We start from the raw sequence: 57,671 nt of genomic DNA, 5'->3' as shown, positions 1-57,671 counted from the left end.
CTACATGCCTAAAAAGAATAGTGCTTGTAGTTTACTGTGTTTTCGCCAATTCGGGAGGATTGGCATGATGGTAGAAACCCGAAGGAGTGATATTGCCAATCGAACAAAATGATGGAGCTGGTGCTGTCATCCGCCAGCCATTAAATGTTTATTTCTATTTACCACAGCATCTCTTTATGGTAAGCTGATGGGCGGCCCCACCACCGAAAGATCTGTTGCTGCTTCCTCCTTAAAAATGCCTTTGGCGATATTTTGAAAATAATGTTCCATTTGAGCCGTTCCCGGAACATGCATAGCGATGAGTGTGCCCGGATTATTTTCAATGGGGTTGGCAAAGGTATGTGGTGTTCCCCTGGGTATAAATGCTGCGTCGCCGGCTTTGGCTGTAAACACTTCTTCGCCAATCTGGATTAGGAATTCTCCTGAAACCACGAAGAATATTTCTTCCTGGTCCTTGTGAATATGCAGCGGTGGCCCGCCTTTCTGTTTGAGTGAGGCAGGCATGGTAGTGCCCATTAACACCTGGCTACCCGCATCGCTGTTGGCAATCACACAGCGCAGTAAATCATTGTTCATCACTTTTTGTTCGCTACCAAAACGACTTTCATTGGCGCGGATAAAAAACCCTTTTGCCATGGTTTTGGGCTTTGCAGCTACATCATTACCCAAAGCGGGTAGTGCCATCGCAGGTAAGGATAGGGTGGTAGCTGTCAGAAAATTTCTTCTTTTCATTTTTTATATTTAAGGGTGTATTAATCAATCAATACAGGTTTGGTGTGATCGAACACATTAACCAATACCGATTGGCTTTCCGACACAGCCCTAATGGTAAAATTCTCCTCCCATCCGGCATTGGTGAGATCCATCGGTTTTAATGTCCAGAGGCCTCTTTTATCGGTAGTGAGATTAAACACGCTGTTCATTTTGGGGAGCAGGTTGCACCACTACCATCACTGTTCCCGGGTTATTTTCAATCGGATTCGTTATCGTGTGCAGGGGTCTTTTGGGGATAAAAACGGTATCGCCGGTTGTAACAGGAATGTCTTTACCCTCTATATGTACAATAAATTCACCGGATACGATGTAGATGATTTCATCCTCTTATTGGTGTACATGTGGTGGCGGCCCTCCCTTCATTTTAAAGAGATGGGGTGTGGATGTTTGAATGAATAGATTCCCTTCTGTATCGGTGGAGGATATTTTGCAATGTAAAAAAGCTTCTTTGGGCGTTGTTTGCCGGCCATTGAAGCGGCTTTCAGTGGTTTTTACTATAAATCCTTTTTTAGCGGCATTGCCCACACTGGGTTTCTTTTGATTAACATCTGATGGATGAGCAAAAGACAGAGCCGGTAGTGCCAGCAATGCAGTAGTCAAAAAATTTTTTCTTTTCATTTTTTTAATTTTGAATAGCGGTATCATACCGACAGAGATGATGAATGTTTAGTATGCCTGATGAGAAACCACGAAATATGTTAGCCTGTCTATATCTGTTAAAACTATTGCATAAATGCCAGCACAGCAATAGCTTAAATAGGTGATAGGGGGTTGGTAATTCATTAGTTTTATCAGCTATAAGGGTTATGCTGTTGCATTACCTTCTGCTTTTTGCATCGTTTGTTGCTACTGTTATCACTATTGTTAAACCCGGCCATGCGCTTACAAAGGCATGAACCGGGCAAATGGCAACAGCTATGGCGTTAGCTCTGTAAATCCTTTATATAATGACCAGTTTTTGGCATTAGCTGCGCTGATGGATGCGGAAGTTGGTGTAGCATTTCCTTCACCTGCTGAAGAGACCAAAATCATTGCGAAACCTCCCGTGGTGCTCAAAGGCAGGCTGTTAATCAAATTAACCATCTCCGCACTATTTATTTTGTTTTCGTAGCAATTGAGCGTGTTTAGTAATGTGTTTTTGGAAACATCCAAAGCCGTAAGTTGGTTATCATTACAATCCAAGCTAGTTAAGGCTGTATTTTTAGATACATCCAAAGCAACTATTAGGTTGTTGGTACAATTTAACTTAGTTATTTTGCCGTAAAATGAAAGGGTTTTTGATGTCGTTAGTGTATATTCTGCATAGCTGCCAAACGTATTAATCTTTTCACCTGCATCCTGCTGCTCATTATTGTTTAGGTCTATCCATACCCGTGAACGGTCTGCCAGTTCTGCATTCACGGAAATTCTAACCTTATCGCCCAAGGCTTTTGAAGTAGCCAGTATTATTCTAGGTAAGCCTGTTTCTGCACTACCGCCTTTAGGCAGCGTGTAGGTACTACCGCCATAAGTAATAACAATAGCCGTATCTGTTTCCGTGATGCTAAAGCCGGGTACACCTGCTGGTCCCGCAGGGCCTTGTGGACCTGTTTGGCCGGGTTGTCCCTGTTGCCCGGTAGCGCCTGTAGCAGCAATAGGGTTGCCGTTAGCATCTTTTATCACGCTCCAGGTATTGCCGCTATCATAGCTTACCATCCACTGGTTGCTGGTGGCATTTACCATTAAAAGCGGTGTTGTTCCATTGGCGCCGTTAGTGCCATTCGTTCCGTTGGCCTTTATTTTCTGGCCGTTTTGTAATAGCCAGTCCCCACCGATGGTCCAGTAATAATTGCCATCTGCATCCTGCTTCAAACCAATCACCGGCGCATTAATACCGTCTTTACCATTAGTGCCGTTGGTGCCATTAATACCATCCTTGCCATTGTTGAGATTTATTTTGCTGCCATCGCTCATGGTAAGCTCGTAGCCGGTGGCAGTAGCCGTATAGCTTACCACGCTTATTTTGGCCTGTAGCGCGGTGGCAATGGTTTTTAAAGATGCGATATCCGTGTTCAATGTTTTAGCGGCGTCTTCCAGCCTGGTTACACGACTTTTAAGATCGTTCACTTCGTTTCTCAGCGCATCAATATCTTTTTTCTGGCAGGCGCTTAGCACTAGTAATACCAGCAATGTGAGTAGTGTTTTTGATTTCATAATTTTTATTTTTATCAGCCCTGCGGGCTGCAGTAAAGTGTAAGCAAGGGCATTTACAATGGTCCCCAATACCCTTGCTATTATAATACCTGTACCTTGTTTATACAAACTACTTCTTTAAGGGTTGAGCAACCAGTAATAGCTATTGAGCAATTTCCATTTTTTTGCTTTAGCCGTATTTAGTGCGGTTGATGTCGGCATGGTATTTTGGTCTGGGATGCCGCCGCTTCCGCCAGGAAGGTAGCCGATAATGAAAGCTTCTCTGCTCAAGGTTTCCGAATTGGGTAAGCTATTAATCAATGCTGTCATGTTCGCGTCTTTTATCTGGTTATAGTAGCATGAAAAAATAGTCAATGCGGTATTTGTTGAGACATTGAGTGTAGTGAGTTCGTTGTAGCTGCAGTCTAAATTAGTTAATGCGGTGTTTGTAGAAAGATCGAGTGCGGTGAGATTGTTATAGCTGCACTTTAAATCCGTTAATGCAGAGTTTTTAGATACATCGAGTGTCGTGAGACTATTAACATTACAATACAAGGTTTTTAATGCAATGTTTTTAGATACATCAAGTTGGCTAACGGACGCATATGCTAGACCCAATTTTGTTACATTTCCATAAATCGTCATGGTGTTAGTAACGCCGACGGTGATTTCATTAGCGTTTGTAATGCCAAAACCAAAATTATTTATTTTTTCCCCGGCATCCTGTTTTTTATCATTATTCAAATCTATCCACACATCAGCGCGGTCTTCCAGTGCAGCGTCTATGTATAAGCTGAATGTTCCTCCGGCGGCTCTTTCGGTGGCAAATATTATTTTGTTTATTGTGCCCGTACCCGTACTACCCCCTTTAGGCAGTGTATAAGTACTTCCGCCGTAAGTAATAATAATGGCTGTATCTGTTTCTGTAATATTAAAGCCTGCTACGCCTGCTGGTCCGGCAGGGCCTTGTGGTCCTGTTTGGCCGGGTTGTCCCTGTTGCCCTGTAGCCGCAATAGGATTGCCATTGCCATCCTTTATCACACTCCAGGTGTTGCCATTGTCATAGCTTACCATCCATTGGTTGCTGGTGGCATTTACCATTAACAGGGGTGTGGTTCCATTGGCTCCATTAGTGCCGTTTGCACCATTATTACCGGTTACTCTTATTTTTTGCCCGTTTTGTAATAGCCAGTCGCTGCCGATGGTCCAGTAGTATTGCCCGTCAGTATCCTGTTTTACGCCAATGCGGGGGGCATCAGCGCCGTTGGTACCATTAGTGCCGTTGGTGCCATTAAGCCCGTTTTTAAGCTCAATGGTAGTGCCGTTGCTCATGGTAAGCAGGTAGCCCGTGCTGGTAGCGGTATAGCTGCTTACGCTTACTTTGTTTTGAAGGGCAGTGGTAATCGCCTGCAGGCTTTTAATATCGGTGTTAATGGCAGTAATGGTATTTTGTAGTTGGGCAATCAGGTCTTTCTGTTTGCTGAGTTCACTTCGTAGTTCCCTGATGTCTTTTTTTTGACAGGAAGCAAAAGCCCATAACAGAAAGGAGAAGAAGATGATTTTTTTCATGAGTATTGTTTTTCTGAGTTTGAAGTTTATTAAAAAGCTAAGACACGGTATTAGCTACAGTTGAAGAATTTTATTTGGGGTTGTTTACAACCAGAAACTAAAGCAGCAGGCTGTCTGTGAAAAAAACAAATCGACCAATTGAATTTTGAATTGCTAAACAGCCGGAAGTACCGATCCGTATTTGATACTTATAAGCTAAGGTATACCGGCTATTTATGCGGGTATAAGACTATTTAGCCGGCAGCAACATTTTGAGGGCGAATGGAAGATTTATTGAGTAATATAAAACACTTCGCTGTTTCGCACTGTATAGAATTTAGCAGGTCCAAGAACCGTTGCCTAAATAAATCCTTCCATTGACATAAAGAAAATGACGTTCAGTAAGTCGGTTGCTATGTTTTTTATAAAAGGGGTAGATTTGTTTTAGATACAGCATCATTGAAAAACCTGCTAATTGTCATATTGCTTTGGTACAGCGCCTGTTGCTATGCAACGCCTCATTCATCCTTGGTGGCAGAATGCAGCGTTATACGCATTGATAAAAATTTTGAAGAGGCCGATCTTGCTGCATATTGTTTTATTTATACTGATAGCGCCTGTACAAATTTTTTTAATGGTCCGGCGCGAAAAATTACGGAATTGGACCAAAAGGCATTATTGAAAATGCGAAGTACCGGCTATATTAAATTTTACATACAGCTTTGTATTGAAAATGTTTCCGGTGTACCGGTAAAACTGTTTTTATATAGTGATGTAAGGCCGTGGCTGCGGGTTTGGGATGCACAAAATGCAGGACTTCAAATTGGAGAAGCAGGATTTTTTTCCTATGCTCACAGCGGATTCACTCCTGAATATGGCGTCCCGCTTCTTTTAGCTGCAAATGAAAAAAGGCTATTCTTAGTTGAAACGGCTGACCTGTATAAATTACAAAGCGCCCTACGGCCACTTTTATTCTCAGCAGAGAAATACGCTGCTATGGTGTTGGATAAAGAAAAAGAGAAAAAGCCGGCTTTTGTCATCCAGCTATTACTTTTGGGAGGCATATTTATTTTAAGCGTTTTTATGTTTGCGCAATTTCTGGTGCACAAAGACAGATCCTATCTTTTCTATGCTTTATATGGTTTCTTTCTTTTTTTATATATAGAGCGTTCAATTGAAATGAACAATAATGCGAGGATCATTTCACAGCTAATTCCCACTTATTTTCATACCAGCGTAGGTTATTATACGCTGCTCGTGGGCATTTGCTATAATCTTTTTATAACCTCTTTTATCAACATTAGCAGGCAAACAATCAGGTGGTGGATCATAAACGGCTTATTATGGGTACAGATGATATCGTTACTGATAAGTCTTTTAATAAATATCTTTTCACCACGTTTGTTTTTTGCGATACCTTTTGGAATGTGGGTGACTTTTCTTCCTTTTATCGCCATTATTATTATTAATGTTTTTTTGCTTCCTTTATGGAACCGGCAAAAGCAAAGCCGCTACATTATTATTGGTTCTTTATTTATAATTGCGGGAGGTCTTTTACAGGTTTATTTTAATAATTATGCAGATAATTTTGTCTCTTTTAAGTTTGCACCGGTTACCTATCTGGAAATGGGCGCGCTTGGCGAACTCTTTTTCTTTGCATTGGGATTGGGCTATAAAAGAAAAATGCTGGAGAAAGAAAAAAAGGATGTAGAACTAAAAAAAATGTTGTCGGAACTTCAGATGTTACGTAGCCAGATGAATCCACACTTTATATTCAACTGTCTGAATTCTATCGAGCTTTACACGGCGCAAAATAATGCAGAGGCCGCCGGCCACTATTTGTCCCGCTTTTCGAGGTTAGTGAGGATGGTACTCGACAATTCAAAAAATGAGTGGATTACTTTGAAGTCAGAATTCGAAATGCTCCGGCTTTATCTCGAATTGGAACAGATGCGGTTTAAGAACAAGCTGCAATACAAAATAAACATAGATGGTAATGTAGATGCGCATTACATAGAAATACCACCTATGCTGATACAACCCTTTGTTGAAAATGCTATCTGGCACGGGTTGATGCATAAGCCGGAGGGTGGAAATATTATTATTGAAGCAGTTACCCATAACAACCAGCTATCGGTTAAAATAACTGATAACGGCATAGGAAGAGCAAGAGCTTCCGAACTAAAACGAAATGCTGCTGTAAAAAACAAATCCTACGGCATGGACATTACGCAACAACGTGTAGATATTGTCAATACGCTTTATCATGCCAATGTAACCGTTGCTATCAAGGATCTTTTTTCAGGCAACGAACCGGCGGGAACCGAGGTGATATTATCAATGCCACTAAATTAAAATAGTCTCTTATGAAAACTATCATTATTGACGATGAGCCAGACAGCATAGGACTACTGCAATTGCGTTTAAAGCAGCATTTTCCGCAAGTGCATGTAATGGCCACTTTTACCAGCCCGGTTGAAGCACTCAGGAACCTCGAAAGCTTACAACCTCAGCTGGTTTTTTTAGATATCGAAATGCCGGTAATGAATGGTTTTGAATTGTTGTCACGATTAGTTAAAACCGATTTCAGTATTATTTTCGTTACTGCCTATAACCAGTTTGCCATTAAAGCATTTAAATTTAATGCTCTCGATTATCTTGTAAAGCCGGTAAATGTGGAAGACCTGTCAGTAGCGATTTCAAAAGCAGAATCGCAGCAAAGAGTGCGTACGGAACAGTTTGGGTACCTTTATCAGCAGTTGCAACAGGGTTGTATTACTAAAATAGCTGTACCTGGCAATAACGGCGTAGTGTTTATCGATTTTAATGATATAATATGCATTGAGGCAAGTAATAATTATTCAACGCTTATTCTAACAGATAATAAAAAGGTTGTAGTAGCAAAAACTTTAAAAGATGTACAGGAAGTTATGGAGCAGCAACATTTCTTGAGGGTTCACAGGCAGTATATTATTAACCTCAACCAGGTAAAAGGTTTCAACAGGAACGAAGGGTTAATTACTCTTAGTAATAATACAGCCGTTCCTGTTTCGCGTAACCAAAAAGAACTGTTTATGAGTAAATACGGGTGGTTGTGAAAGTTGCTTTTAGAAATAGCCAATTATCCGAACATAGAAAGATGAATATAGCACAATAGTTTTCATCTTGTTACAAATCTCCAGAGCTAAAGCAGACTTTACTATTCAAATGGGAGTACAACAGTAAACACAACGGCGGAGGGTTCAGCAGCAATAAAACCGGGAACGCTCTGTTTATCAGTTGTAGATACCTTAAGTATGTTAGGAGTGGGTTACCGTTGTACCAACTCTATAGTAGCATCAAAAAAACACTCAATGGCGTTAGTGGCATAGCCGAACATCCTGAAATGCTCGGGATGGTTAGAAGAAATGATCTTCGTCTTTTCTCTTACCTGAGTCATGCAATAAGTATTAATGGCCTGTTGCATAGGTAGGGTAATATATTGTTTGGCCTCCGCTATTTTTCCACTAAGTATGATCAGTTCCGGGTTAAATAATTGAATTAGGGTAGAAGTACCTTTGCCGATATTGGCCCCTATATCCGAAAGCAACTGTATGGCATATTGGTCACCCTTATTGGCGGCGTCTATAATATGGCTGGGCGCCAGCTCCTGTATGTCTTTGGAAGAGAGCTTGCCTAGGATCGACGTAGTACCTGTTGATATATCTTTTCTTGCAATCTTAGATAATGCCAGTCCTGAAGCTACTGTCTCCAGGCAACCTCTTTTGCCACAATAGCACAATTCTCCGTTTTCTACAAAAGGAATATGCCCAATTTCTCCCGAAAAGCCCCAGCTGCCCCGTCTTACCTGGCCATCCATAATAATGCCTAATCCAACACCCCAGTCCATCAGCAGCACCAGTACATTCTGTTTTCCCCGGGCAAGTCCATGCCTGAGCTCGGCCAGGGCGGCGCCCTTTACATCATTTTGAATGACTATAGGTAGCTTAAGAGCCTGTTCAAGGTCATATTGCAGCGAATGGTCTGCCTGGTCGAGCAGGTAGGTGTAATTCTCTCCCAGGCTCTGCGATGTTAGTCCGGGCATGCCTATGCTGCATCCGATTATGCGATCCTTTCCTGTCTTTACAGAAGCCAGAAGCGACTTTACCGCTTTCCGGATGCTTTCGCAAAAGTCCTTTCGGCTATTGCCCAGGTGGAGTGCCACATTTTCAATGGCTGTTACAATATTGAAATTGTTATCTACAATAGCCAGTCGGGTGGCAAATAGCTCCACGTCAATACAGATAGTGAAAAAAGAATGATCACGCAGCACGTAAAGGTCTGGTCTTCTGCCACCTGCCGAATCTCCTTTGCCTTTCTTTTCAATCCATTTTTCTTTTAACAGGCGCGATAATATGCCCGATAGTACAGGAGTGCTGATGTCAAGGCTTTTAGTTAAAGCAGTTACGGGAATAGGGCCATTGACATGTAAAAGCTTTAAAAGTTTATAGCTGGTTAATGTTTGTTTGTCATTCGGTTTTTTGTAGGTAAGCGGGTTACGTGCAAGCAGTTGTAAGTTCATTTATTAAAATATTTATGATCTTGCAAAACTTTATATAAAAATTTAAAAAACAAAATTATTTAATGAAAAAAATAAATAAAGATGATTTAATAGTATGTTTTATTTGTTAATATTGTTTTGTTGTTCGGCTGTTCTTAAACCACTTTAAACCTTAGCTTAATGAATGCTCGAAAAATTTTCCGGTTGAATGTCTGCCTGATATTAGCCATTACTGTAACCAATTGGGTTTTTGCAAAAGGCGGGTACAAAGAGATACCTGCATTTTTATTTCAGCAAACGCTGCTGGATGGCAGGGTTTCCGATGCCACGGGTAAAGCGTTGCCCGGTGTTTCAATTAAAGTCAAAGGAAAAACAGAAGGTACTGCTACTGATAGCAGTGGGCGTTTCTCAATCAGGGCTGTACCCGGTGATATCCTGGAAATAAGCGCCGTAGGGTATACTTCCCGGGAAGTAAGCGTAACGGCTACCGCCAGTGTCGATATTGTATTGACAGCTGCTGCCACTTCCCTTGATGAAGTTGTAGTGGTAGGGTATGGCACACAAAAGAAATCGGCCATTACGGGTGCCGTATCTTCCGTTGATGTGAATCGTATCAATAACATACCCGTCACCAATGTGTCTAATGCCCTGGCGGGCCGTGCAGCCGGTGTTACCGTAGTGAATACTTCAGGTCTCTCAGGCGCAACATCAAGAATCAGAGTGCGGGGTAGTTTCGGAGAGCCGGTTTACGTAATCGATGGTATTATAAAGAATAAAGCTGCCTTCGACGCGCTGGATCCTAACGAGATCGATCAAATGAGCATACTAAAAGATGCGGCCACCGCATCTGTATATGGCGTTCAGGCCGGTAACGGTGTAATGATCGTTACCACAAAAAAGGGAAGTGCAGGCAAACCTGTTTTTACAGCGCAAACGTCTTATACTACTTCTCGTCCAACCGAAGAATTGTTGGCGAATATGACTACTGCTACCGATGAGCTGATCTATCAAAACCGGGTAACCCAGTGGGCAAATGAGTATAACGGGCGTAATAATCCATTGCCTAATACTCCTCTTATATTTGATTATTTTAAGGATAAATCCTATAACGCCAACGACTGGGTATGGCGCGATCCTTCCAACCAGAAGTACTTAATCAGCGTGAGTGGCGGCAGTGATAAGGTAAACTATTACTCAATGATAAGTTATACCAAGGAAAATGGTTCTTATTATCATTTGGACTATAGTAAATTCAACCTGCGTAGTAATGTAACTGCAAAACTTAGCAACGCCATTACCGCCAACCTCAATATTGCTGCGTCTCAGCAAGGGCACGATCGTTTTTACTGGCCTTTTACCGGAGTGGATGACTATGACGTCAGTGATTTTTACCGGGTAACATTTAACTGGCCTAAGCTATTCCCTTTTTACTTAAATAAAGATGGTTCTATAGCTAATGATGTCACTGCTTATCCGGTGCAGCCGGCTATTGGTTCATTTCAATTGTGGAATGTTGTAGATATGGTACAGGGGGACCGTTATATTCATACCCGCAGACGGCAGTTTAATCCTATTCTAACCCTTGATATAAAACTGGATAAGATCACCAGGGGGCTGTCAACTAAACTAATCGGTAATTATGAAGCTAACGACTTTTCCCGTAAATGGTACCTTACCTATCAGAATAATTATAAATTTATTTCTGCCGACCCTACCAACAATCCTTATCTTCCGGCACCGCCCGATCCCAACCAGATCAATGTGTTCACTTTTAGTCAGAATCAGCCCTCGCTTCAATACAATATTAATACAGGCTGGAAGTACCAGTTTGACTGGTTTCTTAATTACGACCGTAAGTTCGGGCAGCATGGCGTAAACGCTATGGCAGTATTTGAACAGGCTGATAATAAAACAATGGGTGCAACCGCCATCGGCTATGCGCCGGTAACATCTATCGATCAGATGTTTGCTTATTCTACATCTGCCGGAAATCGGTATGGCGATGCCAGCGAAACGGTTGATGGAACAATTACACGACAGTCTTTTATCGGCAGGGCAAACTATAATTTTGCCGAGCGCTATCTCGTTGACTTTTCTTTCCGCTATGACGGAACGCCATTTGCCGCTAAAGAATACCGCTGGGGCTTCTTTCCGTCAGGGTCTTTAGCATGGAGAATTTCCCAGGAATCATTTTTTAAAGAACATGTAAGCTTTGTCAACGAATTAAAACTTCGGGCGGGTTACGGAAGCACCGGGAACCTGGTAGATGTGGGTAATAACCAGATTGGCGCATTTTTATACACACCTACTTATGCCAACACGGGTGGGTATATGTTCGGTAATACTTACTATATCAATATTGGTCCCGGGCCTACGCCGGTTCCCGATCTTACCTGGGCCACCAACTACGAAATCAACCTGGGCCTTGATTTTGGTATGCTGCAACGTCGGTTTACGGGTACATTCGATGTCTTTTCCAAAAAGAAGGAAAATATTCTGGGTGCCAGAACTATTACACTACCTGTCACTTACGGGCAGGGACTTGCTCCGGAAAATTACGCAGCCAGTTCAACAAAAGGTTGGGAGCTTTCGCTGCAGTGGCGCGATGGAGTGGGCGATGTTTCCTATTCGGTATATGGAAACGTGGGGTATGCCAAAGACCGTTGGGATGTATTAGATGCTAATCCATCTTATTATCCTGGTCAGCCACAGGCTTTCAGGTATCCCGTTGGCTATCCCGCTAACCGGCTCTTTGGCTTTGTTGCCGAAGACCTGATAAGAACCCAGGCAGAGCTGGATGCTTTAATGGCAAGCGGCTACACTACTTACGGCAGAAAGCCTTATCTGGGCGCTATAAAATACAAAGACATCCGTGGTCCTAACTTTTCAACAACACCCGATGGTAAGATAGACGACAATGACGTAGTACTGCTTAGTAATGATGCAACACCACGTATTAATTATGGTTTAGGGTTTGACGTTAGCTGGAAGGGTCTTTCGCTGGATGTGCTTTTTCAAGGGGTGGGTAAATATGATCGTATGATCAGCAACCAGGATGGAGAAGGGATGCGGCAGCATGGAGGTTCTGTAAGGCCTTACTATCCCATCTGGACACAGGATGTGTGGACACCCGAAACACCTGATGCTAAATATCCCAGGCCTATTGGTAATAACTGGCTGGAGTCGGGTACATTGGGTTCTTCTTTCTGGCTCAGAAGCGGCGCCTATCTCCGGTTGAGAAATCTGAACCTGGCTTATGATCTGCCTGTTAAATGGATTAGTGTATTAGGTCTGACCGGAACGCAGTTATTCTTAAATGGTACCAACCTGTTCTCAATATCTGAAATGAAAGAGTTTCATGATCCGGAGCAGCTCAATTATGATTCATATCCTATTATGAAGACTTTTACCATAGGGCTTAACGTAAAATTTTAGAGCCTATAAAAGGCTTAACATTCAAACATACAATAATGAAAAAAATAGCTTTCTATATAATCAGCATATTGTTGTTATCCGGCTGTTCAAAAGTATTGGATTATCCCAATCTAAGCCGCTATGAACCAGACCTGGTATGGAATGATCCTAATTTGGCCAATGCTTATCTGGGAAATATTTATGACAGGGCTTTTGGTAACTGGAATATTGGGCTTGATGCCCAGAGTGAGCAGTTGACGGGTATTTCTTTTTCCGTACCGGTTACCACTACCAATCCGGGTGCGTTGAGTATAGACTGGGGGACGAATTATACCCAGATTCGTTTGATTAACCAGGGTATTATTAGCACCAACTCAGGTGCTTTAAGCCAGGATGTAAAAAATCGTTTGTTAGGTCAGTTATACTTCCTGAGAGCATATGCCTATTTTGGTCTTGTCAAAACTTACGGCGGTGTACCTTATATTAAGATTCCGCAGGACAGAGATACAGACAGTCTGAATGTGCCTCGTAATTCTACCAGGGAATGTTTTGAATTTATGGTTGCTGACCTGGACTCAGCCATTGGCTTGCTGCCACGCCGCGTTGTAGCTTCTTCCGCCGACTGGGGCAGAATTGATGGAAATTTTGCTCATGCATTTAAAGCAAAGGTTTTGTTATATAAGGCTTCTCCCCAGTTCAATCCTTCTAATCCATGGAATAATAATTTTTGGGCAGACGCATATACTCAAAATAAAAAAGCTTACGACAGTTTAAAGGCGCAAGGCTATGCTTTGATAGGAGATTACGCGCAGATAGCCTTGTCCGAAAGAAACGCAGAAGTTGTTTTTTCAGTTACGAATCTTTTTCCTAATAAAGTAGCTGCCTGGGATAATGGTGCCCGTCCGGGCTCTTTAAGCCGGGGACCGGCCAGCACTACGCCTACCTGGGAAATGGTGAAATCGTTCCCCATGAAGGATGGTAAAAAATATAACGACGTTTCAGGCAAGTACTATACAGCAGATACGTTGCAGGCTTACTGGTTGAACCGGGATCCCCGGTTTGAAAAGTCGGTGGTGTGGAATGCTAAATTATACCCGGCTGCAGGCACTACATCGGGGTACAGGCAATACACTTCTGTAGGTGTTGCCGATGCTCTTGATAGTTACGGAATTAATCCCAAATCTTCAACTACCTCTCAAAACAATAACCGGTATAGTGGCTTTTTTATATTGAAAAACTCCAATCTTTCATTAACACAGGCGCAGGTGCAGCAGTATGATGTTGATTATGTTGTTATGCGCTTTGCGGAAGTGATGCTGAATTATGCTGAAGCTGCTAATGAAACAGCACATACCGATGATGCCTTGGCCATTTTAAAACAAATACGCCAGCGGGCAGGTATTGAGCCTGGTGCTGATGGAAATTACGGAATAACTGCCAATACCCGTGAGCAGGTAAGGCAGGCAATTATGGATGAAAGAAATGTTGAACTTTGTTTTGAAGGACACCGGTTTAATGATCTGCGGCGCTGGCGGTTGTTTAGCCTGCTACATGGCAAAAATAAAACCGGCGTGGAAGCAATAGCTATTAACGCTGATAAAACCGAAATGCCATTGACTACAGCACGCCAGATGGCTCTAAACAACCAGCTTACGGAAAGCAATTTTGTGTACAGGTTACAGGTAACACCACAAACAGGGGTTACTGTAAACACGCTCCCTGAAACCTATTATTTCGCCCCTATCCAGCAAAGTGTTATTGCTGCTGCCAATAAAATAGAACAAAATAAGGAGTGGGGCGGCACGTTCGATCCAACTATTCACTAACTAATAATATATTTTTAATTATGAGTAATCATTCGAATGAAGCACGCCGTAGCTTTTTGAAAAAGCTGATGCTTACCTCCGGCGCTCTTGCAACAGGCAATTACCTGAGCGCTTCCGAAACCGAGGTAAGGAAGATCATAGGTCTTGCGCGTAACAGTAGTTTTGGCGCCAACGATAACGTAAATGTAGCACTAATCGGTGCTGGCAGTATGGGCAGTGGCGATCTGAATACGGCACTACAGGTACCAGGGGTGAAAATGGTGGCCGCCTGCGATTTGTACACCGGCAGGCTGGAGACCGCTAAAAAGAAATGGGGTAATGAGATCTTTACTACTAAAAGTTATAAAGAGCTATTAAACCGGAAGGATATAGACGCTGTTATTATTGCCACGCCCGATCACTGGCATCAGCAAATATCGATAGATGCTATGAATGCCGGTAAGCATGTGTATTGTGAGAAACCTATGGTACATAGCGTAGACGAAGGACCTGCTGTTATTGCAGCGCAAAAGAAAACCGGCAAAGTATTCCAGGTGGGAAGCCAGGGTGTATCTTCCCTGGGGAATGAAAAAGCCAAAGAATTATTGAAAGCAGGTGCAATTGGAGAGCTGAATTATGCAGAAGGCTTTTGGGCACGGAGAGACCCGCTTTCTGTATGGCAGTATCCTATCCCAGCCGATGCTTCGGAGCAGACGGTAGACTGGGACGCTTATGTTGGTAATACCACTAAAAGGCCTTTTGATAAGTTACGTTTTTTCCGGTGGAGAAATTACAACGATTATGGAACAGGTATGGCCGGCGACCTGTATGTGCATTTATTTTCCAGCCTTCATTTTATAACAGATTCATTAGGGCCCGACAGGATCTATTCAACCGGAGGTCTTCGTTTCTGGGACGATGGCCGCGAGTGCCCCGATATGCAGCTTGGCGCTTTTGATTATCCCAAAACAGCAGTTCATCCCGCCTTTAATTTGTCACTGCGATGCAACTTCGTTGATGGTACCAGTGGTAATACTTACCTGAAACTGGTAGGCAGCGAAGGCTCTATGGATGTTACCTGGGATAGTGTTACATTAAAGAAGAATAACCTGTCAGATAGCGGAGACCCTTTTCTTCAAAAGCAAAAAGGTTCGGGTGAAGAGCCACGCAAAAAGATCCTGCCACCTTTGGCTACAACCTATAAGGCAGAAGAAGGGTATAAAGGTGGCCCCTACGATCATATGGTGAATTTTTTTACCGCTATTCGTAAAGGCAGTAATAAGGGTATTGCCGAAGATGCTGTTTTTGGGTACCGCGCAGCTGCTCCGGCTTTATTGTGTAACGACAGCCTCCGGGAAAGAAAACCGCTTCAATGGGATCCGGTTAATATGAAAAAAGTGTAAAAAAATCATTTAAAATAGATACTAAACCCGCTTGCCCGCATGCATCGGGCAGGCAATAAAAAATAAACAGATGAAGTTACTATTGTTGAGTGCTATCGCTATCACTTCTGGTATTATGGTTAATAACCAGCCCACTCCTGTAAAACAGGATCAGCATGCAGCTGCTGTAAATACAAATCAAGTTCCGCCTGCAAAAGGCAAATGGCAAGCTTTGTTTGATGGTAAAACCCTGAAAGGCTGGCATGGGTATAATAAGGGAAATGCAAAAGTGGGGAACTGGATTGTTGTTGATGGCGCCCTGGTTTGCCTGGGCGCTTCCGCCCACGATACAGGAGGAGATATTGTAACCGATAAGCAATACGAAAATTTTGAACTGGAATGGGAATGGAAAGTAGATAAGGGTAGTAATAGTGGAGTAATGTACCATGTGGTGGAAGCCCCGAAGTTTAAAGGTCCGTATGAAACCGGCCCGGAATACCAGATCATTGACGATGTGAATTTCCCGGGTAAGCTGGAAGAATGGCAGCAGGCAGGAGCAGACTACGCCATGCATACCGCTAATGCAGATAAGAAATTAAAGCCGGTAGGGGAGTGGAATCATAGCAGGATCGTTTTTAACAAGGGAAAAGTAGAACATTGGCTCAATGGCAAAAAGATCGTGGCATTTGAAGCCTGGACGGATGAGTGGCATGAAAAGCGTGCTACCGGTAAATGGAAAACGTATCCGGATTATGGTAAAGCAAAAAAAGGATTTATTGCTTTACAGGATCATGGTAATAAAGCTTACTATAAAAATATACGGGTTAGGGAGCTGTAACAGTTGCTATCCAGTTGTTAAAAGAATCAGAGGACTTATGCAGTTGCTGTTTTTATCTTAATTTCAGGAAACTTTAAAAATCAGATAAGATATGGAGCAGCCGCAAATTAAGAACAGGTATCAATATGTAAATATTTTAGGTTTAGGATTGATTGCCGTTGCGATGGTGGTAGGCGCCTATGTGCTGGCCGGGGCCTATAAGTATAAATTCAAAAAGCAGGAAACCATACGTGTTACCGGGAGCGCCGGTAAAGATTTTGTCAGTGACCTCATTGCATGGAATGGCAGTTACAGTCGCAAAGCTTTTGATTTAAAGGAAGCGTATGCCTTGATAAAAACAGATGAGCAAAATGTAAAAAGCTACCTGGTAAGCAAAGGAGTTAAGCCTAATGAAATGATCTTCTCTTCGGTTAAAATTGACAAGCAGTTTGATACCAAGTATAATGAAGAAGGCCGCATGACGGGCTCTGAGTTCACAGGTTATAATCTTACGCAAAATGTGAAGGTGGAGTCTAAGGATATCCCCAAAGTGGAAGGACTGGCCCGCGAAATTACCGGGCTTATTGAAACCGGTATTGAGTTGAACTCGCCTGAGCCTTTATATTTTTATACCAAGCTGGCCGACCTGAAGCTGGACCTGCTAGACAAAGCAGCGGAAGACGCGCGTAAAAGAGCTGATATCATTGCAGAGAAAACAGGCGGTAAAATTGTTAGTGTAAGTAAAGCCAATATGGGCATTTTCCAGATCACAGGCCAGAATAGCAATGAAGATTACAGTTATGGCGGCGCATTTAACACCTCATCTAAAAATAAAACGGCCAGTATTACCGTGAATCTCGAATGTACAGTAAAATAGGCGGCATGTTTTAGTGATGTGACTGACTTTTATAAAAAGCAAAGCCGGCTCCAATTGGGCCGGCTTTTAGTATTGACATAGGATAAAAATCGTCGGTTATTTACGGGTTACATCATCTCTCAGAGATTTGATTTTTGATGTAGGTAAATAGATCTGGAACCCAAGGCCCAAATTGGGTTTAAATGCTACTCCATTATTGCCTGCGCCTGTTGTAATGTTACCTTTAGCTAACAATTCAAGCGCAATGTTTTCGTTCACAAAAAAGGCTAAACCTGGTCCGATGCCCGCCTCAAATCCGTTGGTCGATCTGCCGCCTCCATTGGTACCACCAATACCTGCATTAGCTTCTGCAAAAAGGCGGGTTTGCTTAGGAGTATTCACCTGCTGATCTCCAAAATAATAGCGGGCCATGGGGCCTACAAAATAATTAAAAGCTGGTCCGCGTCCGCGCCCTGCATCCAGTCCTAAACTTATTTGTCCACCAACGGCCAGGTCGTCTTGGATAAACCACGCAGCTTTAGGTTCAACTTGCAGGTTAAAACTTTTTTCATTGGTATTGCCTCCCATGCTGGCAATATTACCACCAATTAAATAATAACCTTTTTGCGTTTGTGCTTTTGAAACAAGGCCAGTCAGGCAAAAAGCTGTTGCTAAGATGAAAATTCTTTTCATAATTACGGTTTTACTCTCACGGTTTGCAATAACTGTGCCGCAAATAAAAACCCGGTTCGTTAAAACCGGGTCTATACTCAAAAATTGTCTCTTAACACTACGCAAGCTGAGCTACTCTTTTCCGTTCTGTGGGTGCTGCAGCACTCCTTTCTTCAACACTGCGCTCAAATCTTGTCGCCGTCCACACGTGATCTAACTCAACGTTGTCCATGCTGGCATACCCATCTTTGGTAAGTTTGTTCCAGCTTCGGTCACGATTAAGATCAGTAACGATCTTAGAAGTGGTTTTAGGGTACGCAATCCAAAACTTTGTGTTTTCTTTTAACGAAGGCATCACATCTGTTAAAATACCATTCAGCTGATTTTCATTTACTGCAAATACCAAGGCAAAGTCAAGTTTTCTTGATCTTAATAATGGTGTCATGTTTTTTGCGAATGAAAGCTTGCTGAACTGTTTTTCGATAGAAGATGGTAAGCCCTGAATTAAAAGATTCTTTTCGTCTGCGTACTGTAGTTTTTCAAAAACTGTTTGAATCATACAACTTGTGGGATTTATTAAAAAATACCAGGCCTCTTACAACCCGATTAATATTTACAAAGCCTCGAAAAGGTTTTGCAAAGGTAACCCAAAAAGTTTGACTATATTCTATATTTAACAAAAAAGTCGCTGATATTTAATTATCAGTGACTTTTATATTGTAAAAAATTTACTTTTGTTATCTGCTTACCGGCTTGTAATATTTCAACGCTTCCGGCATATATTTTTGAAGCTGTTCTATCCTTCTTTCGGGGCCGGGGTGAGTGCTTAAAAACTCCGGTGTGCCACCACTTCCCGCCTGCGCCTGCATCCGTTGCCAAAGACCAATAGCTTCCTGTGGATTGTAACCTGCCATTGCGGCCCATATCATACCATAACGGTCCGCCTCTAATTCCTGCTTCCGTCCAAAAGCCATAATACCCACCTGCGAACCAACGCCTACAGCGGTTCCAAATATATTACGCATCGCTGCCGAGCTTTTGTTAGCCATAAACGCATCTAAAATACTTCCACCATATTGGGCGGCAATGGTTTGACTCATACGCTCATTAGTATGCCCAAATAATGCATGCGATACTTCGTGCCCCATCACATTAGCCAAAGCAGCTTCATTTTGTGTAATCGGCAATAAGCCGGTATAAACTACAATTTTTCCACCAGGCATACACCAGGCATTAGCCTCATTGCTTTGTACCAGCTTGGTCTCCCATTGATAGCCCTGCAGATCCTGGCTCATATTGTTCTGTTTAAAAAACTGCGTAACGGCTGCTACAATACGCTGACCTACGCGGTTCACCATTTCCGCGTCCCTGTTGTTGGAATTAGATGGAACTACCTTAGCCCCCGATAAAAATGACTGGTACTCACCTACAGCCATTTGTTGTAACTGGGACTCAGGTAATAATTTAAACTGGCTTCTGCCCGTAACCGCATTTGTTGAACACGACACTGCGATGGCAGCGACTGCAAAAAGACTTAATACTTTCTTTATCATTGGTTTTGGATTTAAAATTAATTTTCATGGTACTATACGCAATCATTATACCAAATCACTTTGGCAAATGCGTATAAGATAGTGATGGTGGAATAGAAGTACTAAGAGTCCTGGTCTTTTTGTCGCCTGCGATCCCTCTTTTTAAAAATTGGCACTTTGCTTTCGCCTCCCTTTATAATGCGTCCAATATTCTTTTGATGGGTAAGAATTACGAGTAGGGCTACGGTAACTGCAAACCCACGATAAATGTGGTTATCTACGTTAAATATAACCAATATGAACACCGGGAAGGCAACACTTGCCAATATAGAGCTCAGTGAAACAAATCTTGTAAGATATAAAACAAGCAGGAATACGCCCGAACAGGCCAGGGCTGTCCAAGGAGAGATACCAATTACCAGTCCGAACAATGTCGCAACACCCTTTCCGCCCTTGAAATCAGCCCAAACGGGAAAAATATGACCGATAACTGCAGCTATACCCAGTATCAGCTGCATGTTCAATAAAGCTATGTCAGAATTGAATTCGGGTAATAAAGCGGCTAGTTTTACTGAAAAAAAGCCTTTTAACACATCACAAATCATCACAAAAGAGCCCCAGCGCGGGCCCAGTATGCGAAAAGTATTGGTTGCTCCGGCGTTGCCACTTCCGTAATCACGGATGTCGATACCAAAAAATCCTTTGCTCACCCAAACAGATGTCGGGATGCTGCCCAGGCAGTACGCACATAAAACTAGTAGAATTTCCTGCATTATTTATCCCTTATATGGAGCAATGAATCTCAAATATAGTGTATATATCAATATCTATCTGTTCTTTATGACACCAAATAATCCACAAGAAGGAAATGTATTTCCCTGCACTCTCTGTAAAACTTTGGCACAAATATACGGCACTTTAACCAGAATTTATTTGCTGTAAAAGGTCGCGGCGTCCTCTTTTACTTGTCTGCAGCTAGTGCTGCTGAATATTAATTCAATTATTTATGATCCGTCATTGCATTGTTGGTACCTTAGTTTACCAAACCAACAACTGCTTTTTAGCATATTGCTAACGATCGTATTCCCGTTACGCCAAAATAGTAAACTTCAATACTTTTGGAAATTCAGGCAGAGCCAGTTGTTCCTCGCATTTTTTTCAACCAGCGCAAGCCCATTGCTTTCTGCAGCCTCCTTAATGATATTCAGGTCTTCTTCCAGTATACCGCTAAGGATGAGTTGGCCAGCCGGGTTAAGTTGTGATGAAAGGTCTCTCATATTGTCCAGCAACACGTTTCGGTTGATATTGGCCAATATAACGTCGAAGCTTTCACCCATAATCGCCGAATCGGATTGTACCAAACGGATATCGGCAGTATTATTCTGTTCAAAATTCTCCCGGGCATTCAGAATACTCCACTCGTCGATATCGTTGGCATATATGCTTTGGGCACCCAGCTGGTGTGCGAGGATGGCTAATACGCCGGTTCCTGTACCAAAGTCAAAAACCGATTTTCCCGGGAAGGATATTTTTCGCATTTGTTGCATCATAAGATGGGTAGTAGCATGATGACCGGTTCCAAAACTCATTTTCGGGGTAATCAGGATCTCGTGCTGTACCTGTTGCAGCGGCTCATGGAAAGATGCGCGGATGCCAACAAAATCATCTACGATAACCGGGCTGAAATTAGACTCCCACAAAGCGTTCCAGTTTTGCGGTGCTATTTCCTCCGTTTCATACTCTAGCTCGTAGGTTGATGCGAGTTCGGTAATCTCGTCCTGGTTATAATTTTCTTTCAGAAAGATCACCTTTAGACCATTATCTGTTTCTTCAAATCCCTCAGCAGTGTTTTGGAGTTCTGCAATAAGGATGTCCGTAATGTCTGACGGCACATTTCTAAAACTAATTACAATATGCATTTTATGTTTCGATTATTAATTGTTTTCGATCAGGCGGGTAATGGTATAAATCAATAGTCCTACCAATCCACCCACCAGCGTTCCGTTAATGCGGATGAATTGAAGGTCTTTACCTACTTCCAGCTCCAGTTTATTACTAAGCTCTTTTCCCTGCCAGTTTCCAACAGTATTGCTAATGAGGTCTCCTACCTTGGATGTGTTTTTCAGTATGTATTTATAAGCGGTTCTTTGTACCCATTTGTTCATTTTCTGCTGAAAAGCAGGGTCATTCTTCAGGTTGGCTACCATTTCCCGGATCGTTTTCTGAAGGTAAAGCAGGATGGAGGATTCCTGGCCCTCCAGGTCATTTATGATAGCCGCTTGCAAATGTCTCCAGACGGAAGAGGCATATTGTTGAATTTTATCTCCACTCAACAGGCTGTTTTTGATGTCTTCCAGTTCTGCCTGCCAGGCGGGACTGGTTCTGATATCCTCGATAAAGCGGACCAGCTGCTGGTTGACTTCCTGTCTTACTTTATGATCAGGATCCTGGTCTATTTCCGATAGGTAATTCGCCAGCCCGTTGGTTATCTTGGTCGCAATCAGGTTGTCAACAAAGCCGGGTATCAGGAAATGACTTTCTTTTTTTACCCTTTCGCGTACCATTGTTTCATTCTCTATTATATAGCCGCGCAGTTTGGTGACCAGGTAACTTAAAATGCGTGTTTGATCTCCCCGCTCCATTATAATGTCAAGCCCCGATGCTACCGCACTATTGAGTTTGATTTCCTTGAGTAATTTTTGCGATTGGTCTGAAATGAATTGAGTAACCAACCGGTCATCGGCTTTTCTTACCACATTTTTCAAAATGGTGGAAATTTCTGTAACTAAAAGGCTGAGATTTTTAGGATTGTCCAGCCATTGTACCAACAAATTGCTGACCTGCAGCTTTTCGATATAAGGCCTTATAGTAGGACCGTTCAGGAAATTGGTAACGACAAATCCGCCCAGGTTGTCGCCTATATTTTTCTTTTTGTTTTCTATCAGGTTAGTGTGCGGAATGCGAATGCCCAACGGGTGGTGAAATAAAGCTGTTACGGCAAACCAATCGGCCAGGGCGCCTACCATGGCGGCTTCCGCAAAAGCTTTAATATAGCCCAGCCAAATATCATCCCTGGTTTTTAGTAGCCAGGTAGACAACACATAAACCAGGGTCATCAACACAAAAAGCCCTGTGGCAATAGCCTTATGTTTTTTCAGCTGTTGTGCTTTAATAATATCGTTCAGTGGTTCAGGCATGCTGTGTTTTCTGCCTGATATCGTTAAAGATCATCACGGCATGTTCCCTTGAATTTTCAATAAACAGGCGATGGGTATTCATTCCGCCACATATAACACCAGCAAGATAAATGCCGGGAATGTTCGTTTCGTTTGTCCCTGGGTTGAGAACCGGGCAGCGCACTTCGTCCTTGCTTAGCTCAATACCCGTTTTTTCAAGGAAGTCGAGGTTGGGTTGGTATCCCGTGGCTGCAATAACCCAGTCGTTTTTCAATGTTACCGGTCCGTCTGCAGTATCAATATCAACTTCGCGCTCGCGAATGGTTTTCAGTGATGCGTTAAAGTAGGCTTTGATGGAACCTTCTTTTATCCTGTTCTCAATATCCGGTTTTACCCAGTACTTCACTCTTGAGCCAATGGCGTCTCCTTTCACGACCATGGTTACCCGGGCGCCTTTTCGGAAGGTTTCCAGGGCTGCATCTACGGCGGAGTTCATAGCACCTACCACCACTACGTCCTGGAAGGCATAAAAGTGCGGATCACTATAATAATGGGTTACTTTAGGTAGCTCTTCTCCGGGTATATGCAACAGGTAGGGTATATCGTAAAAGCCGGTAGCAATAATTACATGGTTGCAGATGTAGGTTCCTTTGCTGGTTTGAATATGAAACTGCCTTTCGTTACCAGTCATCTGCGATCTGTTCACTTGCAATACCTCTTCAAAAAGATGAATATTGACATCGAAATTTTTTGTTACCCTGCGATAATATTCAAGGCTTTCATTGCGGGTGGGCTTGGCATTATTCGACACAAAGGGCACATTTCCAATCTCCAGGCGGTCAGAAGTAGAGAAAAAAGTCATGTTCACCGGGTAATGATATAACGAATTAACCAGGCAGCCCTTTTCAAGAACCAGGTAGGAAATATTATTTTTTTGAGCTTCCAAAGCGCAGGCCAGTCCTATAGGTCCGCCTCCAACGATGATCACCGAAAAATGAGATTGCATTTGACAAAGATAACGGCTGTGATTATCGAATATTTTATATTTTATATTGCTTATTCTAGCATTTTACGTTTAAATTTGCCGCACTTTAAAAGTATTAACAAAAATAATATGGCAAGAATTATTGCATTTAGAGAGGCTTTAAGAGAAGCTATGAATGAGGAGATGAGACGGGATGACAGAGTGTTTCTAATGGGTGAAGAAGTTGCTGAATATAACGGCGCGTATAAAGTAAGCCAGGGCATGCTGGCAGAGTTTGGACCGAAAAGAGTTTTAGATACGCCTATCGCTGAACTGGGCTTTACTGCAGTAGGTGTGGGAGCGGCACAAAGAGGTTTAAGACCGATTGTTGAATTTATGACCTGGAACTTTGCAGTTTTAGCATTGGACCAGATCCTTAATACTGCATCTAAAATGCTGGCAATGAGCGGTGGACAGATCTCTTGCCCTATCGTTTTCAGGGGTGGTAACGGTTCTGCAGGCCAGTTGGGAGCGCAACATAGCACTGCTTTTGAGTCGTTGTATGCAAATATTCCTGGTATCAAAGTGGTTTCTCCAAGTAACCCTTATGATGCAAAAGGTTTGTTGAAACAAGCCATCCGTTATGAAGAAGATCCGGTAATCTACATGGAGAGTGAGCAGATGTACGGCGATAAAATGGAGGTTCCGGAAGAAGAGTATTATATCGAATTAGGCAAGGCTGATGTGAAAAAAGAAGGAACCGACGTAACCATCGTTTCTTTTAATAAAATGATGAAGGTAGCTTTAGGTGCTGCAGCCGAGCTGGAAAAAGAAGGTATCAGTGCTGAAGTGATCGATTTGCGCACCATTCGTCCTTTAGATGTTCCTACTATCGTTAAAAGTATACAGAAAACAAACAGGTTAGTGATTGTAGAAGAGCAGTGGCCATTTGCTTCGGTTTCATCTGAAATCGCATATAATGTTCAGAAAGATGCTTTTGATTACCTGGATGCGCCCATCCGTCGTATTACTGCGGCTGATGCGCCTTTACACTACGCAGCCAACCTTGTAGCTGCAGCTTTACCTGATGTAGCCCGTACGGTTAAACTGGTGAAAGAAGTGATGTATCAGAAAAAATAATTTTGATCATATTATCATTTTTAGAAGTCCATGAGCTATATTTATTCGCTCGTGGACTTTTAAGTTTACGATCTAAACAAAAAAATCTGTTATAAAGTGCCCCATAGAAATAAGACAAACGACAATGCGCCTCTTATACTCGTAGTTGACGACGAGGTGTCCATCCGTAAAACTTTAATAGAAATATTATCATTTGAAGGCTATAAAACACAAGAGGCTTCAGATGGAGAACAGGGAATTAAAATTTTCTCTGAGCATAAATTTGATGCGGTTTTGTGCGATATCAAGATGCCTAAAATGGATGGAATGGAGTTCCTGAACAAGGCGTTGGAAATAGCTCCCGATGTTCCGGTTATTATGATATCAGGTCATGGTACCATCGAAACTGCGGTAGAAGCGGTAAAGAAAGGCGCTTATGATTTTATTTCGAAGCCGCCGGATTTAAACCGCCTACTGATTACTATAAAAAATGCATTGGATAAAGGCACACTAGTTACCGAAACAAAAGTGCTGCGTAAAAAAATATCCAGGGTGCAGGAAATTGTGGGAGATTCTGAACCCATTAAGCGCATTAAAGAAACGATTGATAAAGTGGCGCCTACAGAAGCAAGGGTGCTGGTAACCGGCGAAAACGGTGTGGGTAAAGAACTGGTAGCCCGCTGGCTGCACGAAAAAAGTACCCGTAACGCCAGCCCGCTGGTGGAAGTAAACTGTGCCGCGATTCCAACAGAACTGATCGAGTCTGAATTGTTCGGTCATGAAAAAGGGTCTTTTACATCAGCCGTTAAACAAAGAATCGGCAAATTTGAGCAGGCAAATGGAGGAACTCTTTTCCTCGATGAAATTGGTGATATGAGCCTGAGTGCGCAGGCCAAAGTGCTTCGCGCGCTGCAGGAGGGGAAAATAACAAGGGTAGGAGCTGATAAAGATATCAATGTGGATGTGCGGGTAATAGCTGCTACCAATAAAGACCTGTTGGAAGAAGTAGAGCAAAAAAACTTCAGGCTGGATTTATACCATCGCCTTAGTGTAATTTTAATTCATGTGCCATCCCTTAATGATCGCAGGGATGATATCCCCCAGCTGATCGAACGGTTTTTGGAAAGCATTTGCGCCGATTATGGTATCGCCAAAAAAGGCATTGACGACAGTGCCATTAAATTATTGCAGCAACATAACTGGACCGGTAATATAAGGGAGCTGCGTAATGTGGTAGAACGCCTGGTTATATTAAGCGGGAAAACAATTATTGCAGATGACGTAAAAAATTATGCAAATCCCTAAGTAACCGCATCTTATTATTAATTTTTTTTTTGACTGCTGTGCGCATGTTTTTATCATGCACACAGCAGTTGTGATTTAAGGAACTATTAAGAGTCAACTGTTTATTACTTCAAATGCACCACTTATCTTTATAGCATATGACTACAGCAACCCGCGCTTTACTGCTAACCGGCATGGTTTTATCTTTTGCGAACGCCTGGTCCCAGGATCGGCTTTCCGGCGTTTTGAAGAACGAATTACAGCGTGAGTTTACACAGCTTAAGGCGGCTGATAAAAATGTGTACTACATGAGTTACAGGGTAGATGATATTGTATCCTACCGCATCACAGCCAGTTTCGGTGTTATCAGCTCTATCGATTCAAACCGGGTTAGGGTGTTTACACCAACGGTTAGAGTGGGCAGCTACCAGTTCGATAATACACACAACATGCAGTTTGGCGGAGCTCCGGGAACCTTGCCCATTGTGGACAATGAAGATATTTTACGTTTGTCTATCTGGAAGAATACCGATGTGGCTTACAAGAACGCAGCACAGATATATGAGCAGTTGCTGACCAATAAAAAGGTACGTGTGGCTGAGGAAGATACGGCGGCAGACTTTTCCAATGCCAAAAAGGAGATTTATTTTGATGCCCCTGTAAATTATAAAGCGCTGAAACCCGATCTGGATAAGGTTGCTATAGCCCTTAAAAATTTCACACAGATATTTAAGCAGAACCCGGACCTGTTGCAGGGAGGGGCTAATTTTGAATTTAAGATCACCCGCAAATATTTTGTAGATACCGATGGATCGGACATCGTAGAAAATGGAACTGAAACCTGGCAGAGCATTTTTGGCAATACCAAAGCAGGCGATGGAATGGAGCTGCCACTTTACAAGCTGTATTTTGCTTATACCCCCGCCGGTTTGCCTTCCGGTGACAGTGTGCTGGCCGACGTTTCGGGCATGAGCGCCAAATTGAGCGAATTGAAAAAGTCTCCGCTTGCAGATCCCTTTGTGGGGCCTGCAATTCTTTCCGGACGTGCCGCCGGTGTGTTCTTTCACGAAATTTTTGGGCACCGGCTAGAGGGGAAACGAATGAAAAATGAATTTGACGGGCAAACTTTCAAAAATAAAATAGGCACCGAAGTGTTGCCTGCTTTCTTAAGTATTTCCATGAACCCTACTACCAAAAATGTGTCAGGCTCCCAGGTGAACGGGTACTATAAATTCGATGATGAGGGAGTAGCTGCACAAAAAGTAGATGTAGTAGAACAGGGCATATTACGTAACTTTTTAATGACCCGCACACCTATTAACGGGGTCAGCGGTAGTAACGGCCACGCGCGTACTGCGCCAGGGGGCATCCCCGAGAGCAGGCAAAGCAACCTGGTAGTAACCGGCAAAAGCGAAAAAACATTTAATGAGTTAAGAGATATGCTGATAGCTGAGTGTAAAAAACAAGGTAAAGCATATGGGTACCTGTTCCAGGATGTACAGGGGGGCTTTACCAATGTGGGGCGTACCACACCCAATGCTTTTAATGTATTGCCAACCGAAGTGTATAAGATTTACACAGACAGTAAGCCAGATGAGTTAGTGCGGGGAGTGGATTTGATTGGTACACCTCTTTCTATGTTCAAACATATTACAGCCTGCAGCAACAGTATGGAAACGTTTAACGGTATGTGTGGCTCTGGTTCTGGTTGGGTGCCTGTTTCCGCTTCATCACCAGCCATCTTCGTAGATGTAATTGAAACGCAGAAAAAAAGTAAATCTTCCGAACGTTTACCGGTATTGCCCAGGCCAGACCTGGATAAATAAAGATGGTTCGTATCAAATTGTATCCGGTTGCCCGCCTAAGTAAATAAATAAAAATGAGAACAAAAATTTTCTTCCTTGCATTAGCCATGGGTTTTGCAGGCACTGTAGTGAAAGCACAGGATCTGAAAGATAATTTTTATGTAAAAGTGCTGAACGATGAGTTGCAGCGGAATATCCAACGTCTGCATTTGCCCGATCTGGAAAAGCCATTTTACATAGCTTATAACCTGCAAAATGTAAACAGCTATCATTTAAGCAGCGAACGTGGCGAAATAACAACCGTGGTAAAAACACCGGTTAATAATAAATCGGTTTCAGTTAAACTAAGGGTGGGTGATTATCATCGCAATTTCGATTACATGATGTATGATGGGTATTTTGCCAACCTGCCGGATGAAGCCAGTGTAGACGAGTACCGCCGCCTTTTATGGCTCGAAACGGATCGGGCCTATAAAAATAATGCCCGCCAGTTCAGCGGCTTTATGTCTTCCTTAAAAAGAGTAAGTGTAGACGAAAAAGAACTGGCCCTGGATGACTTGTCGCGCATCTCACCCGTGGTGAAAGATTTTGGGGCTATTCAACCTATTCAATTAGATACCAAAAAATGGGAGCAGCAACTAAAATCTTTATCAGCCCTGTTTAACGCTTATCCAAAAATTACTACTTCCTATTGCCGGTTACTAGTTAATAACTCCGAAAATTATATAGTGAGCAGCGAGGGATCGGTGGTGCGAAAACCGGGAGGTGCGGTTACTTTTATGGCTTATGGCGCTACCTCCGATGAAGAAGGTAATAACTATAACAGCAACTACTCCATTACAGTGAAAAATATTGATGAGTTGCCAACATTAGGCGAGTTACAGGCAAGCGTAAAAGAACTGATCAGTAAAATAGAACAAAAGGAGCAGGCTAAAGCATTTGAAGGATCTTATATGGGACCGGTACTATTTATCGGGAATGCAGTAACCGATATCGTGAATCAATGCTTTTCCAATACCCTGCAAACCCGCCGCAAGGCAATTTTAGGATATGGTTCCGATGGCCCCAGCTATGAGGAAAAGCTGGGACAAAAGCTGGTAGCTTCTGATCTTACGGTAACGGCAATTCCTTCCCTTAAAATGGTGAATGGTAAGCAGACCACCGGGCACTATGAAATAGATGATGAAGGTGTAGTGCCTGCAGATTCTTTGGTATTAATAGAAGCGGGCATCTTAAAAAGCCTGTTGAATGGCAGAACGCCTACAAGAAAATTTCTTAAGTCGCAGGGATTTGGTCAATCTTTTATGGGCAGAAATTATAATGCCGGTGTATTACAACTACGTTCATCTAAAACTACCTCCGCCGATTCCATGCAGGCAAAGTTGTTGCGTTTGGCTAAAGAAGAAGGGCTTCCTGTGGCCTACATGGTAAAAGATATGGCCTCTAATAGTCCTGAGATATATAGAATCGATGTGGCTACCGGGAAAACGGAGATGGTGAATGAATGCCGGATTTCGCCATTAAGCATGAAATCTTTAAGACGATTTATAATTGCTTCCGATAAGCAGCAATTAGAAAACAGCTCCGATTATAGTATCATTGCCCCGGGGAGTGTGATCATTAATGAAATTGAGATAGAGCAAAACGAAACCACTACCAAGCCTAAGCCTATTATTGTTTCCAACCCGCTTTTAGACAAAACACTCGTCACTACTACCGATAAAAAACCAGGAAAAATAAAAAAGGCTGTTAAGTAATAACAGCCCAGAGGGTGTATAAAAAATCATAGATGTGGGTGCCCAAAAAACAAAGCTCCCTTTAACGGCCTGGTTTGGCGACTTTCACAGCTCGGCTTCGGGTTCTCCATTTAAAGTTTGTCTGTTCCCCTCGATTCTTTGTCCATCCTCTGAATATCTTTTAACCTGTCGGCAGCAATTGGATTTACGTAATCCCAAAATGCAGCTACGCAAACTATTTTCCACTGCCCGTTCTCTTTTTCCATCACCCTGACTTCTTTACTGTGATGGAAATTATCGCCTTCCTTATTACTGTTGAACTGGTCCCAGGTAAGGTAGCAGGCGTCAGGCCCGTAAAATTTATATTTTATGTTTTTGCGTTCCACTATAGGGTGGCTGCTCGATTGCGGCTCGGGATTGTCGTTTATATACTTCCCAACGGTATTATCAATGCCATTCCAGCCTACGCTGGCGTCAAAAGTTCCATCCTTGTTGCTCCATGCCTGAAAGGCATAGTCTGTTTGGGCATAAGTCGATTTCCATGCGTTATAATCCCGCGCAAAAAAAGAGGCGGTTTCCTTTTCTATTGTAGCGAGAATAGCATCCTTTTCTGCCTGGAGCTTTTTCTCATCGGGTGTATTCGCATTGGTGTGTTTACATCCGGCTAAAATAAATAAGGATAGCGCCAATAGCAGCGTAACTAAGGGGTGCCATCTTTTAGGGCCAATCAACAATGGTGAAAATTGAGGTTGGTTTGGCTGTAAACCAAGTATATCAGCATTCTGGCAGGCAGCTGCAGGGCGAAAAGCTAACTGGTTCATAATGTTAAGTTTTAATGAGTGAACAATAAACTTTCCATTCCTTCTCAGTATCGTTGTAATAAAAAGATCTCTGGTATTCCTGATCTGATAACTACAGTACTAATTTACTCATTTTTTACCGATTTTCCAATTTCAGTTTCACAAGGCTGGTGGGTAAAGCTTACTAAATCTTTTTCATTTACCGATATAGCTTACAGGTTTACCGAAAGGAAACGGCCTGCAATAACTAATTGTATTAAATTTGTTAGATAAACACTTAAAATCAAATACTATGAAAGGAATAGGTTTAATTGTAATCATTTTGTTAGTGGTGGTAGGCTTTATGGGATGTAAAGGCTATAACGGTCTGGTGAAAGAAGATGAAGTAGTAAAGAATGCCTGGGCTAATGTGCAAAGCGACTACCAGCGACGTAATGACCTCGTGGGCAACCTGGTTAATACTGTAAAAGGTGCCGCTAAATTTGAGCAGGAAACATTAACTAAAGTTATTGAAGCAAGGTCTAAAGCTACATCTGTAAATATCTCTGCAGATCAGCTGACACCAGAGAATATGCAGCAGTTCCAGGCAGCACAGGGCCAGGTAAGCAGCGCTTTAAGCCGTTTGCTGGCAGTTGTGGAAAGTTATCCTGAACTGAAAGCCAATCAGAACTTCCTGCAGTTACAGGGGCAGCTGGAAAGCATAGAAAACGAGATCCGCGCATCACGCAATACTTTTAACGGAGCAGTAAACAGCTATAATACAAAAGTTCGCTCTTTCCCTATGAATATTTTAGGGGGTATGTTTGGCTTTAAGGCTAAAGAACCATTTAAAGCTGATCCCGGTGCAGAAACAGCTCCTAAAGTTGAATTTTAATTAAAGAGCATGCCGCAAAAGCGTTTTTCGGGATATCTGATTGGTGCGTTCATTGTTTTATTGGGGCTCTATCTAATAGTGGCTTATAATTCTTTAGTGCGCAAGGAGGAAAAGATGGAGCAAACCTGGGCTGATGTACAAAGTACTTACCAGCGAAGGTTGGATCTTACTCCTAACCTGGTAAATACAGTGAAGGGCATGGCCAGCTTTGAGCAGGAAACCCTGGTTCAGGTAACCGAAGCAAGAAGCAATGCGTTATCCGCTTCAGGAGCGGGTCTGTCGGTTGACAATTATAACCGGCAATCAAGCCTGCAGGACACACTGGCCGCAGCTTCCAACCGTTTGATAGCCGTAATAGAGAAGTACCCGGTTTTACGGGGTACGGAAGCATATAGAGGATTGCAGGTGCAACTGGAGGGCAATGAGCGCCGTATAAAAGTGGCAAGGGCCGATTTTAACGCGGCTGTCAGAGATTATAATGAAGCTGCCCGTTCTTTCCCTAAAAGCCTGGTGGCAAAATTGTTTGGATTTGAGGTAAAAGAAGGTTTTAAAGCAGTTGCCGGCGCACAAAATAATGTAGACATTAAATTTTAAGCCAATTGGGATTTTCATTATTTAAAAGCAAATCGCCAGAGTTTCTTACAGCAGCAGAAAAGGAACAGGTAGTAGAAGCGATCAGGAATGCTGAAAGTCGCACCAGCGGGGAGATTCGTATTTACATGGAAAGTCATTGTAAATATGTTGACCCGGTAGAGCGAGCTTCGGAAATCTTCTTCCAGTTAAAAATGGAGCAGACTGTAGAACGTAATGCCGTACTGCTTTATATCGCAGTGAAGGATCATCAGCTCGCTATTTTCGGCGATGAAGGCATTCATAATAAGACCGGTGTTAAGTACTGGCGTGAGCTGGTAAGCCATATCTTACAGGAGTTCAACCAGGAGCATTTTGTGGAGGGCATTTGCCAGTATGTATATGAAATAGGAGAGGGCTTACACAGTTATTTTCCCTACGACCGGGCCAGCGATCATAATGAGTTACCAGACGATATTGTATTCGGCAAATAGTAAAAAAGATTCTTATCGAAACGAAGCAACATATATCCATTTCTTCCCTGTTTTTAATCCGCAGTTTGCAACAGCGCGCTATGGGGTTCGTCCTTTTCTTTCTTTTCAGCCTGCTTGCTATTAATGCGCAGGGTCAGATTGAGAACGATATTCCCCCTGTGCCCAATCCACCCAAATTGGTCAACGACTTTTCAGGGAACTTTCTTACCACTGAGCAGAGAGAGGCGCTGGAGCGGAAGCTCGTTGCCTACGACGACAGCACATCTAACCAGATCGCTGTAGTAGTGGTAGATGACCTGAAAGGATATTCAAGAGATGAGTTTGCCATTGCGCTGGGTAGAAAATGGGGTGTTGGCGGGCAAAAGCAGTTTAGCAATGGTGTTGTCATTTTAGTCAATACAGGCGCTAAAGGAGGGCAGCGTGGTGTTTTTATAGCTCCCGGTTATGGCCTGGAGGGATCGGTTACCGATTTGATCGCAGATCAGATCGTCCAAAATGTCTTGATTCCCAACTTTAGGCAGGGCAGTAATTATCGTGGCCTGGATGAAGCTACCACTGATATTATGGATGCCGCTGCCGGAAAATATAAGGCGCCGGATGGATATAGCCAGCGAGGTAAAGGTGGCGGGGGCTCCGGCCTTTTAATGGCGGCTATCATCTTATTTATAATTATTGTCATCATCAGCCGCAGAGGTGGCGGTGGTGGCGGATATGTATCCCGTCGTGGTTATCGTGACAATTGGGGTGGTCCCGTAATTTTTCCTGGCGGATGGTCGGGTGGTGGTAGCAGCGGTGGCGGTGGCGGCGGTTTTGGCGGCTTCGGTGGTGGTGGTTTTGGTGGCGGTGGCGCCGGTGGTAGCTGGTAAGTAGCAAAGAAAATACTTACAATATGCTTTATAAATTAAAATTCATGCTGATTGCCGGCTTGTTGCCTTTGCAAATATGGGCCCAGCAAACAGCCGAAAAACTGGTTCAGGAAACAAATTACCTCCTTTATTTGCCTGAAAACTACCAGAACGATACTGCCCGTAAGTGGCCATTAGTTATCTTTTTACACGGATCTGGCGAAAGTGGTGACGATCTCAATAAGGTAAAATATCACGGTCCTCCCAAGCTGGTAGAGGCGGGTCGCAAATTTCCGTTTATCCTTGTTTCTCCCCAGGCCCCGCCCCGTATAGGTTGGCAGGTAGATGTTTTGAAAGCACTGTTAAACGATCTAAAGAAAAAATATAAGGTTGACGAAGACCGGGTATATATGACGGGTTTAAGCATGGGTGGTTTTGGTACCTGGAACTACGCGGAGAAATACCCTTCTGATCTGGCCGCTATTGCACCCGTATGCGGTGGAGGTGATACAGAAAAAGCCTGGACCCTGCGCTACATGCCGGTTTGGTGCTTTCATGGAGCAAAAGACGATGTGGTACTACCGGCAGCTTCTATTAGTATGATTGATGCGGTTCGCAAGTACAACAAGAAAGCCGAGGTGAAATTTACGCTCTATCCCGATGCCAACCATAACAGTTGGGATGTAACTTATAATAATGATAGTTTATATCAATGGCTGCTTTCCAAAAAAAGATTCCGGTTTAGCCCGGTTGAAGTGCCTGATGCCACTTTGAAGTCGTATGTCGGCAAATATGCTGATACAAAAAAAGATACGGTAACATTGATGATAGAAGAAGGACGCCTTTTGGTAAAAGACGTGAACAATAAAATTTTACTGAAGAGTTCTTCCCCGACCAATTTCTACTGGCAGGATGATGCCATAGATGAAATTGAGTTTGCCAAAAATCCTAATGGCACCGTCTCCGGCTTTTCCCTATTAATGGGTGATCGAAAATTTTTCCGGCGTGTAGAAAAGTAATATTCCCTGAAATATTAAACAAAACCCTAAAAGTTTTCAATTTGCCCGGGACAAACGTCAAACCGATAATTTCAGCTAAATTTGCCTGCAAGAAAAATTATTATATTTAATGAACAGGCATTTTCTTTTTTCGGCTCTATTAACGCTCCTTTCCTTTGTTGGCTTCGGGCAGGGTTACCAGGTACAGTCCAAGTACTTTGTTTATCTTCAAACAGAACCTGCGCAGCCCTTCTATATAAAGATCAACGGGCAGCAAATAAGCGCCAATGCCTCAGGCTATTTGATTCTTCCCCAGTTAAAGGATGGGGATTATAAATTAACAGTAGGTTTTCCGGATAGTAAGACGGCTGAGCAACGTTTCGATTTTAAAATTGACTCAAAAGATAAAGGCTACCTGATAAAGGATTATGGAAATGATGGCTGGGGTTTGTTTGACCTGCAAACCATGGCAGTTCAAAAAGCGTTGAAAGGAAATGAAGAAGTAGTGACAGCGAAGACAACGCCTCCCGCGCCAAAGGTTGAACCTAAAAAAGAAACTACTCCTGCTGACGGGGTGTCTGACTTTACGAAAGTATTGTCGCAGGCGGCTAACGACCCAAGTTTGTTAGAAAAGCCAAAACCCCAACCAGTGGAAGAAAAGCCGGTTGCAGTAGTAACGCCGCCACCTGCTGAAAATAAGCAACCAGCCACTATACAGGAACGGCCTGTTGTGAGAGTGCCTGAAAGCAGCGGTACTGCAGAACCTGTTCAAACTAAAACTTCAAAAGGTGTTACGGTGGTTTATGACGACAGGAACGAATCAGGACAGGTAGACCCTATTACCATTTTTATTCCGGAGCCTAGGTCTGGCGGACCTAAAGAGCCGGCACCTGTGCCCGCTCCGCCAACAGAAAGAGGGAATAAAGAAGCCGCAGTGGTAAAGGAAATTGCGCAGCCGGGCTTTAAAGTAGAGGAGAAGGCAACCATCACCCAGCCCGCTAACACCGAGAATACGGTAGCAAAAACAATTAATGCAGCTTGCAAAGCTGTCGCAACAGAAGATGACTTTTTGAAATTACGCCGGTCGATGGCTTCCGAAAGTAACGATGATAGCATGATTGCGCAGGCTTCGAAGGCCTTTAAAGCCAAATGTTATACAACGGCTCATATTAAATACCTGAGCAGTATGTTTCTTTCTAATGCAGGTAAGTATAATTTTTATGCTGCTGCATATCCTTTTATTGCAGACAGGGAAAATTTTGCATCCCTTGCTTCTGAAATTAAAGACGGAGCTTACCGCGATAAATTCAATGCGCTGGTTCAGTAGGCTCCGGCTATTTTGCATCATCTCAAATTATAAACAGCATTGCGTTATTTTCTGGAGGTAGCTTATAAAGGCACACGTTATAAAGGATTTCAGATCCAGAAAAATGCATTAACGATCCAGGGTGAGATTGAGAACGCTTTCGAAGTGCTCTTCAAGCGTGCCGTAGAGTTGACGGGGTCATCCAGAACAGACGCCGGCGTTCATGCCCGGCAAAACTTTTTTCACTTCGACTGGCCCGAAACATTTGAGCAGAAATGGATCTATAACCTGAATGCAATTTTACCGGGGGATATATCCATTATCAGTGTTGCTGAAAAAAGTGATGAGGCACACTGCCGTTTTGATGCATTAAGCAGAACCTATCATTATCATGTATACCAGTACAAGAATCCTTTTCTAACCGACCAGGCATATTTTTATCCCTACGCTCTAAATATAGCATTGTTGAATGATGCGGCTGCCATATTAAAAGAGTATACAGATTTTACGTCTTTCTCAAAGAAGAATACCCAGGTAAAAACCTTCAACTGTACCATACTTCAGAGTGAATGGATAGTAAAAGACAATCAACTGATTTACGTTGTATCGTCGAATCGCTTTCTACGTGGTATGGTTAGGGCGCTTACGGCCACCATGCTTAAAGTAGGCAGAGGCACCATTTCAATTGATACATTCAGAAGCATTATTGAATCTAAAGATTGCGGCAACACCTGGTTCGATACACCTGCTCATGGGCTAACATTAATGCAGGTAAGCTATTCCTGATATGAGTCCTTCTTGTAACCGTACTATTATATATTATAACAAAAGGAGAGAGGCGCTATAAACAAGCATGCTGTTCTCACGGCTGTTACCTGTTATTTTCTAAACCCTTGCGGGGTGCCATATTATTTAATAGCCTGTTACTATACCTGTTTATCTGCTTTTCTTAAGTATAACAGGTGAGTTGCAGTTTTATAATGCAGGTACAATAAGGTCTCAGATAAATAATGTATATGAGTATGTCGGTGTTAATGAATAAGTTATAACCTTATTGCTATCTGTTAGAATGTAGTAAACGCTCGTTTTCAATTTTTTTTAAAATAAATGTATAAAAAGTTTTGTGATGTTGTGAGAAGTTCTATATTTGCAACCCGTTAGCGAATAGCGTAGTTCTTAAAGTGTTGTAATTGTTTGGCAGAGAGATGGTTAGGTTGAATTTATTAAAAATAAATTTGGTTAATTAGAATAAAGCTTTTACATTTGCATCCCGTTTGAGAGATAAAGCGGAAAAGAAGTTCTTAGAAAAGCCCTTAGGGTACTGGATAACAAATTAATAATGAATGTCTTAAGTTTTAAGCATTCCGCTTATTTCCCACCTTTGCAGTTAAGTCTGCGTCTTTAGAAAGCTTTGAAAAAAAAGTTTTAAGAAAGTTGGTTTGAGTTTCGAAATTTCTCCTTATCTTTGCCGTCCGAAAATAATTGATCGGATAGTTCTTAGAGAGGTTTTTGATTGGTTTTAGAGATTGATTCTTTAGAAATAAATTCAAAAAAAGTTTCGAAAAAATTTGGCAGATTGAAGTAAAGATACTAACTTTGCAATCCCAATTAAAAAACAACACTACGAAAGTTGTTTGGTTCTTCAGAAAGTTTATAGGAAAGATGAAAGGAGCGAGAGAGTCGCCCATGAGTGGTAAGCCCGCGGATGATGAGATATCGGGGTAGTATTTTACGCTCATTAAGTTTAGAAATTAGTTCTTTAGATATTTGATAATGACATTAGGTCTGGTGGTTCATAACCATAATTATCACTTTAATCATTAGCATATTAGCACATCAGCAAATTAGCTAATTGGTTGTAAGTTCTTTGAAAGTTTGGAAACAATAGCACAATCAAATCGTCGTAAGACGACACGAAAGGTAAGTCAAAAGCAAATAACATTCGATTTTTGACACGTTAATTTTTCTTCTTGAGAATTTTTAATAGTCAGCAATCAAACTCATTTACAACGGAGAGTTTGATCCTGGCTCAGGATGAACGCTAGCGGCAGGCTTAATACATGCAAGTCGAGGGGCAGCGGGGTAGCAATACCGCCGGCGACCGGCAAACGGGTGCGGAACACGTACACAACCTTCCTTTTAGTGGGGGATAGCCCAGAGAAATTTGGATTAATACCCCGTAACATGTTGGTGAGGCATCTCACTGATATTATAGTGGCAACACGCTAGAAGACGGGTGTGCGTATGATTAGGTAGTTGGCGGGGTAACGGCCCACCAAGCCTTCGATCATTAACTGGTGTGAGAGCACGACCAGTCACACGGGCACTGAGACACGGGCCCGACTCCTACGGGAGGCAGCAGTAAGGAATATTGGTCAATGGAGGAAACTCTGAACCAGCCATGCCGCGTGGAGGATGAAGGTCCTCTGGATTGTAAACTTCTTTTATATGGGACGAAAAAAGGGAATTCTTTCTCGACTGACGGTACCATATGAATAAGCACCGGCTAACTCCGTGCCAGCAGCCGCGGTAATACGGAGGGTGCAAGCGTTATCCGGATTCACTGGGTTTAAAGGGAGCGTAGGTGGGTTAGTAAGTCCGTGGTGAAATCTCTGAGCTTAACTCGGAAACTGCCATGGATACTATTAGTCTTGAATATTGTGGAGGTTAGCGGAATATGTCATGTAGCGGTGAAATGCTTAGATATGACATAGAACACCAATTGCGAAGGCAGCTGGCTACACATATATTGACACTGAGGCTCGAAAGCGTGGGGATCAAACAGGATTAGATACCCTGGTAGTCCACGCCCTAAACTATGGATACTCGACATACGCGATAAACTGTGTGTGTCTGAGCGAAAGCATTAAGTATCCCACCTGGGAAGTACGACCGCAAGGTTGAAACTCAAAGGAATTGGCGGGGGTCCGCACAAGCGGTGGAGCATGTGGTTTAATTCGATGATACGCGAGGAACCTTACCTGGGCTAGAATGCGAGTGCCGTACCGTGAAAGCGGTATTTCTAGCAATAGACACAAAGCAAGGTGCTGCATGGCTGTCGTCAGCTCGTGCCGTGAGGTGTTGGGTTAAGTCCCGCAACGAGCGCAACCCCCATCACTAGTTGCCATCAGGTAACGCTGGGAACTCTAGTGAAACTGCCGTCGTAAGACGCGAGGAAGGAGGGGATGATGTCAAGTCATCATGGCCTTTATGCCCAGGGCTACACACGTGCTACAATGGGTAGGACAAAGAGTCGCAACACGGTGACGTGAAGCTAATCTCAAAAACCTACTCTCAGTTCAGATCGTAGTCTGCAACTCGACTACGTGAAGCTGGAATCGCTAGTAATCGTATATCAGCAATGATACGGTGAATACGTTCCCGGACCTTGCACACACCGCCCGTCAAGCCATGAAAGCCGGGTGTACCTAAAGTCGGTAACCGTAAGGAGCTGCCTAGGGTAAAACTGGTAATTGGGGCTAAGTCGTAACAAGGTAGCCGTATCGGAAGGTGCGGCTGGAATACCTCCTTTTTAGAGCAAGCACTTATCTGTGCTGTTGTTTCCTTTTCTTTCAATATTATTGAAGTTGAAAGGTTGATCGGTTGAAAAGTTAATAAGGGTTTTACCTTTTCAACCAGTAAACCTGTCAACTTAAACAAAGTTCTTTACATAAGACCTGATGGCCAAATTTGAGAGCGGCAATCTAAAGCCAAAAGCTGATAAGCATTAGCACATTAGCATATTAGCAAATTGGCACATTAGTAAACAGATCCGTAGCTCAGCCTGGTTAGAGCACTACACTGATAATGTAGGGGTCACCAGTTCAAATCTGGTCGGGTCTACTAAAACTCTGGGGGGTTAGCTCAGTTGGCTAGAGCATCTGCCTTGCACGCAGAGGGTCATCGGTTCGACTCCGATATCCTCCACAAAGTAGGAGGTAATGTTTTAAAAGAAGCCTCACAGAATAGTTCTTTACATACTGATAATGACTTAAAAATAGTTTTAAGGTCTGATGGTTCGCAACCATATTATCAACTACGATCATTAGCACATTAGCATATTAGCTGATTGGCAAATTGATTAAAAGTTCTTTGACATATTGGAAAAAATATTGTTAGGAGAGTACCTAACATAGTTTATCGATCATAATTGTAATTATATCACCAAAATTTTTGGTTGGTCTGAAGCAATGTGGTCGGGTAACAACTACAACAAACTAAATAAAAAAGTCCAGTAGAGATACTGGCCTCATATTAATTAAGTTTTATAAACTTTTTTAAAGCAATTAAGGGCGTATGGTGGATGCCTTGGGTCTGAGAGGCGATGAAGGACGTGGTAAGCTGCGATAAGCCAGGGGGAACTGCACACGAGTATTATATCCCTGGATTTCCGAATGGGACAACCTGTTACGTTGAAGACGTATCACTCGAAAGAGAGCCAACCCGGAGAACTGAAACATCTAAGTACCCGGAGGAAAAGAAAATAAGTCAATGATTCCCTAAGTAGTGGCGAGCGAACAGGGAAGAGCCTAAACCGGCTTCGCGTGCGGAGCCGGGGTTGTAGGACCACATTTAGAAAGCATCATCAAGCTGAATTTTTTGGAAAATTAAGCCATAGGGCGTGAAAGCCGCGTAAGCAGAAATTGATGTGGACGAGTGGTATCCTGAGTAGGGCGGGACCGGAGGAATCCTGCTTGAATCTGCCAGCACCATCTGGTAAGGCTAAATACTCCTCAGACACCGATAGTGAACCAGTACCGTAAGGGAAAGGTGAAAAGCACCCTAAATAAGGGAGTGAAATAGTACCTGAAACCGTACGCCTACAAGCGGTCGGAGCAACTATATGTTGTGACGGCGTGCCTTTTGCATAATGAGCCTACGAGTTAGTCCTCACTGGCGAGGTTAAGTTTTAAACAACGGAGCCGTAGCGAAAGCGAGTCCGAATAGGGCGCTTAGTCAGTGGGGCTAGACGCGAAACTTTGTGATCTATCCATGGGCAGGTTGAAGGTGTGGTAACACACACTGGAGGACCGAACCCGTTGACGTTGAAAAGTCTTGGGATGACCTGTGGATAGGGGTGAAAGGCCAATCAAACTGAGAGATAGCTCGTTCTCCCCGAAATGTTTTTAGGAACAGCCTCGGTTTATAAAGTCTGTTAGAGGTAGAGCTACTGATTGGGCTAGGGGGCTTCACCGCCTACCAAACCCTGACAAACTCCGAATGCTAACAGATGTTTACCGGGAGTGAGGCTGCGGGCGCTAAGGTCCGTGGCCGAGAGGGAAATAACCCAGAATAGCAGCTAAGGTCCCCAATGCATAGTTAAGTTAATCAAACGATGTAGAGCTTCTATAACAGCCAGGATGTTTGCTTGGAAGCAGCAATTCATTTAAAGAGTGCGTAACAGCTCACTGGTCGAGAGGCTCTGCGCGGAAAATAATCGGGTATTAAACTATGAACCGAAGCTCTATGATCGGCGCTAGGCGCATGATCGGTAGGGGAGCATTCTGACTGCATCGAAGGTGTACGGCGACGTATGCTGGAGCGGTTAGAAAAGAAAATGTAGGCATAAGTAACGATAAATAAGGTGAAAAACCTTATCGCCGAAAGTCTAAGGGTTCCTGATCAACGTTAATCGGATCAGGGTTAGCCCGGTCCTTAGTCAAACCCGAAAGGGGTAGACGATGGAAAGCAGGTTAATATTCCTGCGCCCACTATGCATTAAAAGTGACGGAGAATGCTAGCACTACAGGCTGACGGATTAGCTGAGTGGATCCTTCGGGTGAAGCGCAAGTGTGAAAGTTCTTCCAAGAAAAGCGAGCATAGCGGCCGGTACCGCAAACCGACACAGGTAGACGGGATGAGTATTCTAAGGCGCTCGGGTGAGCCGTGGAGAAGGAACTAGGCAAATTGATGCTGTAACTTCGGGATAAAGCATACCTACTTCGGTAGGTCTCAGTAAAATGGTTCAACCAACTGTTTAACAAAAACATAGGGCCCTGCAAAATCGAAAGATGACGTATAGAGCCTGATACCTGCCCGGTGCTGGAAGGTTAAGGAAGGATGTTCGGAGTAATCCAAAGCTTCTGACTGAAGCCCCAGTAAACGGCGGCCGTAACTATAACGGTCCTAAGGTAGCGAAATTCCTTGTCGGGTAAGTTCCGACCTGCACGAATGGTCTAATGAGTTGAACGCTGTCTCCTCCACGAGCCCGGTGAAATTGTAGTATCGGTGAAGATGCCGGTTACCCGCCACGGGACGGAAAGACCCCGTGAACCTTCACTATAACTTTGCATTGATTTTGAATTACGGATGTGTAGCATAGTTGGGACGCTATGAAGCGGTGGCGCCAGCCATTGTGGAGCGGTCGTTGAAATACCAACCTTCTTTGATTTAGGATCTAATCCCTCGCGGGAAACAGTGCATGGTGGGTAGTTTGACTGGGGTGGTCGCCTCCTAAAGAGTAACGGAGGCTTGCAAAGGTTCCCTCAGTACGGTTGGTAATCGTACGCAGAGCGCATTAGTATAAGGGAGCTTGACTGTGAGGCAAACAGGCCGAGCAGGGACGAAAGTCGGCTAAAGTGATCCGGCGGTTCTGTATGGAAGGGCCGTCGCTCAAAGGATAAAAGGTACTCCGGGGATAACAGGCTGATCTCCCCCAAGAGCTCATATCGACGGGGAGGTTTGGCACCTCGATGTCGGTTCGTCACATCCTGGGGCTGGAGAAGGTCCCAAGGGTTCGGCTGTTCGCCGATTAAAGTGGCACGTGAACTGGGTTCAGAACGTCGCAAGACAGTTCGGTCCCTATCTGTGGTGGGCGTTAGTAAATTGAGAGAACATGACCTTAGTACGAGAGGACCGGGTCGTACGTACCGCTGGTGTATCAGTTGTGCCGCCAGGTGCAATGCTGAGTAGCTAAGTACGGACAGGATAAACGCTGAAAGCATCTAAGCGTGAAACCTATCTCAAGATGAGTTTACTTTTAAGGGCCGTAAGAGACTATTACGTTGATAGGCTACAGGTGTAAAGGTGGTAACATCAAAGCCGAGTAGTACTAATTGCCCGTACGCTTTAATTTTATTTTGTTAGGTACTCTTCTAATTTTTTTCTTTTTCCAATATGTTATTTTATTCAAGTTGAAAAGTTGATAAGTTCACAAGTTAATAAGGACTTACCTGTTAACTAAATACTTATAAACCTGTCAACTCAAGAATTTATGGTGGTTATACCAAGGGTGTTCACCTCTTCCCATACCGAACAGAGAAGTTAAGCCCCTTAAGGCCGATGGTACTGCACCACAATGCGGGAGAGTAGGTAGCTGCCATTCTTTTTACAGAAGCCTCACAATTTTGTGAGGCTTTTTTGTGTGCCTATACAAACAAGCCAGGCAAACCAATACCCCTTCGCCGAAGGCCCACCTTAACACGCCAGCTACCCCTAGCAGTAAACAAAATGAAATTTATGCCTGACACACCAATGACAATTATCCAACCTGATTTATATTCATGAGCATCGTTTTGTTATCAGCGAAATACATATCTATACAATGAGTTAAACAAGGTATCTTTGCTGCTCATTTTTAATCCAACAAACAATTGAAATTTACAGAATTTGGTTTTGACGATCGTTTAATGGAGGGCATTGAAGCCTCCAACTATCAACAGGCTACTCCTATACAGGAACAGGCTATTCCCCATATACTTAATGGCAAAAATATACTGGCTTTTGCGCAAACCGGCACCGGTAAAACAGCTGCGTTTTTATTGCCGCTCATCAACAGGTTACTTACAGAAGAAACCAGCAGTAACGGCATCAGTGCAATGATCATTGTACCTACCCGTGAACTGGCGATCCAGATATCCCAGCACCTGGAAGGACTTTCCTACTTCACCAATTTGAGCTCTATTGCTGTATATGGCGGAGGTAATGGTAATGATTTTATACAGGAAAAGAGAGCGATGACCATGGGGGCTGATATAGTGGTATGTACGCCCGGGAAAATGATGGCTCATATTAAAATGGGCTATGTTAAGTTACAGTCTTTACGCTACCTGGTGTTAGATGAAGCTGATCGCATGCTGGATATGGGTTTCTATGAAGACATCATGTTTATCATCGGCAAGCTACCCCAGGAACGGCAAACCATGCTGTTTTCGGCAACCATGCCTCCCAAAATAAAAATATTGGCAAGAAATATATTGAAAGATCCTGTTGAGGTCAGCATCGCTATGAGCAAGCCGCCTGAAAAGATATTGCAGCAGGCCTATATGGTATACGATGAGCAAAAAATTCCTTTGATACAATACCTGCTTAAGGAAAAACAATATAAAGGCGTTCTTATTTTTTGCGGCAGTAAGGTAAAAGTAAAGGAGCTCGCCAGGGATCTGCGAAGAGTAGGTATTAAAGCGGGCGAAATACATAGCGACCTGGAACAGGATAGCAGGGAAGACGTGCTAATGCAATACCGTAGCGGAAGACTACCTGTGCTGGTGGCAACCGATATCCTGGGACGAGGTATTGACATAGACCATATCGATTTGATCATCAATTTTGATGTTCCGGGTGATGGTGAAGATTATGTACACCGGATTGGACGTACTGCCAGGGCGGAAGCAACCGGTAGTGCATTTACTTTTGTGAATCCCAAGGAGCAACGGAAGTTTCAGGCCATTGAGAAATTGATTGCTAAGGAGGTTGATAAAATGACGATACCTGAGCACCTCGGACAACAGCCGGCGTATAACCCCGCACCTCAAAATTCTGCCAGGAGAAAAAAAGGATATTACCGGCATTCAGGCAACAGGCATAAATAAACACAGCTTTCGTTCATATAAGGTTGAGTTGAGAGGCTTTCCGCACTAATGAGGCTACATTCCGGCTGTCAAATTTACTGAGCAGGTTTTTCCGGTGCGTATCAACTGTAGTGATACTTATATATAGTTTCCCGGCAATTTCACTATTGGTAAAGCCATCGGCAATTAACTCTAATACTTCCTTTTCGCGGCGGGTAAGAATAATATTATGAACATCCGGACTTTGTTGCAAAGCAAGAGCGGCTTCATTACTAAAAAATAACCTTCCTTTTATAAACGGTACGAATAGCTTCCATCAATTCGGGCCGGGTGGCATTTTTTAATATATAACCGGACGCCCCGTTATCCATCATTTTGCTGATAAAACTATGTTGGTTAAAAGTGCTGAGTCCAATGATAAAAACTGAAGGATAAAGTACTTTCACCTCTTTACACAGATCGATCCCCGTTTTATCGGAAAGATTAATGTCCATTAAATGACATCGGGCTGATGGTTTTTCAGGAAAGCCAGGCAGGACGCGGCACTGGTGGCATGTCCCATCCAGTTGATATCTTTTTCCTGCACCAGTAGCGATTGGATGCCTTCTATTATCATATAGTGATCATCAACTATAAAGAGATTGATTTGCATTGGTGCCATTTGCGTTTGCTACACTATTGTCAGGTTAAAGGTAATTCAATCAAAACAGACGTGCCTTTGTTATTAACAGATTGTATATCCAGTTTGCCGTTTAAAAAATGATCCTGTTTTCAATATTATTCCATCCTATACCGCTGCTTTGTTTAAGTGTGGTGGTGTCAAACCCTTTACCATCGTCTTCTACGGTTACAGATAGCGTGTGATCGGTAACACTTAATTGAACAATGGCGGTTTTTGCCGCTGCATGCTTAAATTGTTGATCAGTTCCTGCACAATGCGGTAAATGGTAACCGCAACGGTTTGCTCTAACTGAATATCGTTAAGTCCTATAGACTGGTAAGAGACTTTCAGGGCGCCGCTTTGCGATATATGCAAACAGAAATCCTGCAGGGCTGTGTCCAAACCAAATTTAACCAACGCTTCAGGCATCATATTATGAGCCACGCGACGCATTTCCTGGATAGAACTATCCAGCATGTCTATACTGCGTTCAAAAGCCTGCGCATTTTCAGGCGTCATTATTAGATTTCCCTTCATGGTATTTAAAGCATATTTTATGCCACTGAGCATGCCACCCAAACCATCATGCAAGTCTTTGGCGAGACGGGTACGTTCCTGTGATTCCCCTTTTAATACAGCTTCAGTGGCGGTTAATTGTTGCTGGGTTTCAAGTTCTGTAATGCGCTGTAGTTGCAGCTTTTGGCGGTTTTTGTAGTTTCGGTAGCCCAATACCAAAATAACTAAAAGGGCAGCAGCGCCGCCGAATAAGACATAATTCAGCGTATTTTTCTGACGAATAGACAATTGTTGTATTTCCTTCTCATCCTGCAATATCTTTATCTCGTTGTCTTTCCCCTGCACTTTAAACCGCGTTTCCATAACGGCAATATTTTCTTTCATCTCTTCGGAAGAAAGGCTGTCGGATAAGCTTATTTTTTTAAAAAGAAATTTATTGGCATTTTCATAGTCTTTATTTTGCATGTACCAATGGGCAAGATTATTATAAGCATTTAATTCTGCAGTTCGAATTTTAAAGGCCACAGATTTGGCAAGCAATGAGTCGAGATATTGCTTGGCCTCTTTTAGTTTCCCCGATTCTGTGAGCACAGCGCTAAGTGGATCCAGAATCGTTAGTTCCAGCTGCTTGTTATCATTTTGAAGCGAATAATCGTATGCTTTTTTTAAATTACTAATAGCTTTTTCATATTGTTTTTCATGTTTGCTTACAAGCCCCTGTTCTGATAAAAAAAGATATAGGTTGCATTATTGTCAAGCCTCATAACAACAGGTTCAATTTTATCCAGGATCTTTGTGGCTTCTCTGAAATTTTGTGCATCCAGTAATCTCGATACATAGCCTATATTGCGGCGCGCAAAGCTCAACGAATCTCCAGCTTTCTCTGCTGCTGCAATGGCTCTTCTGTCATATTCCATTGCCCGTTCAGGCAATAGCAGCTGGGCATACATGATCGCGATGTTGCCGTAGACAGAGGCTAAAGCATCGGGATCTATTTTTTCAAAAATGATAGCTGCTTGTGTTAAATGATCAATAGCCCGCTTGTAATCGGCTAATTTGGCATAGTCACCTGCAACATTATTGTGCAGCCATGCTAAAGAGGTTACCGCGAATTTGGAAGTGTCTTTCTTTAACAGCATGAAAGCTGTATCAGCGTAAGCCCGTGCATTTTCTGCATCCTCCTTATCCGAATAATAAATCTGCTTATAGTGATAGGCTGCCTGCAGGCCCTTGCGGTAGTTTTGCTCTTTGCTGATACTGATTACTTCGTTGAGATAGGGCAATAGTTGCGAGGTATTTCCGTTTAGTGCAGCCCGTGCATAATCTGTTATTATCCTCACCCGCAACGTATCTCTTTGCGGATGTTTATTGATTTCAGCCTTGATGCTATCAAGCACTTTCGTTTGAGCGGTTCCTATGTATCCATACCCCATTGCTGCTGCAACTATTATAAACCTTTGGGCAGTGGACATCCATCGCATATTTCTGTTTTTACAAATAAACGAATTGAATTTAATGAAATTACTCCCCTTTTTACAGGAATTTATAGGCTTTGCATAGCGTTATCAAAAATAATAAGCAGAATACTACTGCTGTATCGCCCGAATGAGCGATGCGGTTTCATTCAATATCCTGTTTTTACAGGATAAGAAAAAGCTCATATACAGGGCACTTTTACAGAACAAAAAACAAGCAGATGAAAATATTTTTCATAGCAGGGTTAGTAATGCTAAATGCAGTTGTATCAGGCGTAAATGCCCAGGCCCCTGCCACCCAGTGGCAGCGTGCTATAGGTGGAGGTGGTGAGGAAAGTGCTTACTCCATTGAACTAACCCGTGATGGTGGTTATATAATTGCAGGAAGTACCAATTCAACCGATGGGAATCTGACCGGGGTGCCCGGATATTCGCAGGATGACTGCTGGATCGTTAAAGTGGCATCAAACGGTAATATTGAATGGCAAAAAAGGTATGGTAGTTCTGGCATTGATTTGATAAATGATATAAAACAAACTTCTGACGGCGGTTATATTTTCACTGGCAGAAATAACGCTAATGATATAGTAGATGGTGATGTTACAACCGGTTCGGGTGGTTGGCTGGTGAAATTGTCTGAAGCCGGGAATATAGAATGGCAGACTGTTGCAGGTTCAACAGGACGTGCTGTTAGCGAGGCCGCCGGCGGAGGGTATTGGGTAGGAGGAAGCAATTTTGTAGCTAAATATACATCAGACGGTATTAATGTATGGTTGTCTTTCTTGTCATACGCCGTTAACTCAATAGACGCCACTGCCGATGGCGGTGCGATTATTACAGGTGAAGCAACGACAGCCAATCGAGCAGACGTGAAGGTAGTTAAATTAAATAGCCAGGGCGCTGTTGTTGCAGATAAGGAATTGGGCACCCCGGGATACGAAGGAGGGCAGTCGGTTATTCAAACTTCGGACGGAGGATATATCGTTGCGGGCTATGCGTCTGGGGTAGATGTGGATCATGTTCATGGATATAAAGGCGGGTCGGATGCCTGGGTTGTTAAACTAAATAGTTTATTGGACACGGTGTGGACCCGGGCGGTTGGAGGAACCAACAACGATTTGCCAGGAAGATTATACAGGTGGAAGGAGGTTACATGGTTGCTGGCGAGACCGGATCAACAGATGGAGATATTACCGGATACAAGGGAGGTGCCAAAGATGCCTGGATTTTTAAATTAGACAATAACGGAAGTTTGCTTTGGCAGCAATGTTTGGGTGGAAGCTCCAACGATATCTTCTATGATATTTGCCGGGGAGCAGACGGAGGTTATCTGGCGGCAGGCCATACGTATTCAAATGATGGTGACATTTCTGGGGCACATGGCTCTGCCGATCTGTGGATGGTGAAGCTGGATGAGGACCAGGTATTGCCTGTCACATTTGGAACCATTGATGCCTTTCTGAGAAATGGCGCGCTTACGGTAAACTGGACTTCGCAAAAAGAAACCAATAATGCTTATTACCTTGTTGAAGCATCGAAAGACGGAAAGCATTTCGTAACGATCAGCTATAAAGTTTTTACCCAAGCCCTTGATGGTAACTCCGACATCCCGCTTCAATACGCATTTACCAAAAGCTACGTGGAATTACAGGGTCTGGCTCTGCTGTTCTTAAGCTTGTCAATAACATTTAAAAAACGCAAATCCTTATGGCTGTTGAGTTTCGTCATAATGGTGTGTACCCTGAGTGTCTTGTCTTGCAGAAAGAACGGTAATGATATCGCTGATAGCAGTGATCAGAATCTATACATACGCGTAGTACAGGTTGATGCGGATGGCCAAAAAAGTTATTCAAAAGTCATCACCGCTATTCGGCAATAAGCCCATTGATATCCATCTCTTTTCATAAAAACTATTATATGCAATTGCCGAAGTATTGTATGTTGATGAGCATCTTATTATTCCGGGTGATTCTATTTGCTCAAAGCGGTTCGCAAACCTTTGACGCATCCGGAACCTTTACGGTTCCTGCAGGGATTACAAAAATATATGTGGAGGCCTGGGGCGGCGGCGGAGGTGGCACGATCTCTACGATAGGGGCTGCTAATTACAGGTATTCCGGAAGCGGCGGCGGCGGCGGTGGTTTCTCCAGGGGGTATATTACCGTTGTTCCGGGTACTAGTATTAATGTTATTGTGGGTGCAGGAGGAGGGGTAGCCCTGGCGGGTGGAAGCTCTTCTGCAGGTGGGGTAGTGGCCGGGGGCGGCCAGGCAGCACGCTTTGAGCGAATAGGCAGTGCTGCGGTAAATACTTTTGGAGGTGCCGGTGGTACAGGTACTTTTCGAGGAGGCAATGGCGGCAATGGTGTGAGGTCGGATCCTGGTCAGTCATTTGGTAATGGTGGTGGTGGTGGCGGGTCTGCAACCAGAACAGCAAATGGTATGTCTGGTAGTGGCTACACGGGCGGCAGTGGCGAAGGAAACGGGGGAAGCGGCTCTATTGAATATATCATTTATACCATACCGTCAACTGCCGGCGCAGCTCCGGGCGGCGGTGGCGGCGACCATAGGAGCGGTGCTGACGGGCGGGTTATTATCAGCTGGACAGCCCCTGTGAATGCCGAAATAAGCAAGACGGATATTACCTGCTTTCAGGGGTATGGCACTGCCCGGGTTACTGCTTCGGGAGGTGACGGCACTTACGCCTATTTATGGACCCCGGGTAACCTGAGAACCGCCGAGGTCAATAATCTGTTACCCGGAGCATACACCTGTTTGATCACCAGTGGACATGAGCAAACAACCGTATCTGTTGAAATCTCCGAGGGGCCGCAAATGCCTGGCCTTATACCTACAGGAAATAGTAGTGCAACGGTTAATCAAACAGCCGATGGCAACTATAACTATTATTTATCAGGATGCAATACGGCTATTGCCATGATCAATACGACCAATACACCTGATCCCTTGAACGGTCTTACCACAGTAAGAGTTTGGGTAAATGAAACACAGGACCGAAGGTATGTAAGACGACATTACGATATACTGCCTCAGAATAATCCATCCAATGCTACCGCAAGAGTTACCTTATTTTTTAGCCAGGAGGATTTTGACAGCTACAATGCTACACGGCCTAAAATACTGTTACCGGTTGATGCCAATGATAGCCGCAATTACAGGGGAAATATCTACATTGAAAAGAGAAGTGGTAATGGCAACGGGGTAATAAACCAGTATACGGGGGCTCCTGTAACGATACATCCGCAGGAAGTTGTTTGGGATAATGTTGCCAACCGTTGGGAAGTTGTTTTTTTTACAACCGGATTTAGTGGATTCTGGCTGAAAGCCGGAGATGAACCCATAGCGCTGCCCGTAATTTTTGGTGCGGTAGAGGCTTCTGTTAGTAATGGTATATTAGCAGTGAACTGGACATCGCAGGCCGAAACCAATAATGCTTATTTCCAGGTAGAATCATCGGCCGACGGCAATTCTTTTACTATTATCAGCGGTAAGATAGTAACGCAGGCAGAGGACGGTAATTCGAGTGTTCCGCTTCAATATCGCTTTGCGCGCACTTACGCCGGGACTGTTGGCGCTTCCATATTTATTTTACTGTCGTTGCTAAGTTGTCGCAGTCGTAGGCTTTGGACACGACTATACCTGCTCTTTTCATTACTGATATGGGCATTCTTTGCGTGCAACAAATCCGCTAATGATCTTTTGGATACCAGCCGGAATGATGTATTCGTGAGGATCGTACAACCGACAAAGATGGAGTAAAAACCTATTCTAAAACAATTAAAGCTATTAAACAATAACCCTCTAAAAAAATGATCATGAAAAAAACTATGCTCCAACTCTCCATAGTGCTTGTATTATTTGCCTGTACAAAAAGAGATAAACTATCAACTGACAATGATGTATATACCCAAAAATAGCAAACGAAAAACTTGCAGTCAAGGGTGACAAAGCCCGTGAAGCCGATGGCACGTTACTAAAGCAATTGCCGGTGAACACTCATATCAATGAAGAGGTTGAAAAGCATTAAGTGAAATACTGGAGCCCGTTCGTAACCAGTTACAAAAAGCAATTGAAAGTGACGGAACCGGTAATTTCAAAAAATATGAAGCAGCCGTGGCATATGCAAAGAGTTTAAAAGATCCTGAGCTGCAGATCCGGGCAGTGGAGCGTTTGCGAAAAGAGTTCTATCCCTTTATTAAAGAATTGTGGGAGAAAGCCGCTATCGACGAAAAAAAATTTCAACAGGCAATATTAAATATTTTTCCGGAGAACCTTAGAAAAGGGATACAGTTCCAGGAGTTTTTGAATTTTACGATGGGGCCTTCCGAAAAGCCAGAGCCACCCATTCCGCCGGCTCCGCCTGCACCCGAAAATATCTGTGTTAATGTACACGACTTTATGCAGGGCGCCTTTTGGAGGGATGGCTTATTAGTGGGCGGTGTACGAATTTCCATCAGGCCAACGGATGGAAGCAGCGCTGCGTTTGCCACGGTAACTACTACGGCTATCAGTGCAGGTGCTTACACCGGCTGTTCCTGGCTACTCAATAGCATCGCCATGCCCGGAACATTCCCCATTGATGCCAGGCCAATAAGGTATAAGAAAGCTATTAACTGGACAGCTAATGCAACAGCTGTTGCTGTTTTGGGCGGCGCCTGGTCTACTATTGCTTATACCATTAATGCAAACACCGATAAGTTTACGGATCCGGGTGGCGAGATCTATACCGCTGTAGCCCCGGTAATTTTCGTTTGTGTATTACCTAAATCCGCTGCTGTTAGCGATGAACAATTGCTTAGTAAAGTACAGTTGAATACATTGAATTTCGGTGGAGTGGCTTATGCCCAGTCTAAGAGTATATTGATACTGTCTCCGGCTTTCTCTACGGCCACATCCACTATTAGCATAGCGCCGGGGAAGTGGACCGCCTGTGAAGAGTAAAGCAAATGATCTCGTTACCAATTTTAAATTATAATGAAAACAATTTTTAAAAGGATCTCTTCCTGTACAATAGTTTCAATGATGTTCTTGTTGGTGTCCTGTACAAAATCGGATGATATTGCAAAGCCAGGCGAAGCAGCAAAGGAATACAAACTTTCTGAGGTGATTCGCATATCAGCTTCGGGTACTGATACCACAACGATTATATATAAAGGCAACGAAGTAATACAAACCACCCGTTATTCCAATAATACCTCTGTATATACAACAACATATACCAAAGGCAATGGATTTTACAATAGTTCGGTCGTTGTTAATAATCAACCTTCTTTTTCAGGCTATATGCGGGTACATGCCAATGGCTTTATAGACTCTGTATATAGTATGAGGGCAGATAAAACGATCAATAATATCAGCAACTACTATTATGATAATGCAGGCTACTGTACCAGGATGACCAGTAATTATATTACTTATGAGAATGACTACAATATGTACTATGAAAACGGCAACTATAAATACTGGATCAATCATTTCAGGAATTTTACTACGCCTTCACAAAACCGGCGGGATTCCATTGTATTGAATTCACTGTTATCCCCGATAAGCTGTCTTATAAAACCAGCCTGGCTGACCGGTTTGGAAAAGCTTTGAAAAACCTGGTGCAGAAAAGGAGCTACTATAATCGCTTAACCCGGTTACTTTACCAAACCTGGGAGTATCAGTATCAGGTAAACGAAGCCGGACTGGTAACTGAAGAAGTATGGAATATTTATGATCAACCGGCTGCAAAGCTTATCCGCACAGATACTTCGAGGATGAAATATAGTTATTGAGCCGTTTGTTTAAACTTATTATATCAATCAATAAATAGAAAGTTATGAAACGGATTCAGGCTACACTGTTAGTGGTACTCGCGTTGAGTACATGGGCTTTTATTGCCGTTAGGGACATTATTAACGAATTGGGTATTAAGCATAGTAATGCCCAAAACTATATTTTAAAGAACCTGGTGGGGAATTTTGATGCCACACCGATCGGAAGCGATGCCGTAGAAGATGTAGGAGGAAGTTCTTTAGATGCGCAATTAAAATCATTTAAAGTACCGTATATACGCAACCTGAAAAGCATGGTTGCAGGTGATAAAGCCGCGGTAGCCAAAGATGTTTGTAATTATGTAAAAGAGTATATCAATAGCCATGAGTTTATTGAAGCGTATACGGAGCTTCGGGCTAAAACAAAACCGGTTTCGGAACCCCCGCGGTTATCCCTGGCAGAAGTTCAGAATATTGAAAAAAGTTTAGTACAGGCTGAGAAGGCGCTGACGCAGGCAGCTGGATATATGACCAAACAGCAACTGGCCGAAGCAAAAAAAGCCATTGCAGAACAAAAGCTACAGATACAACAGCAAAAAGATCCTACACCTAATAAAACACGGTGGGAAAAAATGTACCCGGCCGATCCGGCGGTAATGGTAAAGAAACGTTTGCAGGAGTACCTGGCATTAGCAGCAACAGTTGACTTTAAAGCGGAAATAACTGGCTCTGGCGGCAGCCGCACATTTGTTAACCCTGCTTATGAAGCCAGACCGGTAAAATGGAAAGTGATTTATAGAGCCGGTAAAGAGGTGAATGATGTGGTTACCGGCTTTGTAAAACAATGGCTGGCGGGCGAAATAATTGCAAAGGAGAAAACGACAATGACCCAATACAAAGACGTTGCTATGTCATCGGGCAAGGGCAATGGTAGCGCTGGTGGCGGTAAGCAACAGGAGCGGGACGAAGATTCCGGCGATAACGAAAGCATTGTAGCCGGAAAGGCTAAAGAAGTGAAGAATCTTTTCAAAAAAGTGAAGCAAAAAATTGTAGAGTAGCCGGTGGATTTTACAATTTAACCAACCATAAACAGCAACTATCTTAATCTATTTTTCTTCTTAAATATTTCCGGATAGGAATGTCCAACCCGATCATAATGATGTAGGCGAATACAATGAGCAGTACGGTTCCAATAGGGATCACTACCCACATTTGATCCATTGAAAGCGGATGTTTTTCCAGGTAACTTAAGAGCAGCCATAGTATGGGATAATGCACCATGTATAATGGATAGGAAATAGCACCTGAAAATTCGCAGATCTTTTTCGCCCTTCCCTTCAATGAAATACCAGCGCCTAAAGCTACAATTAAAGGAAAATAAAGAATAACGATCAACGGATCCACAAAGGGAGCGGTTGCTGTTGTATAAGGCACCAGGAAGGATGCCAGCAGTAAAAAAACAAAAAAGGAGAAGATAGAAATCCCCTCCGTTGTTTTACATGAGAAAAAGTTCGAGGTTATTTGTCGCCTCTTTTATATTTTGAAACTACCTCAGTATCACCGGTGCTGTTGGCATTGATATGAGTGTAGTGTTTGTTATCTTTTAAAACGATTCGTAATTAACACCATTTTGTTGCTTACTTCGGTAACGCCATGGATTTCTTTGCCCGGGAAAGAAGATTTTACTCCAGCCAATACAACCGGGGAAAGTGCATCTTCTTTATAATAGCGAACAGTTTGGATCAGGTTGCCCTTGGTATCAAATGTAGCTCTGGTCTTTACGTCATTAGCGGTGAAATATGTCTCTACACTATTGGCTGTTTCACTCCAGGTTACATCAACGGCGCTTTTAAAGATAGCTGTAAAAGTTGCCTGCGCTTTTTCACTTATAACTGGTTCTACAGGCGAAGCAGCGGCACTAAAAGTGATCGTTAATAAGGTTGCGGCAGACAGAATTAGATTTTTCATTTTATTTGTTTGTAGTAGTTATTATCAATTGTTTCACAAACATAAGCTCAAGGGCTGCCTGGAGTCAATACCATAATGGCGAACTACGTCGAAATCACCGGTGAATAGCAGTTTTCTTATGGTGAATACCTACAGCCGAGTTTCTATTTGTGCTTTTCAAAGAATGATGCTCCTTTTTTGAGCTTCCTATATACATTTTGCAGGAAGGATTAGAATGTTACAGTTGTGGGAACAGGATTTATCGCCATAACATATTTTAAACACAAGCACTATACCTTGAGTGAACTATTGGTATTTCTCTCTCCGAAAAATGTTAGTTGAATACATAGTGTTAGCCTTTATTTACCGTCCTTATCGGATCCCTTACAGCACATCTCTCATAGGTTAGCGCCAGAAACCGGAGTAAATAGTCGGTTGAAATCCTGCTTACCGTTATTAGCAAATATAATAACCTACTTGCTCCATCAACTCCCTTTTACCGGTTACTGGGCCTTGCTTCGTGCCGCACCAATGAGGATTATCTTTGATATCTACTGTGTTCGCAATACCACAAAAATTAAGTTGATGATAAAAAGCTTAAAGATCCCGTATCTTCTTTCCCGGCCCCGTATTAATATACTCACCGCTCAACATCCTGTCCAGGTCTTCTTTCTTAAAGTAACCGCCATTATTCTTATAAACCCCAAATTCTTCACATTTTTTGGCAAACTGTGTTCTGGCCAGGTTACAATAAATTAGCGCTTCTTCTGGCTTCAAAAAAGGCTTGAAGCAAAGTGCCACAGCTTTCATGACAACTATATCTTGTTTCCTAATCATTTTTTGCTTCCTTTCATTTAATACATTATTAAGATAATCTCCTGACCCTTCAATAAAGAAATCAGGAGATATTATCACTTTCAAGTAAAATCCTCTACATAAACCAGGCTACCTAAAACCGGACTATATGATCTGATATATTTTATATAACCGTACTCTTCCAATTCCCTCATACATCGGTAATATGCTGTCTTTCCAAGCTTTGATACATCCCGTAGCCGGACTTGTGTAATCGAAACGGGATTTTCTCCATTGTTCATACACCATTGCTGGAATATCGCAATGTAAAGCGCAATATGATGGGGGCCTACACGGTGATCGCAACTAGCTTTTACTAAAAAGCCAATCATTTGCTTAAAATACATATTTCACAATTTTAGTTTTCATAAATGCTCATCTAGGAGGTTCATTTTCTCTCGAGCGATTCTCTTCTTTTTGATACGCGTTCAAACGCTCCGTAATGTTTTGTAAAAGGTTATCTTTATTAGGTGCTAAAGCTTGCTGAAGCTCGATCTTAAGAGTGGCAATGGAATAGATCAAATAACTTTTGGACGGACTGCTGTTGTAATCTACATAGTTTCTGGCATCCGTAATACTTGTGAATCCTTTAACCCTGTCTTGGGGAAGTTCTAAGATATCTGACTTTAGAGTAACAAAGGAGTATCCCTCCTTTTGTAAGGCTAGAAGTGCCTTTTGGAATGATGCGATGTCCTGTCTCATAATGATCCCGCTCATAGCGTTATCCAGCAACTTGGGTTTTGAGAAAAAAAACGGTTCGTTTATGGAGTGAGGGGGGACATGCAGTTTCCATAGCTCCTTTGCCTTGTCTATTCCTCCGTCTAGCCGGGATAGGAGTTTTAGCTCTGCGATTATCTTTTTTATCTCGTTTTTACCCTTATTCCATTTGTATCCCCAATCAGAGTAATCGTAATACCAATCAGCTTTTGCCATTTGCTTTGAGATGGCCATTGCAAATACGTTTTTTAAATCTTGTTCTTTTTCCGCGATATTCTCCTTCAGTATGCGTTTTGCGTCATCTTCTAAAAGACTTAAAGATCGAAAGGTGTAATACCCTTTATCAGTAGGAGCCATTAACATATACTTGCAAGCTTCAAAGGCTGTTTTGTGAAATGTGATGTCTTTTTCCGCTAGTGTCTCACCTTTAATCTGAATAGCAGCAAACCGCTGCTCTCTTTGCCTTTCCTGCGCCAGTCTTTTGCTAAACTGTTCCACTTCGGCTTTTTCGATTCCTTTAAAAATATCAATACTCATTACTCCGCTTTTCAAAGAATTTATCCACAATATCACTATCTCATCAATGAAATTTATCCATCAAGTCCATGGTAAGGCCGGCGTAACCACTGACTACAGCGCCTTCTGCGGCACTTAAATAATGCACAGCTCCCATAATGTCTATGCTGGTAACTGCAATCCACCTGCCCACGCGTTTAAACAAGCCAGGTCGGTCTTTATTTACCATTGCCATTGTTAGTGGGGTGTTTTGCATTTGCAAGTAGGTGAGGAGTTGGGTCGGCTCATAGGGTTTTGACAGCTTCGGTTTACAGTTCCACCGATAGCCAGAGAATCTTGCGGTTGAGCTGGCTTTTAAAATCACTTCTTTGTCGATTTGTGGGAGCGTGCTTTCCAATACTTCCTGTTCAAAACCAGTAATAGTTCGCTTCAGTTGTTGAAAAGTACAGCCAGCCTCACCTACAGAGTCCACTATTGTAAATAGCTTTTCAAGCCGGGTTTTTACAGAATCGCTCCAGTTCAACCGATTAAGAAAACTATTGGGGTCATTAGTGAATTCAACAATCTTTTGAGAAATCTCCTCATGACTGGCCTTTTTTATTGGAGTGGTTGATCTTAGTTACATTCTGTAATCTAACCCGAAAATATCTTTATTCAGCGGAGAGGCTTGCTGGGGAACTTCTTATCTTGATTGTGAGACCCGGAAATTCTAGGGGCAGATTGCTATTCGTTTAAATATTCCCAAGAGTACTGTGAAATATCATATTTCCGAGGCAATACTTTTTCTTAAAAAGCGCAGTTAAAAATTCTTAAAGAGAGTTAAAGTCCGTTAGTGAGTGTTAAAATTTCATAAGAATAACTGTCTTTGGGAAAATATTCTCAACGGAAGCGACGGGCATGAAGAGCTTAGCACACAAGAAGAGCGAATGCGATCTATT

General features: G+C 43.0%; 52 protein-coding genes, 2 tRNA genes and 3 rRNA genes (1 of these 57 cut by a window edge). 32 read left to right on the top strand and 25 right to left on the bottom strand.

Annotated elements, in window-relative coordinates:
* Positions 1–174 precede the first annotated feature (174 nt).
* From ACLOAU_RS25010 to ACLOAU_RS24985, 6 genes are all read right to left on the bottom strand, one after another.
* Positions 175–732, bottom strand: coding sequence for a cupin domain-containing protein (locus ACLOAU_RS25010; protein WP_427864643.1), 558 nt, complete (start codon positions 730–732; stop codon positions 175–177).
* A 20-nt stretch (positions 733–752) separates the two neighbouring features.
* Complete coding sequence (locus ACLOAU_RS25005; RefSeq protein WP_427864642.1) at positions 753–923, bottom strand: hypothetical protein; 171 nt, start codon at positions 921–923, stop codon at positions 753–755.
* Entirely contained in the window at positions 907–1,089 is a 183-nt protein-coding gene (locus ACLOAU_RS25000; protein ID WP_427864901.1) for a cupin domain-containing protein, read from the bottom strand. The genes ACLOAU_RS25005 and ACLOAU_RS25000 overlap by 17 nt, the downstream gene beginning before the upstream one ends.
* Positions 1,090–1,101: 12 nt before the next feature.
* Positions 1,102–1,392 (bottom strand): hypothetical protein, encoded by a 291-nt coding sequence (locus ACLOAU_RS24995; RefSeq protein ID WP_427864641.1) that lies wholly within the window; start codon positions 1,390–1,392, stop codon positions 1,102–1,104.
* 297 nt (positions 1,393–1,689) lie between these two features.
* Positions 1,690–2,967, bottom strand: a complete 1,278-nt coding sequence (locus ACLOAU_RS24990) for a PL29 family lyase N-terminal domain-containing protein (RefSeq protein WP_427864640.1) — start codon at positions 2,965–2,967, stop codon at positions 1,690–1,692.
* 117 nt (positions 2,968–3,084) lie between these two features.
* Complete coding sequence (locus ACLOAU_RS24985; protein WP_427864639.1) at positions 3,085–4,515, bottom strand: PL29 family lyase N-terminal domain-containing protein; 1,431 nt, start codon at positions 4,513–4,515, stop codon at positions 3,085–3,087.
* A gap of 639 nt (positions 4,516–5,154) precedes the next feature.
* Between ACLOAU_RS24985 and ACLOAU_RS24980 the strand changes: the two genes are divergently transcribed.
* Both ACLOAU_RS24980 and ACLOAU_RS24975 read left to right on the top strand, forming a co-directional pair.
* Positions 5,155–6,849, top strand: a complete 1,695-nt coding sequence (locus tag ACLOAU_RS24980) for a sensor histidine kinase (RefSeq protein WP_427864638.1) — start codon at positions 5,155–5,157, stop codon at positions 6,847–6,849.
* A gap of 11 nt (positions 6,850–6,860) precedes the next feature.
* Entirely contained in the window at positions 6,861–7,592 is a 732-nt protein-coding gene (locus tag ACLOAU_RS24975) for a LytR/AlgR family response regulator transcription factor (RefSeq protein ID WP_427864637.1), read from the top strand.
* Between the two features lie 212 nt (positions 7,593–7,804).
* Here ACLOAU_RS24975 and ACLOAU_RS24970 read toward each other — a convergent pair whose 3' ends face one another.
* Positions 7,805–9,055, bottom strand: coding sequence for an ROK family transcriptional regulator (locus ACLOAU_RS24970; protein ID WP_427864636.1), 1,251 nt, complete (start codon positions 9,053–9,055; stop codon positions 7,805–7,807).
* Between the two features lie 159 nt (positions 9,056–9,214).
* Between ACLOAU_RS24970 and ACLOAU_RS24965 the strand changes: the two genes are divergently transcribed.
* The 5 genes from ACLOAU_RS24965 (at position 9,215) to ACLOAU_RS24945 (ending at position 17,329) form a co-directional block, all read left to right on the top strand.
* Complete coding sequence (locus ACLOAU_RS24965; RefSeq protein ID WP_427864635.1) at positions 9,215–12,469, top strand: SusC/RagA family TonB-linked outer membrane protein; 3,255 nt, start codon at positions 9,215–9,217, stop codon at positions 12,467–12,469.
* Between the two features lie 35 nt (positions 12,470–12,504).
* Complete coding sequence (locus ACLOAU_RS24960) at positions 12,505–14,274, top strand: RagB/SusD family nutrient uptake outer membrane protein (protein WP_427864634.1); 1,770 nt, start codon at positions 12,505–12,507, stop codon at positions 14,272–14,274.
* 20 nt (positions 14,275–14,294) lie between these two features.
* Positions 14,295–15,656: a Gfo/Idh/MocA family protein gene (locus ACLOAU_RS24955; protein ID WP_427864633.1), complete on the top strand. Its 1,362-nt coding sequence runs from the start codon at positions 14,295–14,297 to the stop codon at positions 15,654–15,656.
* A gap of 70 nt (positions 15,657–15,726) precedes the next feature.
* Positions 15,727–16,473 (top strand): 3-keto-disaccharide hydrolase, encoded by a 747-nt coding sequence (locus ACLOAU_RS24950; protein WP_427864632.1) that lies wholly within the window; start codon positions 15,727–15,729, stop codon positions 16,471–16,473.
* A 91-nt stretch (positions 16,474–16,564) separates the two neighbouring features.
* Positions 16,565–17,329, top strand: a complete 765-nt coding sequence (locus tag ACLOAU_RS24945; protein ID WP_427864631.1) for an SIMPL domain-containing protein — start codon at positions 16,565–16,567, stop codon at positions 17,327–17,329.
* Between the two features lie 96 nt (positions 17,330–17,425).
* Here ACLOAU_RS24945 and ACLOAU_RS24940 read toward each other — a convergent pair whose 3' ends face one another.
* The 7 genes from ACLOAU_RS24940 to ACLOAU_RS24910 all read right to left on the bottom strand — a co-directional run bounded on the left by ACLOAU_RS24940 (position 17,426) and on the right by ACLOAU_RS24910 (position 23,694).
* Positions 17,426–18,001 carry a hypothetical protein gene (locus ACLOAU_RS24940; protein ID WP_427864630.1) on the bottom strand — a complete coding sequence of 192 codons (576 nt, stop codon included), beginning with the start codon at positions 17,999–18,001 and terminating at the stop codon, positions 17,426–17,428.
* Between the two features lie 97 nt (positions 18,002–18,098).
* A complete protein-coding gene (locus tag ACLOAU_RS24935) occupies positions 18,099–18,539 on the bottom strand; it encodes a hypothetical protein (RefSeq protein WP_427864629.1) in 441 nt (146 codons plus the stop codon).
* 178 nt (positions 18,540–18,717) lie between these two features.
* Positions 18,718–19,533 (bottom strand): M48 family metallopeptidase, encoded by an 816-nt coding sequence (locus tag ACLOAU_RS24930; protein WP_427864628.1) that lies wholly within the window; start codon positions 19,531–19,533, stop codon positions 18,718–18,720.
* 101 nt (positions 19,534–19,634) lie between these two features.
* Positions 19,635–20,285, bottom strand: a complete 651-nt coding sequence (plsY, locus tag ACLOAU_RS24925) for a glycerol-3-phosphate 1-O-acyltransferase PlsY (protein ID WP_427864627.1) — start codon at positions 20,283–20,285, stop codon at positions 19,635–19,637.
* A gap of 336 nt (positions 20,286–20,621) precedes the next feature.
* Positions 20,622–21,431, bottom strand: coding sequence for a 50S ribosomal protein L11 methyltransferase (gene prmA, locus ACLOAU_RS24920; protein ID WP_427864626.1), 810 nt, complete (start codon positions 21,429–21,431; stop codon positions 20,622–20,624).
* Positions 21,432–21,446: 15 nt separating this feature from the next.
* Positions 21,447–22,709, bottom strand: coding sequence for a DUF445 domain-containing protein (locus tag ACLOAU_RS24915; RefSeq protein WP_427864625.1), 1,263 nt, complete (start codon positions 22,707–22,709; stop codon positions 21,447–21,449).
* On the bottom strand, positions 22,702–23,694 hold the full coding sequence (locus tag ACLOAU_RS24910) for a YpdA family putative bacillithiol disulfide reductase (RefSeq protein ID WP_427864624.1): 993 nt from the start codon (positions 23,692–23,694) through the stop codon (positions 22,702–22,704). The genes ACLOAU_RS24915 and ACLOAU_RS24910 overlap by 8 nt, the downstream gene beginning before the upstream one ends.
* Positions 23,695–23,802: 108 nt before the next feature.
* On the opposite strand from ACLOAU_RS24910, the gene ACLOAU_RS24905 reads away from it, so the two are divergent.
* From ACLOAU_RS24905 to ACLOAU_RS24890, 4 genes are all read left to right on the top strand, one after another.
* The gene (locus ACLOAU_RS24905; protein ID WP_427864623.1) at positions 23,803–24,792 is read left to right on the top strand and encodes a pyruvate dehydrogenase complex E1 component subunit beta; all 990 of its coding nucleotides are present in this window, start codon (positions 23,803–23,805) and stop codon (positions 24,790–24,792) included.
* A 96-nt stretch (positions 24,793–24,888) separates the two neighbouring features.
* A complete protein-coding gene (locus ACLOAU_RS24900; RefSeq protein WP_427864622.1) occupies positions 24,889–26,076 on the top strand; it encodes a sigma-54-dependent transcriptional regulator in 1,188 nt (395 codons plus the stop codon).
* 137 nt (positions 26,077–26,213) lie between these two features.
* On the top strand, positions 26,214–27,881 hold the full coding sequence (locus tag ACLOAU_RS24895; protein WP_427864621.1) for a metallopeptidase TldD-related protein: 1,668 nt from the start codon (positions 26,214–26,216) through the stop codon (positions 27,879–27,881).
* Between the two features lie 53 nt (positions 27,882–27,934).
* Positions 27,935–29,617, top strand: coding sequence for a metallopeptidase TldD-related protein (locus ACLOAU_RS24890; protein ID WP_427864620.1), 1,683 nt, complete (start codon positions 27,935–27,937; stop codon positions 29,615–29,617).
* A gap of 110 nt (positions 29,618–29,727) precedes the next feature.
* On the opposite strand, the gene ACLOAU_RS24885 is transcribed toward ACLOAU_RS24890, so the two are convergent.
* Positions 29,728–30,417 carry a hypothetical protein gene (locus tag ACLOAU_RS24885; protein ID WP_427864619.1) on the bottom strand — a complete coding sequence of 230 codons (690 nt, stop codon included), beginning with the start codon at positions 30,415–30,417 and terminating at the stop codon, positions 29,728–29,730.
* Positions 30,418–30,688: 271 nt separating this feature from the next.
* On the opposite strand from ACLOAU_RS24885, the gene ACLOAU_RS24880 reads away from it, so the two are divergent.
* From ACLOAU_RS24880 to ACLOAU_RS24820, 13 genes are all read left to right on the top strand, one after another.
* Complete coding sequence (locus tag ACLOAU_RS24880; RefSeq protein ID WP_427864618.1) at positions 30,689–31,270, top strand: LemA family protein; 582 nt, start codon at positions 30,689–30,691, stop codon at positions 31,268–31,270.
* Between the two features lie 9 nt (positions 31,271–31,279).
* Positions 31,280–31,864: a LemA family protein gene (locus ACLOAU_RS24875; protein WP_427864617.1), complete on the top strand. Its 585-nt coding sequence runs from the start codon at positions 31,280–31,282 to the stop codon at positions 31,862–31,864.
* 5 nt (positions 31,865–31,869) lie between these two features.
* Positions 31,870–32,334, top strand: coding sequence for a TPM domain-containing protein (locus tag ACLOAU_RS24870; protein WP_427864616.1), 465 nt, complete (start codon positions 31,870–31,872; stop codon positions 32,332–32,334).
* An 80-nt stretch (positions 32,335–32,414) separates the two neighbouring features.
* Positions 32,415–33,200, top strand: coding sequence for a TPM domain-containing protein (locus tag ACLOAU_RS24865; RefSeq protein ID WP_427864615.1), 786 nt, complete (start codon positions 32,415–32,417; stop codon positions 33,198–33,200).
* A gap of 23 nt (positions 33,201–33,223) precedes the next feature.
* Complete coding sequence (locus ACLOAU_RS24860; protein ID WP_427864614.1) at positions 33,224–34,198, top strand: prolyl oligopeptidase family serine peptidase; 975 nt, start codon at positions 33,224–33,226, stop codon at positions 34,196–34,198.
* A 109-nt stretch (positions 34,199–34,307) separates the two neighbouring features.
* The gene (locus ACLOAU_RS24855) at positions 34,308–35,504 is read left to right on the top strand and encodes a DUF4476 domain-containing protein (protein ID WP_427864613.1); all 1,197 of its coding nucleotides are present in this window, start codon (positions 34,308–34,310) and stop codon (positions 35,502–35,504) included.
* A 39-nt stretch (positions 35,505–35,543) separates the two neighbouring features.
* On the top strand, positions 35,544–36,269 hold the full coding sequence (gene truA / locus ACLOAU_RS24850) for a tRNA pseudouridine(38-40) synthase TruA (protein ID WP_427864612.1): 726 nt from the start codon (positions 35,544–35,546) through the stop codon (positions 36,267–36,269).
* 1,220 nt (positions 36,270–37,489) lie between these two features.
* Positions 37,490–39,015, top strand: a 16S ribosomal RNA gene (locus tag ACLOAU_RS24845).
* A 236-nt stretch (positions 39,016–39,251) separates the two neighbouring features.
* Positions 39,252–39,326: transfer RNA gene (locus ACLOAU_RS24840), tRNA-Ile, on the top strand.
* 10 nt (positions 39,327–39,336) lie between these two features.
* Positions 39,337–39,410 (top strand) — tRNA-Ala (locus ACLOAU_RS24835).
* Positions 39,411–39,759: 349 nt separating this feature from the next.
* Positions 39,760–42,558, top strand: a 23S ribosomal RNA gene (locus ACLOAU_RS24830).
* 137 nt (positions 42,559–42,695) lie between these two features.
* A 5S ribosomal RNA gene (gene rrf / locus ACLOAU_RS24825) occupies positions 42,696–42,807 on the top strand.
* Together the 16S, 23S and 5S rRNA genes with 2 tRNA genes alongside form the textbook arrangement of a ribosomal RNA operon.
* A gap of 268 nt (positions 42,808–43,075) precedes the next feature.
* Positions 43,076–44,293, top strand: a complete 1,218-nt coding sequence (locus ACLOAU_RS24820) for a DEAD/DEAH box helicase (RefSeq protein ID WP_427864611.1) — start codon at positions 43,076–43,078, stop codon at positions 44,291–44,293.
* Between the two features lie 13 nt (positions 44,294–44,306).
* On the opposite strand, the gene ACLOAU_RS24815 is transcribed toward ACLOAU_RS24820, so the two are convergent.
* From ACLOAU_RS24815 to ACLOAU_RS24795, 5 genes are all read right to left on the bottom strand, one after another.
* Positions 44,307–44,525 (bottom strand): response regulator transcription factor, encoded by a 219-nt coding sequence (locus ACLOAU_RS24815; RefSeq protein WP_427864610.1) that lies wholly within the window; start codon positions 44,523–44,525, stop codon positions 44,307–44,309.
* Between the two features lie 19 nt (positions 44,526–44,544).
* Entirely contained in the window at positions 44,545–44,766 is a 222-nt protein-coding gene (locus ACLOAU_RS24810; protein WP_427864609.1) for a response regulator, read from the bottom strand.
* Positions 44,766–44,924 carry a response regulator transcription factor gene (locus ACLOAU_RS24805; RefSeq protein WP_427864608.1) on the bottom strand — a complete coding sequence of 53 codons (159 nt, stop codon included), beginning with the start codon at positions 44,922–44,924 and terminating at the stop codon, positions 44,766–44,768. Before ACLOAU_RS24805 ends, ACLOAU_RS24810 begins: the two co-directional genes overlap by 1 nt.
* Positions 44,925–45,146: 222 nt before the next feature.
* Positions 45,147–46,040 carry a sensor histidine kinase gene (locus ACLOAU_RS24800; protein ID WP_427864607.1) on the bottom strand — a complete coding sequence of 298 codons (894 nt, stop codon included), beginning with the start codon at positions 46,038–46,040 and terminating at the stop codon, positions 45,147–45,149.
* Positions 46,041–46,156: 116 nt separating this feature from the next.
* Positions 46,157–46,930 carry a tetratricopeptide repeat protein gene (locus ACLOAU_RS24795; RefSeq protein ID WP_427864606.1) on the bottom strand — a complete coding sequence of 258 codons (774 nt, stop codon included), beginning with the start codon at positions 46,928–46,930 and terminating at the stop codon, positions 46,157–46,159.
* A 215-nt stretch (positions 46,931–47,145) separates the two neighbouring features.
* Between ACLOAU_RS24795 and ACLOAU_RS24790 the strand changes: the two genes are divergently transcribed.
* The 7 genes from ACLOAU_RS24790 to ACLOAU_RS24760 all read left to right on the top strand — a co-directional run bounded on the left by ACLOAU_RS24790 (position 47,146) and on the right by ACLOAU_RS24760 (position 53,756).
* Positions 47,146–48,162: a hypothetical protein gene (locus tag ACLOAU_RS24790; protein ID WP_427864605.1), complete on the top strand. Its 1,017-nt coding sequence runs from the start codon at positions 47,146–47,148 to the stop codon at positions 48,160–48,162.
* Positions 48,078–48,803: a hypothetical protein gene (locus tag ACLOAU_RS24785; protein ID WP_427864604.1), complete on the top strand. Its 726-nt coding sequence runs from the start codon at positions 48,078–48,080 to the stop codon at positions 48,801–48,803. The genes ACLOAU_RS24790 and ACLOAU_RS24785 overlap by 85 nt, the downstream gene beginning before the upstream one ends.
* A 38-nt stretch (positions 48,804–48,841) precedes the next feature.
* A complete protein-coding gene (locus ACLOAU_RS24780) occupies positions 48,842–50,701 on the top strand; it encodes a SprB repeat-containing protein (protein WP_427864603.1) in 1,860 nt (619 codons plus the stop codon).
* Between the two features lie 354 nt (positions 50,702–51,055).
* A complete protein-coding gene (locus ACLOAU_RS24775) occupies positions 51,056–51,883 on the top strand; it encodes a hypothetical protein (protein ID WP_427864602.1) in 828 nt (275 codons plus the stop codon).
* Between the two features lie 33 nt (positions 51,884–51,916).
* Positions 51,917–52,537: a hypothetical protein gene (locus tag ACLOAU_RS24770; protein ID WP_427864601.1), complete on the top strand. Its 621-nt coding sequence runs from the start codon at positions 51,917–51,919 to the stop codon at positions 52,535–52,537.
* Positions 52,538–52,545: 8 nt separating this feature from the next.
* Positions 52,546–52,719 carry a hypothetical protein gene (locus ACLOAU_RS24765; protein ID WP_427864600.1) on the top strand — a complete coding sequence of 58 codons (174 nt, stop codon included), beginning with the start codon at positions 52,546–52,548 and terminating at the stop codon, positions 52,717–52,719.
* A 44-nt stretch (positions 52,720–52,763) separates the two neighbouring features.
* On the top strand, positions 52,764–53,756 hold the full coding sequence (locus tag ACLOAU_RS24760; protein WP_427860151.1) for a hypothetical protein: 993 nt from the start codon (positions 52,764–52,766) through the stop codon (positions 53,754–53,756).
* A gap of 43 nt (positions 53,757–53,799) precedes the next feature.
* On the opposite strand, the gene ACLOAU_RS24755 is transcribed toward ACLOAU_RS24760, so the two are convergent.
* The 5 genes from ACLOAU_RS24755 to ACLOAU_RS24735 form a co-directional block, all read right to left on the bottom strand.
* Positions 53,800–54,174 carry an acyltransferase family protein gene (locus ACLOAU_RS24755; protein WP_427864900.1) on the bottom strand — a complete coding sequence of 125 codons (375 nt, stop codon included), beginning with the start codon at positions 54,172–54,174 and terminating at the stop codon, positions 53,800–53,802.
* A 120-nt stretch (positions 54,175–54,294) separates the two neighbouring features.
* Positions 54,295–54,666 (bottom strand): hypothetical protein, encoded by a 372-nt coding sequence (locus ACLOAU_RS24750; RefSeq protein WP_427863492.1) that lies wholly within the window; start codon positions 54,664–54,666, stop codon positions 54,295–54,297.
* Positions 54,667–55,242: 576 nt separating this feature from the next.
* Entirely contained in the window at positions 55,243–55,482 is a 240-nt protein-coding gene (locus ACLOAU_RS24745; RefSeq protein WP_427860328.1) for a hypothetical protein, read from the bottom strand.
* Between the two features lie 393 nt (positions 55,483–55,875).
* Positions 55,876–56,754 carry a hypothetical protein gene (locus tag ACLOAU_RS24740; protein ID WP_427860329.1) on the bottom strand — a complete coding sequence of 293 codons (879 nt, stop codon included), beginning with the start codon at positions 56,752–56,754 and terminating at the stop codon, positions 55,876–55,878.
* A 43-nt stretch (positions 56,755–56,797) separates the two neighbouring features.
* A complete protein-coding gene (locus tag ACLOAU_RS24735) occupies positions 56,798–57,256 on the bottom strand; it encodes a hypothetical protein (RefSeq protein WP_427860330.1) in 459 nt (152 codons plus the stop codon).
* Positions 57,257–57,569: 313 nt separating this feature from the next.
* Here ACLOAU_RS24735 and ACLOAU_RS24730 point away from each other — a divergent pair, with 313 nt between their 5' ends.
* Positions 57,570–57,671, top strand: the 5' end (the start) of a protein-coding gene (locus ACLOAU_RS24730) for a hypothetical protein (protein ID WP_427860331.1). The gene runs 222 nt beyond the window's last position; only the first 102 of its 324 coding nucleotides appear in the window; its start codon is at positions 57,570–57,572; its stop codon lies off the right edge, out of view.

Source organism: Paraniabella aurantiaca, from assembly GCF_050309965.1.
Classification (GTDB): Bacteria; Bacteroidota; Bacteroidia; order Chitinophagales; family Chitinophagaceae; genus Niabella.
This window is presented reverse-complemented; position numbering and strand designations above follow the sequence as displayed.

Bases quoted from the DNA above. Each gene is read 5' to 3' on its own strand.
- ACLOAU_RS24930 (WP_427864628.1), bottom strand. From the start codon at position 19,533: ATGATAAAGAAAGTATTAAGTCTTTTTGCAGTCGCTGCCATCGCAGTG.
- ACLOAU_RS24955 (WP_427864633.1), top strand. From the start codon at position 14,295: ATGAGTAATCATTCGAATGAAGCACGCCGTAGCTTTTTGAAAAAGCTG.
- ACLOAU_RS24935 (WP_427864629.1), bottom strand. From the start codon at position 18,539: ATGATTCAAACAGTTTTTGAAAAACTACAGTACGCAGACGAAAAGAAT.
- ACLOAU_RS24890 (WP_427864620.1), top strand. From the start codon at position 27,935: ATGAGAACAAAAATTTTCTTCCTTGCATTAGCCATGGGTTTTGCAGGC.
- plsY (WP_427864627.1), bottom strand. From the start codon at position 20,285: ATGCAGGAAATTCTACTAGTTTTATGTGCGTACTGCCTGGGCAGCATC.
- ACLOAU_RS24790 (WP_427864605.1), top strand. From the start codon at position 47,146: ATGAAAATATTTTTCATAGCAGGGTTAGTAATGCTAAATGCAGTTGTA.
- ACLOAU_RS24965 (WP_427864635.1), top strand. From the start codon at position 9,215: ATGAATGCTCGAAAAATTTTCCGGTTGAATGTCTGCCTGATATTAGCC.
- ACLOAU_RS24750 (WP_427863492.1), bottom strand. From the start codon at position 54,666: ATGAAAAATCTAATTCTGTCTGCCGCAACCTTATTAACGATCACTTTT.
- ACLOAU_RS24780 (WP_427864603.1), top strand. From the start codon at position 48,842: ATGCAATTGCCGAAGTATTGTATGTTGATGAGCATCTTATTATTCCGG.
- ACLOAU_RS24865 (WP_427864615.1), top strand. From the start codon at position 32,415: ATGGGGTTCGTCCTTTTCTTTCTTTTCAGCCTGCTTGCTATTAATGCG.
- ACLOAU_RS24795 (WP_427864606.1), bottom strand. From the start codon at position 46,930: ATGCGATGGATGTCCACTGCCCAAAGGTTTATAATAGTTGCAGCAGCA.
- ACLOAU_RS24885 (WP_427864619.1), bottom strand. From the start codon at position 30,417: ATGAACCAGTTAGCTTTTCGCCCTGCAGCTGCCTGCCAGAATGCTGAT.
- ACLOAU_RS24855 (WP_427864613.1), top strand. From the start codon at position 34,308: ATGAACAGGCATTTTCTTTTTTCGGCTCTATTAACGCTCCTTTCCTTT.
- ACLOAU_RS24945 (WP_427864631.1), top strand. From the start codon at position 16,565: ATGGAGCAGCCGCAAATTAAGAACAGGTATCAATATGTAAATATTTTA.
- ACLOAU_RS24785 (WP_427864604.1), top strand. From the start codon at position 48,078: ATGGTTGCTGGCGAGACCGGATCAACAGATGGAGATATTACCGGATAC.
- prmA (WP_427864626.1), bottom strand. From the start codon at position 21,431: ATGCATATTGTAATTAGTTTTAGAAATGTGCCGTCAGACATTACGGAC.
- ACLOAU_RS24770 (WP_427864601.1), top strand. From the start codon at position 51,917: ATGAAAACAATTTTTAAAAGGATCTCTTCCTGTACAATAGTTTCAATG.
- ACLOAU_RS25005 (WP_427864642.1), bottom strand. From the start codon at position 923: ATGAACAGCGTGTTTAATCTCACTACCGATAAAAGAGGCCTCTGGACA.
- ACLOAU_RS24985 (WP_427864639.1), bottom strand. From the start codon at position 4,515: ATGAAAAAAATCATCTTCTTCTCCTTTCTGTTATGGGCTTTTGCTTCC.
- ACLOAU_RS24995 (WP_427864641.1), bottom strand. From the start codon at position 1,392: ATGAAAAGAAAAAATTTTTTGACTACTGCATTGCTGGCACTACCGGCT.
- ACLOAU_RS24975 (WP_427864637.1), top strand. From the start codon at position 6,861: ATGAAAACTATCATTATTGACGATGAGCCAGACAGCATAGGACTACTG.
- ACLOAU_RS24960 (WP_427864634.1), top strand. From the start codon at position 12,505: ATGAAAAAAATAGCTTTCTATATAATCAGCATATTGTTGTTATCCGGC.
- ACLOAU_RS24875 (WP_427864617.1), top strand. From the start codon at position 31,280: ATGCCGCAAAAGCGTTTTTCGGGATATCTGATTGGTGCGTTCATTGTT.
- ACLOAU_RS24745 (WP_427860328.1), bottom strand. From the start codon at position 55,482: ATGATTAGGAAACAAGATATAGTTGTCATGAAAGCTGTGGCACTTTGC.
- ACLOAU_RS24740 (WP_427860329.1), bottom strand. From the start codon at position 56,754: ATGAGTATTGATATTTTTAAAGGAATCGAAAAAGCCGAAGTGGAACAG.
- ACLOAU_RS24760 (WP_427860151.1), top strand. From the start codon at position 52,764: ATGAAACGGATTCAGGCTACACTGTTAGTGGTACTCGCGTTGAGTACA.
- ACLOAU_RS24940 (WP_427864630.1), bottom strand. From the start codon at position 18,001: ATGAAAAGAATTTTCATCTTAGCAACAGCTTTTTGCCTGACTGGCCTT.
- ACLOAU_RS24970 (WP_427864636.1), bottom strand. From the start codon at position 9,055: ATGAACTTACAACTGCTTGCACGTAACCCGCTTACCTACAAAAAACCG.
- ACLOAU_RS24950 (WP_427864632.1), top strand. From the start codon at position 15,727: ATGAAGTTACTATTGTTGAGTGCTATCGCTATCACTTCTGGTATTATG.
- ACLOAU_RS24805 (WP_427864608.1), bottom strand. From the start codon at position 44,924: ATGCAAATCAATCTCTTTATAGTTGATGATCACTATATGATAATAGAA.
- ACLOAU_RS24910 (WP_427864624.1), bottom strand. From the start codon at position 23,694: ATGCAATCTCATTTTTCGGTGATCATCGTTGGAGGCGGACCTATAGGA.
- ACLOAU_RS24810 (WP_427864609.1), bottom strand. From the start codon at position 44,766: ATGGACATTAATCTTTCCGATAAAACGGGGATCGATCTGTGTAAAGAG.
- ACLOAU_RS24915 (WP_427864625.1), bottom strand. From the start codon at position 22,709: ATGCCTGAACCACTGAACGATATTATTAAAGCACAACAGCTGAAAAAA.
- ACLOAU_RS24860 (WP_427864614.1), top strand. From the start codon at position 33,224: ATGCTTTATAAATTAAAATTCATGCTGATTGCCGGCTTGTTGCCTTTG.
- ACLOAU_RS24905 (WP_427864623.1), top strand. From the start codon at position 23,803: ATGGCAAGAATTATTGCATTTAGAGAGGCTTTAAGAGAAGCTATGAAT.
- ACLOAU_RS24880 (WP_427864618.1), top strand. From the start codon at position 30,689: ATGAAAGGAATAGGTTTAATTGTAATCATTTTGTTAGTGGTGGTAGGC.
- ACLOAU_RS24895 (WP_427864621.1), top strand. From the start codon at position 26,214: ATGACTACAGCAACCCGCGCTTTACTGCTAACCGGCATGGTTTTATCT.
- ACLOAU_RS25010 (WP_427864643.1), bottom strand. From the start codon at position 732: ATGAAAAGAAGAAATTTTCTGACAGCTACCACCCTATCCTTACCTGCG.
- ACLOAU_RS24990 (WP_427864640.1), bottom strand. From the start codon at position 2,967: ATGAAATCAAAAACACTACTCACATTGCTGGTATTACTAGTGCTAAGC.